This is a genomic window from Helicobacter pylori, assembly GCF_014496965.1.
Classification (GTDB): Bacteria; Campylobacterota; Campylobacteria; order Campylobacterales; family Helicobacteraceae; genus Helicobacter; species Helicobacter pylori_CZ.
The window spans coordinates 1-57,671 of record NZ_JACTCR010000003.1; the positions used below are offsets into that span (position 1 = coordinate 1).

At 36.6% G+C, this 57,671-nt stretch carries 51 protein-coding genes and 1 pseudogene (1 of these 52 running past the window's edge); 32 read left to right on the forward strand and 20 right to left on the reverse strand.

Annotated features, from left to right (window positions below; all coding sequences use genetic code 11):
- Positions 1-375, forward strand: a 375-nt coding sequence (locus H7O61_RS01715; protein ID WP_187874959.1) for a hypothetical protein, incomplete at its 5' end; no start/stop codon positions are given.
- A 239-nt stretch (positions 376-614) separates the two neighbouring features.
- On the opposite strand, the gene H7O61_RS01720 is transcribed toward H7O61_RS01715, so the two are convergent.
- The 3 genes from H7O61_RS01720 to H7O61_RS01730 all read right to left on the reverse strand — a co-directional run bounded on the left by H7O61_RS01720 (position 615) and on the right by H7O61_RS01730 (position 3,059).
- Positions 615-1,751 carry a potassium channel family protein gene (locus H7O61_RS01720; RefSeq protein ID WP_025449012.1) on the reverse strand — a complete coding sequence of 379 codons (1,137 nt, stop codon included), beginning with the start codon at positions 1,749-1,751 and terminating at the stop codon, positions 615-617.
- A 187-nt stretch (positions 1,752-1,938) separates the two neighbouring features.
- Positions 1,939-2,127: a 50S ribosomal protein L28 gene (gene rpmB / locus H7O61_RS01725; protein WP_001118998.1), complete on the reverse strand. Its 189-nt coding sequence runs from the start codon at positions 2,125-2,127 to the stop codon at positions 1,939-1,941.
- A 92-nt stretch (positions 2,128-2,219) separates the two neighbouring features.
- Entirely contained in the window at positions 2,220-3,059 is an 840-nt protein-coding gene (locus H7O61_RS01730) for an HpaA family protein (RefSeq protein ID WP_079341853.1), read from the reverse strand.
- Between the two features lie 131 nt (positions 3,060-3,190).
- Between H7O61_RS01730 and mraY the strand changes: the two genes are divergently transcribed.
- Positions 3,191-4,252, forward strand: a complete 1,062-nt coding sequence (gene mraY, locus H7O61_RS01735; RefSeq protein WP_000967167.1) for a phospho-N-acetylmuramoyl-pentapeptide-transferase — start codon at positions 3,191-3,193, stop codon at positions 4,250-4,252.
- 1 nt (position 4,253) lies between these two features.
- Entirely contained in the window at positions 4,254-5,522 is a 1,269-nt protein-coding gene (murD, locus tag H7O61_RS01740) for a UDP-N-acetylmuramoyl-L-alanine--D-glutamate ligase (protein WP_187874960.1), read from the forward strand.
- Between the two features lie 8 nt (positions 5,523-5,530).
- Here the strand turns inward: murD and H7O61_RS01745 are convergent, their stop codons facing one another.
- A complete protein-coding gene (locus H7O61_RS01745) occupies positions 5,531-5,791 on the reverse strand; it encodes an HP0495 family protein (protein WP_187874961.1) in 261 nt (86 codons plus the stop codon).
- Positions 5,781-6,182 (reverse strand): acyl-CoA thioesterase YbgC, encoded by a 402-nt coding sequence (gene ybgC / locus H7O61_RS01750; RefSeq protein WP_187874962.1) that lies wholly within the window; start codon positions 6,180-6,182, stop codon positions 5,781-5,783. Before ybgC ends, H7O61_RS01745 begins: the two co-directional genes overlap by 11 nt.
- 229 nt (positions 6,183-6,411) lie before the next feature.
- On the opposite strand from ybgC, the gene H7O61_RS01755 reads away from it, so the two are divergent.
- The 13 genes from H7O61_RS01755 to H7O61_RS01815 all read left to right on the forward strand — a co-directional run bounded on the left by H7O61_RS01755 (position 6,412) and on the right by H7O61_RS01815 (position 21,663).
- Positions 6,412-7,740: a sodium-dependent transporter gene (locus H7O61_RS01755; RefSeq protein ID WP_187874963.1), complete on the forward strand. Its 1,329-nt coding sequence runs from the start codon at positions 6,412-6,414 to the stop codon at positions 7,738-7,740.
- 10 nt (positions 7,741-7,750) lie between these two features.
- Positions 7,751-9,079: a sodium-dependent transporter gene (locus tag H7O61_RS01760; protein WP_187874964.1), complete on the forward strand. Its 1,329-nt coding sequence runs from the start codon at positions 7,751-7,753 to the stop codon at positions 9,077-9,079.
- Positions 9,080-9,093: 14 nt separating this feature from the next.
- Positions 9,094-10,161, forward strand: coding sequence for a phospholipase A (locus H7O61_RS01765; RefSeq protein WP_187874965.1), 1,068 nt, complete (start codon positions 9,094-9,096; stop codon positions 10,159-10,161).
- Between the two features lie 56 nt (positions 10,162-10,217).
- Positions 10,218-11,342 (forward strand): DNA polymerase III subunit beta, encoded by a 1,125-nt coding sequence (gene dnaN, locus H7O61_RS01770; protein ID WP_187874966.1) that lies wholly within the window; start codon positions 10,218-10,220, stop codon positions 11,340-11,342.
- A 12-nt stretch (positions 11,343-11,354) separates the two neighbouring features.
- Complete coding sequence (gyrB, locus tag H7O61_RS01775) at positions 11,355-13,676, forward strand: DNA topoisomerase (ATP-hydrolyzing) subunit B (protein ID WP_187874967.1); 2,322 nt, start codon at positions 11,355-11,357, stop codon at positions 13,674-13,676.
- 45 nt (positions 13,677-13,721) lie between these two features.
- Positions 13,722-14,714, forward strand: coding sequence for an adenine methyltransferase (locus H7O61_RS01780; protein ID WP_079339210.1), 993 nt, complete (start codon positions 13,722-13,724; stop codon positions 14,712-14,714).
- On the forward strand, positions 14,701-15,456 hold the full coding sequence (locus tag H7O61_RS01785; protein WP_187874968.1) for a R.Pab1 family restriction endonuclease: 756 nt from the start codon (positions 14,701-14,703) through the stop codon (positions 15,454-15,456). The genes H7O61_RS01780 and H7O61_RS01785 overlap by 14 nt, the downstream gene beginning before the upstream one ends.
- Before the next feature lie 213 nt (positions 15,457-15,669).
- A complete protein-coding gene (gene csd3 / locus H7O61_RS01790; RefSeq protein WP_187874969.1) occupies positions 15,670-16,890 on the forward strand; it encodes a peptidoglycan DD-metalloendopeptidase Csd3 in 1,221 nt (406 codons plus the stop codon).
- A complete protein-coding gene (locus H7O61_RS01795) occupies positions 16,890-17,528 on the forward strand; it encodes an NUDIX hydrolase (protein WP_001946600.1) in 639 nt (212 codons plus the stop codon). Before csd3 ends, H7O61_RS01795 begins: the two co-directional genes overlap by 1 nt.
- Before the next feature lie 10 nt (positions 17,529-17,538).
- Positions 17,539-18,891, forward strand: coding sequence for a plasminogen-binding protein PgbA (gene pgbA, locus H7O61_RS01800; RefSeq protein WP_187874970.1), 1,353 nt, complete (start codon positions 17,539-17,541; stop codon positions 18,889-18,891).
- A 1-nt stretch (position 18,892) separates the two neighbouring features.
- Entirely contained in the window at positions 18,893-20,272 is a 1,380-nt protein-coding gene (gene glcD, locus H7O61_RS01805) for a glycolate oxidase subunit GlcD (RefSeq protein WP_187874971.1), read from the forward strand.
- Between the two features lie 22 nt (positions 20,273-20,294).
- Positions 20,295-21,059 carry a 4-hydroxy-tetrahydrodipicolinate reductase gene (dapB, locus tag H7O61_RS01810; RefSeq protein WP_079339994.1) on the forward strand — a complete coding sequence of 255 codons (765 nt, stop codon included), beginning with the start codon at positions 20,295-20,297 and terminating at the stop codon, positions 21,057-21,059.
- 415 nt (positions 21,060-21,474) lie between these two features.
- On the forward strand, positions 21,475-21,663 hold the full coding sequence (locus tag H7O61_RS01815) for an urease-enhancing factor (protein WP_079294746.1): 189 nt from the start codon (positions 21,475-21,477) through the stop codon (positions 21,661-21,663).
- Positions 21,664-22,400: 737 nt separating this feature from the next.
- On the opposite strand, the gene glnA is transcribed toward H7O61_RS01815, so the two are convergent.
- Positions 22,401-23,846, reverse strand: coding sequence for a type I glutamate--ammonia ligase (gene glnA / locus H7O61_RS01820; RefSeq protein WP_187874972.1), 1,446 nt, complete (start codon positions 23,844-23,846; stop codon positions 22,401-22,403).
- Between the two features lie 136 nt (positions 23,847-23,982).
- On the opposite strand from glnA, the gene H7O61_RS01825 reads away from it, so the two are divergent.
- The 6 genes from H7O61_RS01825 (at position 23,983) to csd6 (ending at position 30,359) form a co-directional block, all read left to right on the forward strand.
- Positions 23,983-26,076 (forward strand): DUF262 and DUF1524 domain-containing protein, encoded by a 2,094-nt coding sequence (locus H7O61_RS01825; RefSeq protein ID WP_187833603.1) that lies wholly within the window; start codon positions 23,983-23,985, stop codon positions 26,074-26,076.
- Between the two features lie 62 nt (positions 26,077-26,138).
- Entirely contained in the window at positions 26,139-26,588 is a 450-nt protein-coding gene (gene rplI, locus H7O61_RS01830; RefSeq protein WP_187875025.1) for a 50S ribosomal protein L9, read from the forward strand.
- A 3-nt stretch (positions 26,589-26,591) separates the two neighbouring features.
- Positions 26,592-27,134 (forward strand): ATP-dependent protease subunit HslV, encoded by a 543-nt coding sequence (gene hslV, locus H7O61_RS01835; RefSeq protein ID WP_187874973.1) that lies wholly within the window; start codon positions 26,592-26,594, stop codon positions 27,132-27,134.
- Complete coding sequence (gene hslU / locus H7O61_RS01840) at positions 27,134-28,465, forward strand: HslU--HslV peptidase ATPase subunit (protein WP_187874974.1); 1,332 nt, start codon at positions 27,134-27,136, stop codon at positions 28,463-28,465. Before hslV ends, hslU begins: the two co-directional genes overlap by 1 nt.
- A complete protein-coding gene (era, locus tag H7O61_RS01845) occupies positions 28,465-29,370 on the forward strand; it encodes a GTPase Era (protein WP_187874975.1) in 906 nt (301 codons plus the stop codon). The genes hslU and era overlap by 1 nt, the downstream gene beginning before the upstream one ends.
- Positions 29,367-30,359, forward strand: coding sequence for a cell shape-determining L,D-carboxypeptidase Csd6 (csd6, locus tag H7O61_RS01850; RefSeq protein WP_187874976.1), 993 nt, complete (start codon positions 29,367-29,369; stop codon positions 30,357-30,359). Before era ends, csd6 begins: the two co-directional genes overlap by 4 nt.
- A gap of 65 nt (positions 30,360-30,424) precedes the next feature.
- Here the strand turns inward: csd6 and H7O61_RS01855 are convergent, their stop codons facing one another.
- Complete coding sequence (locus tag H7O61_RS01855) at positions 30,425-31,279, reverse strand: SEL1-like repeat protein (protein ID WP_187874977.1); 855 nt, start codon at positions 31,277-31,279, stop codon at positions 30,425-30,427.
- 323 nt (positions 31,280-31,602) lie between these two features.
- On the opposite strand from H7O61_RS01855, the gene cag1 reads away from it, so the two are divergent.
- From cag1 to H7O61_RS07965, 6 genes and pseudogenes are all read left to right on the forward strand, one after another.
- Positions 31,603-31,950: a cag pathogenicity island protein Cag1 gene (cag1, locus tag H7O61_RS01860; protein WP_187874978.1), complete on the forward strand. Its 348-nt coding sequence runs from the start codon at positions 31,603-31,605 to the stop codon at positions 31,948-31,950.
- Between the two features lie 15 nt (positions 31,951-31,965).
- The gene (locus H7O61_RS08035) at positions 31,966-32,124 is read left to right on the forward strand and encodes a cag pathogenicity island protein (protein ID WP_331459595.1); all 159 of its coding nucleotides are present in this window, start codon (positions 31,966-31,968) and stop codon (positions 32,122-32,124) included.
- Positions 32,093-32,750, forward strand: a pseudogene (locus H7O61_RS01865) (cag pathogenicity island protein). Before H7O61_RS08035 ends, H7O61_RS01865 begins: the two are co-directional and overlap by 32 nt.
- Entirely contained in the window at positions 32,743-34,188 is a 1,446-nt protein-coding gene (gene cag3, locus H7O61_RS01870) for a type IV secretion system outer membrane cap subunit Cag3 (RefSeq protein WP_187874980.1), read from the forward strand. The pseudogene H7O61_RS01865 and the gene cag3 overlap by 8 nt, the downstream one beginning before the upstream one ends.
- 9 nt (positions 34,189-34,197) lie before the next feature.
- A complete protein-coding gene (cag4, locus tag H7O61_RS01875) occupies positions 34,198-34,707 on the forward strand; it encodes a VirB1 family T4SS lytic transglycosylase Cag4 (RefSeq protein ID WP_024369401.1) in 510 nt (169 codons plus the stop codon).
- 345 nt (positions 34,708-35,052) lie between these two features.
- On the forward strand, positions 35,053-35,178 hold the full coding sequence (locus H7O61_RS07965; protein ID WP_269434260.1) for a hypothetical protein: 126 nt from the start codon (positions 35,053-35,055) through the stop codon (positions 35,176-35,178).
- A 9-nt stretch (positions 35,179-35,187) separates the two neighbouring features.
- On the opposite strand, the gene cag5 is transcribed toward H7O61_RS07965, so the two are convergent.
- The 7 genes from cag5 to cagV all read right to left on the reverse strand — a co-directional run bounded on the left by cag5 (position 35,188) and on the right by cagV (position 48,875).
- On the reverse strand, positions 35,188-37,434 hold the full coding sequence (gene cag5, locus H7O61_RS01880) for a VirD4 family type IV secretion system ATPase Cag5 (RefSeq protein ID WP_187874981.1): 2,247 nt from the start codon (positions 37,432-37,434) through the stop codon (positions 35,188-35,190).
- An 8-nt stretch (positions 37,435-37,442) separates the two neighbouring features.
- Positions 37,443-38,435: a cag pathogenicity island type IV secretion system ATPase VirB11 gene (gene virB11, locus H7O61_RS01885; RefSeq protein ID WP_000133871.1), complete on the reverse strand. Its 993-nt coding sequence runs from the start codon at positions 38,433-38,435 to the stop codon at positions 37,443-37,445.
- Between the two features lie 4 nt (positions 38,436-38,439).
- Positions 38,440-39,039, reverse strand: coding sequence for a cag pathogenicity island translocation protein CagZ (gene cagZ, locus H7O61_RS01890; protein WP_187874982.1), 600 nt, complete (start codon positions 39,037-39,039; stop codon positions 38,440-38,442).
- 148 nt (positions 39,040-39,187) lie between these two features.
- On the reverse strand, positions 39,188-44,872 hold the full coding sequence (locus tag H7O61_RS01895) for a CagY family CD-EC repeat-containing protein (RefSeq protein ID WP_187874983.1): 5,685 nt from the start codon (positions 44,870-44,872) through the stop codon (positions 39,188-39,190).
- 14 nt (positions 44,873-44,886) lie between these two features.
- A complete protein-coding gene (gene cagX / locus H7O61_RS01900; protein WP_187874984.1) occupies positions 44,887-46,452 on the reverse strand; it encodes a type IV secretion system apparatus protein CagX in 1,566 nt (521 codons plus the stop codon).
- A gap of 52 nt (positions 46,453-46,504) precedes the next feature.
- Complete coding sequence (gene cagW, locus H7O61_RS01905; protein WP_187874985.1) at positions 46,505-48,112, reverse strand: cag pathogenicity island VirB6 family T4SS protein CagW; 1,608 nt, start codon at positions 48,110-48,112, stop codon at positions 46,505-46,507.
- Between the two features lie 4 nt (positions 48,113-48,116).
- Positions 48,117-48,875, reverse strand: a complete 759-nt coding sequence (gene cagV / locus H7O61_RS01910; RefSeq protein ID WP_000900781.1) for a cag pathogenicity island type IV secretion system protein CagV — start codon at positions 48,873-48,875, stop codon at positions 48,117-48,119.
- 380 nt (positions 48,876-49,255) lie between these two features.
- On the opposite strand from cagV, the gene cagU reads away from it, so the two are divergent.
- Positions 49,256-49,912 carry a cag pathogenicity island translocation protein CagU gene (gene cagU, locus H7O61_RS01915; RefSeq protein WP_001000478.1) on the forward strand — a complete coding sequence of 219 codons (657 nt, stop codon included), beginning with the start codon at positions 49,256-49,258 and terminating at the stop codon, positions 49,910-49,912.
- 35 nt (positions 49,913-49,947) lie between these two features.
- Positions 49,948-50,790 carry a type IV secretion system apparatus protein CagT gene (gene cagT, locus H7O61_RS01920; RefSeq protein WP_000776483.1) on the forward strand — a complete coding sequence of 281 codons (843 nt, stop codon included), beginning with the start codon at positions 49,948-49,950 and terminating at the stop codon, positions 50,788-50,790.
- Positions 50,791-50,993: 203 nt separating this feature from the next.
- On the opposite strand, the gene H7O61_RS01925 is transcribed toward cagT, so the two are convergent.
- From H7O61_RS01925 to cagP, 4 genes are all read right to left on the reverse strand, one after another.
- Positions 50,994-51,593, reverse strand: coding sequence for a cag pathogenicity island protein CagS (locus H7O61_RS01925; protein ID WP_187874986.1), 600 nt, complete (start codon positions 51,591-51,593; stop codon positions 50,994-50,996).
- 440 nt (positions 51,594-52,033) lie between these two features.
- On the reverse strand, positions 52,034-52,414 hold the full coding sequence (cagQ, locus tag H7O61_RS01930) for a cag pathogenicity island type IV secretion system protein CagQ (protein WP_080028549.1): 381 nt from the start codon (positions 52,412-52,414) through the stop codon (positions 52,034-52,036).
- The gene (locus tag H7O61_RS07825; protein WP_000466853.1) at positions 52,351-52,530 is read right to left on the reverse strand and encodes a hypothetical protein; all 180 of its coding nucleotides are present in this window, start codon (positions 52,528-52,530) and stop codon (positions 52,351-52,353) included. Before H7O61_RS07825 ends, cagQ begins: the two co-directional genes overlap by 64 nt.
- A 310-nt stretch (positions 52,531-52,840) precedes the next feature.
- Complete coding sequence (gene cagP / locus H7O61_RS01935; protein ID WP_000812854.1) at positions 52,841-53,185, reverse strand: cag pathogenicity island protein CagP; 345 nt, start codon at positions 53,183-53,185, stop codon at positions 52,841-52,843.
- A gap of 613 nt (positions 53,186-53,798) precedes the next feature.
- On the opposite strand from cagP, the gene cagM reads away from it, so the two are divergent.
- Together cagM and cagN are read left to right on the forward strand one after the other, a co-directional pair.
- Positions 53,799-54,929 (forward strand): type IV secretion system apparatus protein CagM, encoded by a 1,131-nt coding sequence (gene cagM / locus H7O61_RS01940; RefSeq protein WP_000879923.1) that lies wholly within the window; start codon positions 53,799-53,801, stop codon positions 54,927-54,929.
- A gap of 14 nt (positions 54,930-54,943) precedes the next feature.
- Positions 54,944-55,861: a cag pathogenicity island type IV secretion system protein CagN gene (gene cagN / locus H7O61_RS01945; protein ID WP_187874987.1), complete on the forward strand. Its 918-nt coding sequence runs from the start codon at positions 54,944-54,946 to the stop codon at positions 55,859-55,861.
- A gap of 81 nt (positions 55,862-55,942) precedes the next feature.
- Here cagN and cagL read toward each other — a convergent pair whose 3' ends face one another.
- Both cagL and cagI read right to left on the reverse strand, forming a co-directional pair.
- Complete coding sequence (gene cagL, locus H7O61_RS01950) at positions 55,943-56,656, reverse strand: cag pathogenicity island VirB5 family T4SS-associated adhesin CagL (protein WP_001937985.1); 714 nt, start codon at positions 56,654-56,656, stop codon at positions 55,943-55,945.
- Positions 56,653-57,671 carry the 3' portion of a cag pathogenicity island type IV secretion system translocation protein CagI gene (cagI, locus tag H7O61_RS01955; RefSeq protein ID WP_187874988.1) on the reverse strand. 127 nt of this gene lie beyond the right edge of the window, so only the last 1,019 of its 1,146 coding nucleotides appear in the window; its start codon lies off the right edge, out of view; it ends in the stop codon at positions 56,653-56,655. The genes cagL and cagI overlap by 4 nt, the downstream gene beginning before the upstream one ends.

The window sequence follows — 57,671 nt, forward strand, 5'->3', positions numbered from 1 at the left end:
CTTTTAAGTTTGGATTTTTTCAAAAACGCCAATGAGATCGATAGCAGTTTGAGAAATTCTATTGAGTGGCTTAAGAGCGCCGGCGAGAGCTTAAAAACTAAAATGAAAGAATACGAAAACTTTTTTAGCGATTTCAACACGAGCATGCGTTCTAACGAACAAGAGGTAACTAACACCTTAAACGCTAACAGCGAAAACATTAAAAGCGAGATTAAAAAGCTAGAAAATCAAATGATAGAAACTGCGACAAGGCTTTTAAAACAAGAAACTCAAAAAAGCGTTAAGGCTTACAATGCAATGATGGGACACCAGCCACAGAATAGCTTAAAACATGGTTTGAAAAATTTCAATAATCCTTTGAGTAAAGAGGGCTAAAAGGTTTGAATGGGTTAAAATACCAACTTTTATTGGCTTATGGGCGTTAGAAAATAAGCGTCAAATCCATTCAAATTTTGGCTCTGTTCTCATCAAGCATGGATAATTAAAACCTTTTTGACTAAATTCAAGCCTTTTACTATTGATTGTAAAAAATGTTTTTAGCATTTTTTAGATTTTGTTATCCATATTTGATGAGATCCAAACCTTTTTTATTTTATAAAAAGGGCTGTGTGAGATCACAATGAAATGTAATCCACTTCTTTTGGTTTTTGGTGGCTAGTAATGAGTTGCTTGCAGGTCGCAACGCCTTCTGAAGTGCCAACCATTAATAGCTTGGATTCGCTTGCAATAATCGTTTCTCCATCAGGCATAGGGATGTATTTGCCATCTTTTTGAGTGATACCAATCACAAACGCTTTGGCGATCTCTCTAAAATGGGCTTCTTTTAATTTCCTTAACACAAGCCAGCTGGTTTTGGGGACAATCACTTCTTCTAAGTCTAAAAGCGTGTCTTTTTTATTGATAAAACGCTCTAAGATATTTTCCATATCCGGACGCACCGCCATCGCACTCACTCTCTGCGCCATGAGTTTTGTAGGGGAAACCACCATATCAGCCCCCAATTTTTTTAATTTTTCTAAGCCTTCATCGCTATGCGCGCTCGCAATGATGTAGTAAGGTTTGCGCTTTAATTCCTTTTCAAACAAGCGCACGCTCACCATTAATGCCACATTCACCGGTAAAATTTTAGACAACGCCACAACGCCCCTAGCGCTGCTTAAGTGGGTTTTTAGCATGGCTAAATTGGTGTGCGGATCGCCTATGATATAGTAGGGGTATTTGTGCTTAATGGCTTCTTCTTCAAAACTAGGATCATTATCCACGACCACAAAGGGGATTTGAGCGGAGCGGAACTGCTTGCTCAACTCAATAGTGTATTCATTGTGGTAACAAATCACATAATGATCCTTAAGGCGCGCGATTTTATAAATCATACCTTTCTCCTTAATCAATCTGGTAAGCGTGCCTTTATTGACCACGCTAACTAAAATAGCCACGCTAAAAGCAATAATTCCCGTCCCACAAAACATTAAAATGGAAGTTAAAAAAATACTTATAGGCCCAAACTGGCTTTCATTTAAAGCGCCAAACCCTGTAGCTGTCATGGTATAGGTCGTTTGAAAGAAGGCTTGCATAAGGCTATAATTTTCTAGGGCAAAGTATCCCAGAGTGCCTAAAAGCACGAGCAATTGGATTAAAATAAGCGGGAGTCTAAAGACCTTAAATTGCTCATAGATTTCAGAATTTAAATTGACTTCTGGCTGAATTTCATCGTCTTTTTTGATTTTAAAAAATTTCAACTTTTCAAACAAAACCAATTCCTAGATCAAAATAAATTCTTTTGGAAGCGTTTGCCTCTAAATTTAATCAAAACGATAAACCTAATTTAGGCCGTGTTTTAATCTCAAAAAGAAGTTTAGATTTAAGGGGAGTTTTAAAAAGGTTATCAAAAACATCAAAACCGCCCCTATAATCAAAAATGGATAGAAATTCTAAAAACTAAGCCCCTTTACGCATGGTTCTTAAAGTGGAAGCAGCCACCTTAATGCGTTTGGTCGTGCCGTCATCTAATTGGATCTTAATCGATCGCAAGTTAGGGAGTAAGCGGCGCTTATTTTTGTTGTTCGCATGACTCACATGATTGCCTATCATAGGCCCTTTGAAAGTTAAAGCGCATCTTTTTGCCATTGTGTATCCTTAAATATTGAAATGAATTTGACACTATACCTAAATTAGCCTTTAAAAAGGCTGATTTTAAAACAAATATTTAAATTATTTGTTTAAAAGCCCTTTTTTTGAGAGACAGGGGTTTTAAACCCTTTCATTTTATCAATCGCCTCTTTGTATTGAGAAATATTTTTTTCCGTCAATTCCGTTACGGCTTTTTTCATGATTGAAGCGTATATTTTGTTTAAAATCTGATGGATCGCATCCTGTTTATTGTTTTCTAAACCGGTGAAAAGATTGTTTTTAAGATTAAACCCTAAAGAATGGTTATTGTTATAAGCATGCACAATTGCTTGAAAATCCTCTAACCCCACCTTAAAATCATAAATCACGCGATAACTTTCTGGCTCATAAAAACTAAACCACACAGAGCCTGAACTTTGAGCGGTGAGGGCGTTTGCGTTATTGGGATCTTTTAAAAGGAGTTTCAAATCTTCTAAAACACCCACCCAACCTTTCACATCTAAAATGGCAAAAAGCTTTCTTTTATCTTGTGGAGTTAAAGCGCTTTCATCTTTAAAAAAGAGCGTTTGATAGCCTCTTTTTTCAAAAATAGTCTGGATTTGATTGGCTAAAGCGTCTTGAAACTTATCAATATAGGGCTTTAAATTATCGCTCACTTGAATGTGTGGCATTAAAATACCTACAACATGATGGTTTTGTGGGGCTTGAGCCACATGCAAGGAGTAGTTAAAATGGAATGGCGTTACTTTTTGGGTGGTTTGGATTTTTTCATTAACTTGAATGGGTTTTTCTTGTTGGTTTTGGGGTTTTACTTCAGCAATTGGTTTAATCGCACAACCAACCAACGCACCTGAAAGCCCCAAAGCGATTAGCGTTTTCAAACAAAGTTTTTGAGAAAAAAATAAACGCTTGAAAAAGAAACAATTCATTGAAACACTCCCAAAGATTAAGTTATAGCGTGATTATACTTTAACTCATGCTGATTTTAAGCGAGCCAATTTGCGCTACAATTATGCTTTTTCTAATCTATAAGCATGGCATGGCGATTTTAGGGGATTTTATGCTCTATTCTTTACTATATGGCTATTTCAATATCAATCTTTTCCAGTATTTGACTTTTAGAGCAGGGTTAGGGTTTTTCATAGCCTTTTTCCTCACGCTTTTTTTAATGCCTAGATTCATTCTATGGGCCAAGGCTAAAAAGGCTAACCAGCCCATTTCTAGCTTCGTGCCAAGCCACCAGAATAAAAAGGATACCCCTACGATGGGGGGGATTGTGTTTGTTTTTGCCACCATTGTTGCGAGTGTGTTGTGCGCGTCTTTGGGCAATCTTTATGTGTTGTTAGGGATAATCGTGTTAGTGGGCTTTAGTTTTGTGGGTTTTAGAGATGATTACACTAAAATCAACCAACAAAATAACGCCGGGATGAGCGCAAAAATGAAATTTGGCATGCTTTTTGTCCTTTCGCTTGTGGTGTCTGTTTTGTTGAGCCTTAAGGGGTTGGACACTTTTTTATACGCGCCTTTTTTGAAAAACCCCTTGTTTGAAATGCCCACGATGTTAGCGGTTGGTTTTTGGGTGTTGGTTTTTTTATCCACGAGCAATGCGGTGAATTTAACCGACGGCTTAGACGGCTTAGCGAGCGTGCCTAGCATTTTCACCCTCTTAAGCCTTTCTATCTTTGTGTATGTGGCAGGGAATGCGGAATTTTCTAAATACTTGCTCTATCCTAAAGTCATAGATGTGGGGGAATTGTTTGTGATTTCGCTAGCGTTAGTGGGATCGCTCTTTGGCTTTTTGTGGTATAACTGCAACCCGGCGAGCGTGTTTATGGGCGATAGCGGGAGTTTGGCCTTAGGAGGGTTTATCGCTTATAACGCTATTGTTTCGCATAATGAAATCTTACTCGTTTTAATGGGATCTATTTTTGTAATAGAAACTCTGTCGGTGATCTTGCAAGTAGGGAGTTATAAAACCCGTAAAAAACGCCTTTTTTTAATGGCACCCATCCATCATCATTTTGAGCAAAAGGGTTGGGCAGAAAATAAGGTGATCGTGCGTTTTTGGATCATTTCTATGCTGAGTAATTTAGTCGCTCTTTTAAGCTTGAAGGTGCGTTAAAATGAAAATCTCTTTATTGGGGCATGGCAAAACCACTTTAGCCCTAGCGCGTTTTTTTAAAAAAAACCATCACGAAGTCAAATTTTTTGATGATCAATTCACTGCATTTCATAAGGATAGCGAGGGTTTTCTTTGTTATCCCAGTAAGGATTTTAACCCTAATGATTCCCAACTAGAAATAGTCAGCCCGGGCATTAGTTTCACGCACCCTTTAGTCATAAAAGCCAAACATTTAGTGAGCGAATACGATTATATTGATAGCTTGTTTGATCATTCTTTCACGCCTACGATGATAAGCATTAGCGGCACTAATGGTAAAACCACCACGACAGAAATGCTCACTGCGCTTTTAGAAGATTTTAAGGCTGTGAGTGGGGGGAATATCGGCACGCCCTTGATTGAATTGTTTGAAAAACGATCGCCCTTGTGGGTGTTAGAAACAAGCTCTTTTTCTTTGCATTACACTAACAAGGCTTACCCTTTAATCTACTTGCTTATCAATGTGGAAGCTGATCATTTGACTTGGCATTGCAATTTTGAAAATTATTTGAACGCTAAACTCAAGGTTTTATCGTTGATGCCTAAAACTTCGCTCGCTATTCTCCCTTTAAAATTCAAAGAACATTCAAGCGTTCAAAACTCGCAAGCGCAAAAAATCTTTTTTGATCACAGCGAAGAGGTTTTAGAGCGTTTAGAAATCCCTTCCAACGCCCTTTTTTTTAAGGGAGCGTTTTTATTAGACGCTGCTTTAGCCCTTTTAGTTTATGAGCAATTTTTAAAAATAAAGAATCTAAAATGGCAAGACTACAAAGAAAACGCCCTTAAAAGACTGAACGCTTTTAAAATCGGCTCGCATAAAATGGAAGAATTTAGGGATAAAGAAGGGCGTTTGTGGGTAGATGACAGCAAGGCCACGAACATTGATGCCACCTTACAAGCCCTAAAAACCTTTAAAAACCAAAAAATCCATTTGATTGTAGGGGGCGATATTAAAGGGGTCAATTTAACCCCCCTTTTTGAAGAATTTAAAAACTATAAAATAAGCCTTTATGCCATAGGATCAAGCGCTTCTATCGTCCAAGCCTTAGCGTTAGAATTTAACGTTTCTTGTCAGGTTTGTTTGGAGTTAGAAAAAGCGGTTCAAGAAATTAAAAGCGTTTTATTGCAAAATGAAATTGCTTTGCTTTCACCCAGTGCGGCCAGTTTGGATCAATTTTCTTCATATAAAGAAAGGGGTGAAAAATTCAAGGCGTTTGTTTTAAAAGATTAAAAGATAGATTAAAGTGCATGCGCCACGACCTCTAATTGTGAGATTTTTTGAAAAATCTCATTCCGTTCTTCTTCGTTTGAAACTTCCATAGAAACATTAAAGCTATAAAATTTAGCGTTTTTAGAAGTGTTTTTTAATTCCAATTTAAAGGGGCGTTGGTAGGTTTCTAAAAGCTCTTTTAACGCGCTTTCATCTTTAGTGGTCATAATCACCCTATAATCCCAAAGGCAAGGGTAAATAATGGTGGGTTTTTTTAAATCAGAGGGCATTGAACAGCTCCTTAAACAACTTAGGAATGGCAATAGGGCTGTATGTGGAGCGATTGACAAAGCCAAACTTGATTTCTGAAGCAAAGACTTTAAAAGGCTTCATAGGCTCTAAAGAAGCGTTTTGGATGCAATAAATTTCTTGAAAAAGCACCACAAAAACCTTTCTCAATTCTTTAATTTGCGTTCTTACTTCTAAGACCTGCCCAAGGCTTGCGGGGGTGAAAAAATCCGCTTTGATGGAGCGGATAACAAACACGCCTTCTTCATTTTCTGGCAAGACATTTTGTTTAAAAAAAAACTCGCTCCTAGCCCTTTCGCAATATTTCAAATAATTTGCATGATAGACCACGCCTTCAGAGTCGGTATCTTCGTAATATACCCTACAGCACATTAATTCCCCTTACTTAAATAATGAAATTTTCTCAAAATTATACAATATGTAACTTAACTATAGTATAATCCAAGTGCGTTGCTCTATATTTTTTAGGTATTTTTAAAGTGGGTTTTTTCTTAAATCTTAAGACCTCTAAAGATTTTAAAAAACTAATACAGCAATAGTTGGGCGATTAAGGACATAGCTCTTTAATTTTAATCATTGACAAGGAGTTTGGTAGTTAAGAATGGGTAATCATTTTTCTAAATTAGGATTTGTTTTAGCGGCTTTAGGGAGCGCAATAGGTTTAGGGCATATCTGGCGCTTTCCTTACATGACTGGGGTGAGCGGTGGGGGTGCTTTTGTTTTATTATTTTTATTTTTATCTTTAAGCGTTGGCGCGGCGATGTTTATCGCTGAAATGTTACTAGGGCAAAGCACTCAAAAAAATGTGATAGAAGCTTTTAAAGAGCTTGACCTTAACCCTAAAAAACGCTGGAAATACGCAGGGCTTTTGCTTATTTCTGGGCCTTTAATACTGACTTTTTATGGCACTATTTTAGGTTGGGTGCTTTATTATTTGGTGAGTATTAGTTTTAATTTGCCTAGCAATATCCAAGAATCTGAACAAATTTTTACTCAAACTTTGCAGTCTATAGGGCTACAATCCATAGGGCTTTTTAGCGTTTTATTCATAACCGGATGGATTGTTTCTAGAGGGATTAAAGAAGGGATTGAAAAACTCAATTTGGTTTTAATGCCCTTACTCTTTGCCACTTTTTTTGGTTTGCTTTTCTATGCGATGAGCATGGATTCTTTTTCTAAAGCTTTCCATTTCATGTTTGATTTCAAGCCAAAAGATTTGACTTCTCAAGTGTTCACTTATTCCTTGGGGCAGGTTTTCTTTTCTTTAAGCATAGGTTTAGGGATCAATGTCACTTATGCTGCGGTTACGGATAAAACGCAGAATTTGCTTAAAAGCACTATTTGGGTGGTTTTATCAGGGATTTTGATTTCTCTTGTGGCAGGGCTTATGATTTTCACTTTTGTGTTTGAATATGGGGCGAATGTCTCACAAGGCACAGGGTTAATCTTCACTTCTTTACCGGTGGTTTTTGGCCAAATGGGAGCGATAGGCATTCTTGTTTCAGTTCTTTTCTTGCTCGCGCTCGCTTTTGCTGGCATCACTTCTACGGTGGCTTTATTAGAGCCGAGTGTGATGTATCTTACCGAAAGGTATCAATACTCTCGTTTTAAGGTTACTTGGGGTCTTGTAGTGCTAATTTTTGTGGTAGGCGTAGTGTTGATTTTCTCGCTTCATAAAGATTATAAAGACTATCTCACTTTCTTTGAAAAAAGTCTTTTTGATTGGTTGGATTTTGCCTCAAGCACCATTATCATGCCTTTAGGCGGGATGGCAACCTTTATTTTTATGGGCTGGGTTTTGAAAAAAGAAAAATTGCGTCTTTTGAGCGCGCACTTTTTAGGCCCTAAATTGTTTGCAACTTGGTATTTCTTGCTTAAATACATCACCCCTTTAATTGTGTTTTCCATTTGGTTGAGCAAGATTTATTAAAATATTTGGCATGGGAAAATTTTCTAAATTAGGCTTTATTTTAGCCACTTTGGGTAGCTCTATCGGTTTAGGGCATATTTGGCGCTTTCCTTATATGGTGGGTCATAATGGGGGGAGTGCGTTTGTGCTTTTATATTTAGCGCTAACCTTGAGTTTAGGCATTGCTATGCTTTTAGTGGAAATGCTGATTGGGAATTTGGGTAAAAAAGATGTTGTTTCTAATTATCAAATACTAGATCCTAAAAGGAAAAAATATTACCCTTTCACTTCTTTTTTTATTTTAGGCGGTCCTCTCATTTTATCCTTTTATGCGGTGGTGTTAGGCTGGGTGCTTTACTATCTTTTTGTAGTAACTTTTGATTTGCCTAAAGATTTAGAGCAAGCTAAAATGCAATTTAGCATGCTCCAAAATGGCAGTTTAATCTGGCCTGTTATTGGCTTTAGCGCATGCTTGTTGCCGACGATATGGTTTGTTTCTAGGGGGATTGAAGAGGGGATTGAAAAATTAAATGTAGTGCTTATGCCGTTATTGTTTGTGATTTTCATAGGGCTTTTAATCTATGCGATGACTTTAGAAAGCATGCCTAAAGCTTTGCACTTTTTATTTAATTTTGAGATTCAAAAGATTGATTTTAAGGTTGTTATGGACGCTTTGGGGCAGATGTTCTTTTCTTTGAGTTTAGGGGTAGGCACGATTATTACTTATTCAGCTTTCACGCCCAAAAGAGAAAACCTACTCAAAAGCTCTCTGTTTATTGTTTTACCGGGTATTTTAATTTCTTTGATTGCCGGGGTGATGATTTTTACCTTTGTGTTTGAATACCATGCGGATGTGTCTCAAGGGCCAGGGCTTGTTTTTATTTCTTTACCTTTGACTTTCGCTAAAATGGGAATCAGTGGGCAGATCGTTTCGCTCTTTTTCTTTATGGCGCTTGTTTTTGCTGGGATCACTTCCACGGTTTCTTTGATAGAGCCTTTAGCGCTTTATTTAATCAATCGTTTTAATTTCTCGCGCCTTCAAGCGTCGCTATGGATAGGGATCGTTGTGTATGTTTTAGGCGTTTTAGTCATTCTTTCTATGAATGAACGATACGCTAAGTTTTTAAGCTTTGCGCATAAGAGCGTGTTTGGGTGGTTAGATTTCATCACTTCTTCATTTTTAATGCCTTTGGGAGGCTTGTTTTCAGTCTTGTTTGTGGGATGGATTTTAAATAAAAAGCGTTCTTTTTTAGCCACGAAGCATTTCTTTAGTGCAAACGCTTTTAAAGCGTGGCATTTTAGCGTTCGTTTTATCGCGCCTGTAGTGATTTTAGCGATTTTCATCTTGCAATTTAAGTGAAATAAGGATGCTTGATGAAAAGCATTTTGCTCTTTATGATTTTTGTAGTTTGTCAGTTAGAAAGCAAAAAATTTTCACAAGATAATTTTAAGGTGGATTATAACTACTATTTGCGCAAACAGGATTTGCACATCATTAAAACGCAAAACGATTTGTCTAATGCCTGGTATCTCCCTCCACAAAAAGCCCCCAAAGAACATTCTTGGGTGGATTTTGCTAAAAAATATTTAAACATGATGGATTATCTAGGCACTTATTTTCTGCCTCTTTATCATAGTTTCACCCCCATTTTTCAATGGTACCACCCCAATATCAACCCCTATCAACGCAATGAGTTTAAGTTTCAGATTAGTTTTAGAGTGCCTGTATTTAGGCATATTCTTTGGACTAAAGGCACGCTTTATTTGGCTTACACCCAAACTAACTGGTTTCAAATTTATAATGACCCCCAATCCGCTCCCATGCGAATGATCAATTTCATGCCTGAACTCATTTATGTTTATCCTATCAATTTTGAACCTTTTGGGGGTAAAATAGGGAAATTTTCTGAGATTTGGATAGGTTGGCAGCACATTTCTAATGGCGTGGGGGGCGCGCAATGCTATCAGCCTTTTAATAAAGAAGGTAATCCTGAAAACCAGTTTCCAGGAGAGCCTGTAATCGTTAAAGATTATAACGGGCAAAAAGATGTGCGCTGGGGGGGGTGCCGCTCTGTGAGCGCGGGGCAACGCCCTGTGTTTCGTTTGGTGTGGGAAAAGGGAGGCTTGAAAATCATGGTCGCTTATTGGCCCTATGTCCCTTATGATCAATCCAACCCTAATTTGATTGATTACATGGGGTATGGTAACGCTAAAATAGATTACAGGAGAGGACGCCATCATTTTGAATTGCAACTTTATGATATTTTCACGCAATACTGGCGTTATGATCGCTGGCATGGAGCTTTCCGCTTAGGCTATACCTACCGCATTAACCCTTTTGTGGGGATTTATGCGCAGTGGTTTAACGGCTATGGCGATGGCTTGTATGAATACGATGTTTTTTCCAATCGTATAGGGGTAGGAATACGCTTAAACCCTTAAAAAGCGTTCTTTTATGCTATAATTAAGACCAAAAATTCAAGGGGATTATTTTAGCTATGAAAATCAGTGTTAGTAAAAACGATTTAGAAAATACTTTGCGCTACTTGCAAGCTTTTTTGGATAAAAAGGACGCTTCTTCTATCGCTTCACACATCCATTTAGAAGTCATTAAAGATAAGCTTTTTTTGAAAGCTAGCGATTCAGACATTGGGCTAAAAAGCTATATTTTTACGCAATCTAGCGATAAAGAGGGCGTTGGCACGATCAATGGGAAAAAGTTTTTGGATATTATCTCATGTTTAAAAGACTCTAATATTATTTTAGAGACTAAAGATGACAGCTTGGTGATCAAACAAAATAAAAGCTCTTTCAAACTCCCCATGTTTGACGCTGATGAGTTCCCTGAATTCCCTGTTATTGAGCCAAAAGTGAGTTTAGAAGTCAATACCCCTTTTTTAACAGATGCGTTTAAAAAGATCGCTCCTGTGATTGAGCAAACCAGCCATAAAAGGGAATTAGCCGGTATTTTGATGCAATTCAATCAAAAACATCAAACCCTTTCAGTGGTAGGCACGGATACCAAACGGCTCTCTTACACGCAGCTAGAAAAAATCTCTATCCATTCCACTGAAGAAGATATCTCTTGCATTTTACCTAAAAGAGCTTTATTAGAAATCCTTAAGCTTTTTTATGAAAATTTCAGTTTTAAAAGCGATGGCATGTTAGCGGTGGTTGAAAACGAAACGCACACTTTTTTCACCAAGCTCATTGATGGGAATTACCCTGATTATCAAAAAATCCTCCCTAAAGAATACCTTTCTTCTTTCACTTTGGGCAAGGAAGAATTTAAAGAGAGCATTAAATTGTGCAGTTCTTTAAGCTCCACTATTAAACTCACTTTAGAAAAAAACAACGCTTTGTTTGAATCTTTGGATTCTGAACATAGCGAAACGGCTAAAACCTCTGTTGAGATTGAAAAAGGTTTGGATATTGAAAAAGCCTTTCATTTGGGCGTGAATGCGAAATTTTTCCTTGAAGCCTTAAACGCTTTAGGGACAACGCAATTTGTTTTAAAATGCAATGAGCCTTCTTCACCTTTTTTGATCCAAGAGTCTCTTGATGAAAAGCAAAGCCACTTGAACGCTAAAATTTCCACTTTGATGATGCCAATCACATTATAAAGGCTGATTTGAATGCAAAATTACCAGAGCCATAGTATTAAGGTTTTAAAAGGCTTAGAGGGGGTTAGGAAACGCCCTGGAATGTATATTGGCGATACCAATGTGGGTGGGTTGCACCACATGGTGTATGAAGTCGTGGATAACGCTGTAGATGAGAGCATGGCGGGTTTTTGCGATACGATTAATATCACTTTGACTGATGAGGGTTCATGCATTGTAGAAGATAACGGGCGAGGCATTCCTGTAGATATTCACCCCACAGAAAAAATCCCCGCTTGCACCGTGGTTTTAACGATTTTGCATGCGGGGGGTAAGTTTGATAATGATACTTATAAAGTTTCAGGCGGTTTGCATGGCGTGGGCGTTTCGGTTGTGAATGCTTTGAGCAAACGCTTGATTATGACCATTAAAAAAGAGGGTCAAATCTATCGCCAGGAGTTTGAAAAGGGTATCCCCATTAGCGAGCTTGAAATCATTGGCAAAACCAAAAGCGCTAAAGAAAGCGGCACGACTATTGAATTTTTCCCTGATGAAAGCGTGATGGAAGTCGTTGAATTTCAAGCGGGCATTTTGCAAAAACGCTTCAAAGAAATGGCGTATCTTAACGACGGCTTAAAAATTTCTTTCAAAGAAGAAAAAACCCAACTGCAAGAGACTTATTTCTATGAAGACGGCTTGAAACAATTCGTTAAAGACAGCGCTAAAAAAGAACTGCTCACCCCCGTTATTTCGTTTAAAAGCATGGATGAAGAAACGCGCACTTCTATAGAAGTCGCTCTGGCGTATGCTGATGATTACAATGAAAACACTTTAAGTTTTGTGAATAACATTAAAACTTCTGAGGGCGGCACGCATGAAGCGGGCTTTAAAATGGGCTTGTCTAAGGCGATTTTACAATATATTGATGAAAACATTAAGACAAGAGAATCGCGCCCCATTTCTGAGGACATTAAAGAGGGTTTGATCGCTGTTGTGAGTTTGAAAATGAGCGAGCCTTTATTTGAGGGGCAGACTAAATCCAAACTCGGCAGTTCGTATGCGCGCGCGTTGGTTTCAAAATTAGTCTATGACAAAATCCATCAGTTTTTAGAGGAAAACCCTAACGAAGCTAAAATCATCGCTAATAAAGCCCTTTTAGCCGCAAAAGCCAGAGAAGCCAGCAAGAAAGCCAGAGAGCTTACAAGGAAAAAAGACAATTTGAGTGTTGGCACTTTGCCTGGAAAATTAGCCGATTGCCAGAGCAAAGATCCGCTTGAGAGTGAAATCTTTTTAGTGGAGGGCGATAGTGCGGGCGGGAGCGCTAAACAAGGGCGCGATAGGGTTTTTCAAGCGATTTTACCTCTAAAAGGTAAGATTTTAAATGTGGAAAAAAGCCATTTATCAAAGATCCTAAAATCAGAAGAAATTAAAAACATGATCACCGCTTTTGGGTGTGGCATTCAAGAGAGTTTTGATATAGAAAGATTGCGCTATCATAAAATCATTATCATGACCGATGCTGATGTGGATGGGAGCCATATCCAAACCTTGCTGATGACTTTTTTCTATCGTTATTTACGCCCGCTGATTGAGCAAGGGCATGTTTATATCGCTCAAGCCCCTCTTTATAAATACAAGAAAGGCAAAACAGAAATTTATCTTAAAGACAGCGTCGCTTTGGATCATTTTTTAATTGAGCATGGCATCAATTCGGTGGATATTGAAGGGATTGGCAAGAACGATTTGATGAATTTGTTAAAAGTGGCGTGCCATTACCGCTACGCGCTTTTGGAATTAGAAAAACGCTACAGTTTGCTAGAAATTTTACGCTTTCTCATTGAAACTAAGGACGCTTTAAGCTTTGATATGAAAGTTTTAGAAAGAAACATTTTAGAAAAATTAGAGGGCTTGAATTATCAGATCTTACGCTCTTTTGCTACTGAAGAAAGCTTGCATTTGCATGCGCAAACCCCTAAGGGCTTGGTGGAATTTAATTTAGATGACAACCTCTTTAAAGAAGTGTTGTTTGAAGAAGCGAATTACACTTACCAAAAGCTTATGGAATACAATTTGGATTTCCTAGAAAATAAGGATATTTTGGCGTTTTTAGAAGAAGTGGAAAATTACGCTAAAAAGGGAGCGAATATCCAGCGCTATAAGGGGCTAGGCGAGATGAACCCTAATGATTTATGGGAAACGACCATGCATAAAGAAAACCGCAGCTTAATCAAACTCAAAATTGAAGATTTAGAAAAAACCGATGCGATCTTTTCGCTTTGCATGGGCGATGAAGTAGAGCCTAGAAGAGCCTTTATCCAAGCGCATGCTAAAGATGTGAAACAACTAGATGTGTAAGGGGTTTTGATTAGAACCCCCAAACATTTAACCAAACAAGAGAGCGTGAATTTAGGGGCTTACTACACGCCCCCTTATTTAGTGGATTGTGCTTACAAGCTTTTAAAAAAGCATGTTGGTATTGAAAACTACACGCTTTTAGACACTGCTTGTGGTAATAAAGAGTTTTTAAAACTCCACCACCCTAAAAAAATAGGAGCGGATATTGACCCTGAGTGTGGTGCTTTAACAATAAACGCTTTAGCCAATCCTAAAAGAGAAAATTATGGCATTAGCCAAGATGAACCTTTAATCATCGTGGGCAATCCCCCCTATAACGATAGAACTTCCTTTATCAAACAAGATATTAAAAATAAAGATTTCATTTTTGAAATAGACAACGATTTGAAATCTAGGGATTTAGGGATAAGTTTTTTAAAATCTTTCGCAATTTTAAAGCCGGCGTTTATTTGCGTGTTACACCCTTTATCTTATCTCATCAAAGAAGCTAATTTTAAGCAATTAAAGCTATTTAAGGATCATTACAGGCTTTTAGACGCTTTGGTTGTTTCTTCTAAATCTTTCACTAAAAGTAACGAATTTCCTATTGTGATAGCTTTGTATGAGCGAGGGCGAATGGATTATGCAGATATTAGGCGTTTTATTTTTCCAACTGATTGCGATACGACGCTATGCTTAAACGATTTTGACTATATAGCCAATTATGTGGATAAATACCCTAACGCTAAAAAGGTTGGGGCATGCGTGGGCTATTTTTTCCCTATGCGAGACATCAACGCTCTTAAACGCAACAAAACTTTTTTAAACGTGCCAAGCGAAAATGCGGTGCGTATCAGTCAAGATAAATTGATTTATTACCAATATATCCATTATTTTAAGGAAATCGCCCCTAAAATCCCTTATTATTTTGGCAATTTGGATATTATTATTGACAATTTCGCTTTTTTAAAAATTAAAGACGCTTTTTTAAAGGATAAAAGAGCGCGTTTGGAATATTTTAAAAAATTGTTTCAAGGACACCCTTGTGAGTTTGATTAAAGTTAATGATGATAAAAAAGTGATTGAGGTTTCTATTCCTTTAACTTCCATTTCAGGCAAAGTTCGTGTGAAAATTAGGCATGCCTTTAGTGATTATGGTATTTCAACAGCGACTAGAAAAATCCCTTTCAGTTTAAAGCATTATGTAGAGTGGCAAATCGGTTATGATGTCCCCATTAAAGATAAAGAAAAATTTGAACTCACTACTTTAAAAGATGAAAAATATCATTTTTTAGGGGCTAATAATAGAGTAAAGACTCTTTATGAATTGAGCGAAATAATTGATTACGCTAAGCGATTGGGTTTAATCAGTTTAGAAAATTTAGAAAATACTTTAAAATATTTAGAAAAACAAAAACAATTCATAGAAGATAGTTTTATAATTACAAGAGAAAGATTTAGATCGCATCAATTTGGTGGCATGGATTTTGAACTTTCACGCATCTCTTATCCTTTACTCATTCATTCTTTTAATGATAATCAGTTGAGCGAAATCGTTATTAGAGAGCAACAATACGGCTCTAAAACCCAAGCTATGCTGTATTTTTGCTTTTCTATTTTGGAATTAAAAACCACTACCCCCTTATTAAATAGAACGGCTGCACTCAAAGAAAATGCTCTTTTGATTATCTATAAAACCAACGCTCTTGTGTTTTTAGAAATGCTTAAAATTTTTGGACTTTTAAGCCAAGCGCACCATAACGATGTGTTAAAGATTTTAGAAAAAATACTTCAAAATTAATAATGATACAAATTGTTAAAAAGAGAATGAATATCCAACGCTACAAGATCTAGGCGAGATAAACCCGTTTATGGGAAATAACCATGCATCAATAAAAACGCGCTTCATAAAGCTATAAAAACAGGGCTAGGCTTTAAACTTGTATCGTTTTTCTTTAATGGCTTATGTTATACTAATAAAATACAGATTCAATTGAAGGCATTAAACGACTGCATGGTATTTTTTCATAAGAAAATTATTTTAAATTTTATCTATTCTTTAATGGTTGCTTTTTTATTCCATTTATCCTATGGGGTTCTTTTAAAAGCCGATGAAATGGCTAAAGAGCAAACTTTATTGGTGGGTGAAAGGCTTGTGTGGGATAAGCTCACGCTGTTAGGGTTTTTAGAAAAAAACCATATCCCCCAAAAACTCTACTACAACCTGAGTTCTCAAGATAAAGAATTGAGTGCTGAAATCCAAAGCAATGTTACCTATTACACTTTAAGAGATGCAAATAACACGCTCATTCAAGCCCTTATCCCTATTAGCCAGGATTTACAAATCCATATTTACAAAAAAGGGGAGGATTATTTTTTAGACTTTATCCCTATTATCTTCACTCGTAAAGAAAAAACCTTGCTTCTTTCTTTACAAACTTCGCCCTATCAAGATATTGTCAAAGCCACCAATGACCCCCTTTTAGCCAACCAATTGATGAACGCGTATAAAAAAAGCGTGCCTTTTAAACGCCTAGCAAAAAACGATAAAATCGCTATCGTTTATACAAGAGATTATCGCGTGGGGCAAGCGTTTGGCCAACCAACCATTAAAATAGCCATGATTAGCTCTCGTTTGCACCAATACTATCTCTTTTCCCATTCAAACGGGCGCTATTACGACTCAAAAGCGCAAGAAGTGGCAGGGTTTTTATTGGAAACCCCGGTGAAATACATCCGCATTTCTTCGCCTTTTTCTTATGGGAGGTTCCATCCTGTCTTAAAAGTCAGACGGCCTCATTACGGCGTGGATTATGCGGCTAAACATGGCAGTTTGATCCATTCAGCATCAGACGGCCGTGTGGGTTTTATAGGGGTTAAGGCGGGTTATGGGAAGGTGGTTGAAATCCATTTGAACGAATTGCGTTTGGTGTATGCTCACATGAGTTCTTTTGCTAAGGGGTTGAAAAAGGGATCATTCGTTAGAAAAGGACAAATCATAGGCAGAGTGGGAAGCACGGGTTTAAGCACCGGGCCGCATTTGCATTTTGGCGTGTATAAAAACTCCCGCCCTATCAATCCTTTAGGCTATATCCGCACCGCTAAAAGCAAGCTGCATGGCAAACAAAGAGAGGTTTTTTTAGAAAAAGCTCAGCGTTCTAAGCAAAAATTAGAAGAACTTTTTAAAACCCATTCTTTTGAAAAAAATTCATTTTATCTTTTAGAGGGTTTTTAATGTCTTATTTTAAGAATATTTTCAATCAAAAATCTTTAGTAGATGATTCTAGTGTGTATTTAGAGCCTTGTTCTAGCTCTAATTTCATAGAATTAAAACGCATGCATTATAATGAAGAGAATACTAAGAAAACATGGGATATTATTAAGTCTTTAGACAGCGTGGCGGTTTTACTCTATGAAAAAGAATCCGATTGCTTTGTGATTGTGAAACAATTCCGCCCAGCCATTTATGCTCGTAATTTTTATTTTAAGCGCGATCAAGATCAAAATATTGACGGATACACTTATGAATTGTGCGCGGGGCTTGTGGATAAAGCTAATAAGAGTTTAGAAGAAATCGCTTGCGAAGAAGCGTTAGAAGAATGCGGTTATCAAATTAGCCCTAAAAACTTAGAAACCATAGGCCAATTTTATAGCGCGACTGGGTTGAGCGGGAGTTTGCAAACGCTCTATTACGCTGAAGCGCATGAGGGTTTGAAGGTTTCAAAGGGTGGGGGGATTGATACAGAAAAGATTGAAGTGCTGTTTTTAGAGCGATCAAAAGCTTTTGATTTTATAATGGATTTTCAATACGCTAAAACCACCGGATTGTCTTTAGCCATTTTATGGCATTTAAAAAAGTTTAAAAATGTTTAAAAGGAATTTTATGTTAAGGCTTTTGATAGGACTTCTTTTAATGAGTTTTATAAGCTTGCAATCAGCCTCTTGGCAAGAACCCTTAAGAGTGAGTATAGAATTTGTGGATTTGCCTAAAAAAATCATCCGTTTTCCGGCCCATGATTTGAAAGTGGGGGAGTTTGGTTTTGTCGTTACTAAACTTTCAGATTATGAAATCGTTAATTCTGAAGTGGTTATTATTGCTGTTGAAAATGGCATCGCAACGGCTAAATTCAGAGCGTTTGAGTCTATGAAACAAAGCCATTTACCCACTCCAAGAATGGTCGCTAGAAAGGGGGATTTAGTCTATTTCAGGCAATTCAACAACCAAGCGTTTTTGATCGCTCCTAATGATGAAATTTATGAGCAAATCAGAGCGACTAACACTGATATTAATTTTATTAGCTCTGATTTGTTGGTTACTTTCTTGAATGGGTTTGACCCAAAAATCGCTAATTTAAGAAAAGCGTGTAATGTTTATAGCGTGGGGGTGATTTATATTGTAACCACCAACACGCTCAATATTTTAAGCTGTGAGAGTTTTGAAATTTTAGAAAAAAGAGAGCTGGATACAAGCGGCGTGACTAAAACTTCCACGCCGTTTTTTTCTAGGGTTGAGGGCATTGATGCAGGTACGCTAGGGAAACTTTTTTCAGGCAGTCAATCTAAAAATTACTTCGCTTACTATGACGCTTTAGTCAAAAAAGAAAAACGAAAAGAAGTAAGGATTGAAAAGAAAGAAGTAGGGATTGATGCTAGAGAAAATAAACGAGAAATCAAGCAAGAAGCCATTAAAGAGCCTAAAAAAGCCAATCAAGGCACAGAAAACGCTCCCACTTTAGAAGAGAAAAACTACCAAAAAGCAGAGCGAAAACTTGATTCTAAAGAAGAAAGGCGTCGTTCAAGAGATGAAAGGAAAAAAACTAAAGCCACCAAAAAGGCTATGGAATTTGAAGAAAGAGAAAAAGAGCATGATGAAAGAGACGAAAAAGAGACTGAAGGAAGAAGAAAAGCTTTAGGAATGGATAAAGGCAATGAAAAAGTCAATGCCAAAGAAAATGAGCGAGAAACCAAGCAAGAATCCGCTAATGAGCCAAGTAGTGAAAATAATGCCACTCCAAAAGACACAGAAAATACTTCTGTCTTAAAAGAGAGTGCCACTAAAAAAGAAGAGCCAAAACTCAGTCCTAAAGAAGAAAAACGCCGCTTGAAAGAAGAAAAGAAAAAAGCCAAAGCCGAACAAAGAGCGAGAGAATTTGAACAAAGAGCGAAAGAGCATCAAGAAAGAGATCAAAAAGAGCTTGAAGAGCGAAGAAAGGCGCTAGAAGCGGGTAAAAAATAACATGTTAGACCAACAACACCTCAAATATTTTAAAAACCTAGTAGGGGGAGAGGATTTTTTCACTGATTTAGCGCATTTGAACGCTTATTGCTATGACGCTACTAAAGAAAGGCATTTGCCTAGTGGCGTGATTTTCCCTAAAAACGAGCGAGAAATCAGTCAGATTTTAAAATACTGCAACGAGCATCGCCTTATCGTTGTGCCTAGGGGGGCTGGGAGCGGTTTTACAGGGGGGGCGTTGAGCGTGAGCGGAGGGCTAGTTTTGAGCGTAGAAAAGCATTTGGATAAGATTGTAGAGATTGACACTAAAAATTTGATCGCTAGAGTAGAGCCGGGCGTGATTAACAAGCATTTCCAAAATGAAGTGGAAAAATTGGATTTATTCTACCCTCCAGATCCAGCGAGCGAGAATCAAAGCACTTTAGGGGGGAATGTCGCCGAAAATGCCGGTGGCATGCGCGCGGCTAAATACGGGATCACGAAAGATTATGTCATGGCTTTAAGGGTGGTTTTAGCGAATGGTGAAATCATAAGGGCGGGCAAAAAAACGATTAAAGATGTCGCCGGCTTTAATATCGCAGGGCTGATGATCGCTAGTGAGGGGTGTTTGGGCGTGATTTCTGAAATCACTTTAAAGCTTTTAGCCAAACCGCCCCTAAAACAAAGTGCGATGGGGGTTTTTAACCATATTGAAGACGCCATGAATGCCGTTTATAAGACGATGAGCAGTGGCGTTACGCCTGTAGCGATGGAATTTTTGGATAATTTGAGTATCCAAGCGGTTGAAGAGCGATTTTCTAAAGGCTTACCCAAAGACGCTGGAGCGATACTCATCACTCAAGTGGATGGCGTGGTGAAAGAACAGATCGCATGGCAACTCAATGAAATAGAAAAGCATTTTAAAGCCAATGGTTGCGTGGGTTTTAAGATCGCTCAAAACGAACAAGAAGAGCAGGATTTATGGTTTTCAAGGCGTAACGCTTCTCAAAGTATTAGCGTTTATGGTAAAAAGAAATTGAATGAAGACGTGACCGTTCCTAGGGCGAGCTTGCCGAGTTTGTTGCAAGAAGTCGCCAAAATCAGCCAAAAATACGGCTTTAAAATCCCTTGCTTTGGGCATACGGGCGATGGCAATGTGCATGTGAATATCATGCTAGAAGATCCTAAAAGGGATTTAGAAAAAGGCCATAAGGCTATGGAAGAGATTTTTCAGGCCGCTATTAGTTTGGAGGGGACTTTAAGCGGGGAGCATGGCATAGGCTTGTCTAAAGCCAAATTCATGCCTTTAGCGTTTAATGCTAGTGAAATGGAGCTTTTTAGGAACATTAAAAAAGCCCTTGATCCTAATAATATTTTAAACCCTTTTAAAATGGGGCTATAAAGCTTAAAAGCAAGGAAAGCGCATGAAAGTCGGTGTTTATGGGGCGAGCGGTCGTATAGGGAAACTGCTCTTAGAAGAATTAAAAGGGGGGTATAAGGGATTAGCGCTGTCTAGCGTGTTTGTCAGGCAAAAATGCGAAACCGATTTTAGCTCTTTTTCGCACGCCCCTTTAGTAACCAATGATTTAAAAGCGTTTGTGAGGGCATGCGAATGCGTGGTTGATTTTTCTTTACCTAAAGGCGTGGATAATTTGCTAGACGCTCTTTTAGAATGCCCTAGAATTTTAGTTTCTGGCACGACCGGTTTAGAAAAAGAAGCGCTAGAAAAAATGCAAAAATTAGCCTTAAAAGCGCCGCTTTTGCATGCGCACAACATGTCTATAGGGATTATGATGCTCAACCAATTAGCCTTTTTAGCTTCTTTGAAATTGAAAGATGCGGATATTGAAATTGTAGAAACGCACCACAATCTCAAAAAAGACGCCCCGAGCGGCACGGCGTTGAGTTTGTATGAAACTTGTGCTAAGGCTAGGGGGTATGATGAAAAAAGCGCCCTCATCACTCACAGAGAAGGTTTGCGCTCTAAAGAAAGCATTGGTATAGCCGCTTTAAGGGGGGGCGATGTCGCCGGGAAGCACACGATAGGGTTTTATTTAGAGGGCGAATACATAGAGCTTAGCCATACGGCGACTAACCGCTCTATTTTTGCTAAAGGGGCTTTAGAAGTGGCTCTATGGCTTAAAGATAAGGCCGCTAAAAAATATGAAATCAGCGAAATGTTTGGTTGAATGTTTTAATTCTTTTTGTATAGATGCACGCTTCTATAATGGAATGCCGCCCTTTGTTAGCCTTATTAAAGGGCTTTTACTATACTATAAGGCTTGCATTAAAAGGGTTTGTTTTGTAAGGATTGATCTTGCCTTGTGCGGTTAGTAACACAAGGTGGGTGTGGCAAGACCTGCTATAATTTTAATTCAAGGGGTCTAACTAAAATAAAAGGAGAAATTTTAGTTAGGGTTTTATTATAGCAAAAATTAGCAAGGCTTACAAAGGGTAGCGTTTTAATTTTAAATTTAAGGCGTTATTTGGATTGTTTTTCGTTCCATTTACTTTTTATTTAACAATAAGTCCTAAAATTGCAAGCATATAATTTAAAGTATTTAAGTTATTCAATCAAAAAATTTTAAAACAAAAGGATATAAAATGAAAACCATTAGAAATGGCGTGGTAGTTGGCATGTCTTTGCTCGGCGGTTGCGCGAGCGTTGAGACTCGCTTTGACGCTCTGCGTGTCGCTTGCATTAAAGATACTTTTATAGAAAAAGGATTATGCTACACGCCTAAGGACTTTGGAAACCCTTATTTTACTAATCAAACCGATACCAGGCTCTAAGGGCTTCTTCTTAAAAAATATTTTGGCTCTTTTGGCTCATGTTGGTTGAGCCAAGCGTTTCAAAAATTTCAAAACTTCAAAAATTTCAAAACACAGAAAACACAGAATTAAAACAAATTTTTTGCTTTTTTAAGAATAGTGAAGCGCCCAAACGCTAAAGACATAGGTTTTTAGGCTGATGTTGGGGGAGAGTTTGGCTTTCACTCTGTGTCCCTATGATTAGGGATTTTGCAGAGCTTGAGCGTCCCAAACGCATTCGATTTCTCACGCATCACATCTTTAAGGCGTAACTCCCGACACTTCTTGCTGTAGATACGAATGCATGGGGATATTATAAATGAGTAGCATTCATTCCAAGCACTAAAAATGTTGGGGGATTTCTGCTAAGTTGTTTTAAAACTTTATTTTATGGTTTTAGGTTTTATTTTGTTGTAAAATTCTTAAAGAGATAGGGGGTATTTTGAAATCATTCTCCCCCCTTTTAACCCCCAAAAACTAAACCCCCTAACCCCAAAAGACCGCATCACAAGAAATCATCGCTCGCTTTTCGCAAGCTCTTTTAACATTTATTTTAAAAAATGCTTTTAAGCTATTTTTTAAATTTTATGATCAATACCCTATTAGAATAAAACCAAAAAGCAAAGAAAATCAATTTTTTCAACCACTCTCTTTAAAAATAAGGTATTTTTGCCTTATTCTAAATTTTTAGAGTGGGATTTATGGACCCACTCATTGTTTTAGCATGAATAAGTGGTGATAAATTCAAAGGGATGGGGTTTGCTCTCCCATGGGAACACTTCAGAATGGAATTTAAGAGACTGATAGGCCTGGATAAATTCTTCGCTAAAGACCTGACCCTCTTTTAAATACTGCTTATCGGCTAGCATTTCTTCTAACGAACTCCTTAAAGTGTGGGGCATTTGTTTGATGCCTTTTTCTCTAATTTCGTCCAAAGTTAGCTTGAAAAGGTTAATGTCCATTGCTTCGCCGGGATCCATTTTATTTTTAACGCCATCAATGCCCGCCATTAAAATAGCCCCAAAAGCCAGGTAGGGGTTTGATGAGCTGTCAGGAAACCTAAATTCAAACCTAGCACTATTTTTAGAAATCCCATAAGGGATACGCACGCTCGCGCTCCTATTGCTGGCTGAATAAGTTAAAATGGATGGGGCTTCATATCCCGGAATCAGGCGTTTGTAAGAATTGGTGGAAGCGTTAGTGAAAGCGGCTAACCCTCTAGCGTGGCGCAACACGCCCCCTAAAAAATGCAACGCAAACTCGCTCAAGCCCTTGTAAGTTTCGCCACCAAAAAGGTTTTCGTTATTTTTCCAAACGCTCACATGGGTGTGCATCCCGCTCCCATTATCCCCATATAGGGGTTTTGGCATGAAAGTAGCCGTTTTCCCGTTTAAATGAGCGACCATTTTAACCACGTATTTGAGTTTTTGGACATTGTCAGCGGCTTCCACCAAATCTCCAAATTTCACGCCCACTTCGCCTTGCGCTTGTGCGACTTCATGATGGACGACAAAAGTTTCTAACCCCACTTGGTTTAAGACTTTCACAATTTCAGTGCGAATATCCATCATCGTATCCGTTGGCGGCACAGGCATATAGCCCCCTTGCTTTCCCGGTCTATGCCCAAAATTCACGCCATTTTCAAAGCTTTTATCCCTATTCCATTCGCCCTCTTCGCTATCCACTTCGTAGTATTGGGAATTGGAAGCGTCTTTAATCTTAATGGAATCAAAGATAAAAAATTCATTCTCCGCACCGAAATAAGCCACATCGCCTAAGCCCAAATCTCTTAAATGTTTTAAGGCTTTTTTAGCGATACTTCTAGGGCATTTTTCATAAGGCTGGTTTTTATACACATCATACACATCGCAAAACACGACCGCGCTCACATCCGCGCTAAAAGGGTCAATGAAATAACGCACCAAATCGGGGGTTAAAATCATATCCGAGTGTTCAATGCCTTGCCAGCCTTTAAAAGAGCTCGCATCAAAAGGGATCCCTTCTTTAAACATGTCATGCGTTAAAGCCCCAAAAGAATAAGCGATATGGTTCCAAGTGCCTTTAATATCGCTGAATCTAAAATCCACAAATTCCACTTCATTTTCTTTGCAAAATTCAAAAAATTCTTTGATCTTGCTTTCGCTATTTTGAGTTCTTACTACCATTAACCACCTTTAATTATTATGAATTGAGTTTGATTGATAGGGGTGATTATAGCATTTATGGGGTAAAAAAGTAAAATTTGTATCCAGTTTGATTAAGATGCATGCGGTAAAATCCGCTAAATCAAGGAGTGTTATTATGGAAGCAGAAGCCACCACACTATTAGGATTTTTTGAAAAATATCAAAACAATCAATTTGTCATTCCTATCTATCAGAGGTTGTATAGTTGGGAAAAGGAACAATGCGAACAATTATGGGATGATATTATAAAAATTGGTGGGAATGATAAAATGAACGGGCATTTTATCGGTTCTATTTTGTATGTGCTAGATGGTAATACGCCCTCTAGCCCATTACTCATCATTGACGGCCAACAAAGGCTCACCACTATCACGCTTTTATTTATCGCTTTAAGGAGTCATCTAAGCGATGAAGTTAAAATTTTGGAAAAATTTTCGCGTAAAGAAATAGAGAGCTATCTTATTAACAACAATAAGGACGGCGATAAGAAATTCAGACTCATCTTATCAGAGTTTGATAAAGACACCTTGCTGTCTTTGATTGATGGAAATAAAAGAAAGCCGAGCGAGCCTTCGGTAAAAATAATGGAAAATTTTAAATTATTTGAAGAATGGATCAGTAAATGGATCAGTAAAAACACCGGCAAGCTAGAAACGATTTTTAAAGGGTTAAAAAAACTCATGATAGTTTGGATTGCTTTAGATAAAGGGAAAGATGATCCTCAACTTATTTTTGAGAGCATGAACTCAAAAGGTATCGAACTCACGCAAACGGATTTGATCAGAAACTATATCGTAATGGAAACAGAGGTTAAAAAACAGGAAGACTTTTATAATCAATATTGGAGGGCTATGGAGGAGGATTTTAAACAAAATGAAACATTGTTTAATCGGTTTGTCCGGCATTATCTCACAATCAAAACAGGAAAGATTCCCAAGGAGAAAGAAGTTTATGAGGATTTCAAGGATTACCAGCAAAAAGAAGGAATAGAAATAGAGGATTTACTAAAAGATTTGCAAAAATATTGCGGGTATTTTTGCCAGATTGCATTCAAAAAAGAAGCCGATAAAGATTTAAACAAGGCTTTAAGTTTTCTTGTAGATTTGGAAATGGATGTGGTGTATCCGCTATTACTAGAGCTTTATAGCGATTATAGCGATGGCGTTTTATCCAAGCAGGATTTTATCCCTATTATCGCTTTAATAGAGAGCTATATTTGCAGAAGGGCGGTGTGTGGGTTTGGATCAAATAGTCTCAATAAAATCTTTCCCTCTTTTACAAAAAAGATTGATAAGAAGCAATACCTTAAAAGCGTAGAGAAGCATTTTGGGTCGCTAAAAGGGAAGCAAAGATTTCCAAACAATGACGAGTTTAAAGATCTTTTTATTACGATAGATTTTTATCATTTTAAAAAAAATAAATCCTTTCTTGAAAGGTTAGAAAATTTTGACACAAAAGAGCCGGTCAATACTCAAAAATGCAGCATAGAACATATAATGCCTCAAACCCTTACTCCAGAATGGCGAAAGGATTTGGGTGAAAATTTTGAAGCGATACATAAGAATTACCTCCACACAATAGGGAATCTCACTCTAACCGGTTATAACTCTGAATATAGCAACAATTCTTTCCGCGAAAAAAGAGATATGGAGAAGGGCTTTAAACAAAGCCCGTTAAAGCTCAATCAAAGTTTGAAAGATTTAGAATCTTTTGGCGAAAAAGAGATTGAAAAAAGAGCTAATGATTTGGCGGATTGGGCTTTAAAGATTTGGACTTACCCAATTCTAGAGGCAGAAACATTAGAGGAATATAAATCTAAGAAAGAAAAAAAGGTTTATGATTTAAGCTCTTATAAGTTTAGCCCCCATTCAAGGGAATTATTTGATATTTTAAGAGAAAAGATTAAAGCCCTTGATGAAAGGGTAACTGAAAATTTTAATCAACAATATATAGCTTATAAGTTTTTTAAAATAAATTTTGTGGATATTGTTGTGCAAAACAAAGACTTAAAATTGTATTTAAAGATGGAATTGAATGAATTGCAAGATGAAATAAAGGAAAAACTAAAGATCGAAGATGTTTCTGAGATTGGTCGTCCATGTTTTGGAAACATGGAAGTGAAGTTGGAAACAAAAGAGAATATCCCTTATTGTTTGGGATTGATTAGACAGGCTTTAGAAAAACAGATGGGTGGTAGGAATAGGCAATAAAAACCCAACTTATTAAAATAAAGAGTATAATTACAAATTACTTACAACTTAAAGGGGATATGATGAAAGTTCTATTATTAGAAGATGTGAAAAATTTAGGCAAAGTGGGTGAAGTGTGCGAAGTTAAAGATGGCTATGGGAATAACTTTTTAATCGCTAACCAAAAAGCCAAACTCGCTACTAACGAAGTGATCAACAAATACAAAGCCGAAGTTAAAAAGAAAGCGGAAAAAGAAGCCCTAGAAAAGGCGCAAAAATTGCAAATGGTAGAAACCTTACAAACCATCACGCTGACTATCCATAAAAAAGTCGGCGCGAACGGCTCTTTATTTGGAGCGATCACTAAAGAAGAGATCGCAGAGCGTTTGAAAGAACAGCATGCGAGTTTAAATTTAGATAAAAAAGACATTGAGCTCAAACACCCGATTAAAAGCACAGGGATTTATGAGATTGAAGTCAAGCTTGGATCGGGGATTGCGGGCGTGTTTAAAATTGATGTGGTGGCTGAGTAGAAAATGTTTGAAGCGACGACGATTTTGGGCTATAGAGGGGAATTTGACAATAAGAAGTTCGCGCTCATTGGAGGCGATGGGCAGGTAACTTTGGGTAATTGCGTAGTCAAAGCCAATGCGACAAAAATCAGGAGCTTGTATCACAACCAGGTTTTAAGCGGGTTTGCCGGGAGCACGGCGGACGCTTTTAGTTTGTTTGATATGTTTGAACGCATATTAGAGAGCAAAAAAGGGGATTTGTTTAAAAGCGTGGTGGATTTCAGCAAAGAATGGCGCAAGGATAAGTATTTACGCCGATTGGAAGCGATGATGATCGTTTTAAACTTCGATCACGTTTTTATTTTGAGTGGCACGGGCGATGTTTTAGAAGCCGAAGATAATAAGATCGCTGCCATTGGGAGTGGGGGAAATTTTGCTTTAAGCGCGGCTAGGGCTTTAGATAACTTCGCTCATTTAGAACCTAGAAAACTTGTAGAAGAGTCCTTAAAAATTGCAGGGGATCTTTGCATTTACACCAACACGAATATTAAAATTTTGGAGCTTTAATGTCTGAATTGAATATGACCCCAAGAGAAATTGTTGCTTATTTAGATGAATACATCATTGGGCAAAAGGAAGCTAAAAAGTCTATCGCTATCGCTTTTAGGAATCGTTACAGGCGTTTGCAACTAGAAAAATCCTTACAAGAAGAAATTACGCCTAAAAACATTTTAATGATTGGCTCTACTGGCGTGGGTAAAACTGAAATCGCAAGAAGAATAGCAAAAATCATGAAACTCCCCTTTGTGAAAGTGGAAGCGAGCAAATACACAGAAGTGGGTTTTGTGGGGCGCGATGTGGAGTCTATGGTAAGGGATTTAGTCAATAACAGCGTGCTTTTAGTGGAAAATGAGCATAAAGAAAAGTTAAAAGACAAGATTGAAGAAGCGGTTATAGAAAAAATCGCTAAAAAACTCCTACCCCCCTTGCCTAATGGGGTGAGCGAAGAAAAAAAACAAGAATACGCTAACAGCCTTTTAAAAATGCAACAAAGAATCGCGCAAGGCGAGTTGGACAGCCGAGAAATTGAAATTGAAGTGCGTAAAAAAATCATAGAGATTGATTCTAATGTGCCGCCTGAAATTTTAAGGGTTCAAGAAAATGTGATCAAGTTTTTCCATAAAGAACAGGATAAAGTCAAAAAAACTTTAAGCGTTAAAGAGGCTAAAGAAGCCCTAAAAGCAGAAATTAGCGACACGCTTTTAGATGGCGAAGCCATTAAAATGGAAGGCTTGAAGCACGCGGAAAGTTCAGGGGTGATTTTTATTGATGAAATTGATAAGATCGCTGTAAGCTCTAAAGAAGGAGGCCGTCAAGATCCCAGTAAAGAGGGGGTTCAAAGGGATTTGTTGCCGATTGTAGAGGGGAGTGTGGTGAATACGAAGTATGGTCCTATTAAAACAGATCATATTTTATTCATTGCAGCAGGGGCTTTTCATCTTTCTAAGCCAAGCGATCTCATCCCTGAATTGCAGGGGCGTTTCCCTTTAAGGGTGGAGTTAGAGAGTTTAACCGAAGAAATCATGTATATGATTTTAACCCAAACTAAAACCTCTATCATCAAGCAATACCAAGCCCTTTTAAAAGTGGAAGGCGTAGGAATTGCGTTTGAAGACAATGCGATCAAAGAGTTAGCCAAACTTTCTTATAACGCCAATCAAAAAAGCGAAGATATAGGCGCTAGAAGGTTGCACACCACCATTGAAAAAGTGCTAGAAGACATTAGTTTTGAAGCGGAGGACTATTCTGGGCAAAATGTTACTATCACTAAAGAATTGGTTCAATCAAAGCTAGAGGATTTAGTGGCTGATGAAAATTTAGTGAAGTATATTTTATAATGAAAACTAAGGCGGGCTTTGTAGCTCTTATAGGCAAACCAAACGCTGGAAAAAGCACTCTTTTAAACACTCTTTTAAACGCTCATTTAGCCCTTGTTTCGCATAAGGCTAACGCGACCAGAAAATTAATGAAATGCATCGTGCCTTTTAAAGACAAAGAAGGGTATGAGAGCCAAATCATTTTTTTAGACACACCAGGACTCCATCATCAAGAAAAATTACTCAACCAGTGCATGCTCTCACAGGCTTTAAAAGCGATGGGCGATGCTGAATTGCGCGTTTTTTTGGCTTCTGTGCATGATGATTTGAAAGGGTATGAAGAGTTTTTGAGTTTGTGCCAAAAACCCCATATCTTGGCTTTGAGTAAGATTGACACAGCCACGCACAAGCAGGTTTTACAAAAATTACAAGAGTATCAAAAATATTCATCGCAATTTTTAGCTCTAGTGCCTTTGAGCGCGAAAAAATCTCAAAACTTAAACGCGCTTTTAGAATGCATCAGTAAGCATTTAAGCCCTAGCGCATGGCTTTTTGAAAAGGATTTAATGAGCGATGAAAAAATGCGCGATATTTATAAGGAAATCATTAGGGAGAGTTTGTTTGATTTTTTGAGCGATGAAATCCCTTATGAAAGCGATGTGATAATTGATAAATTTATAGAAGAAGAACGCATAGACAAGGTGTATGCACGCATTATCGTAGAAAAAGAAAGCCAAAAAAAAATCGTGATAGGCAAAAACGGGGTGAATATCAAACGCATCGGGACTAACGCGCGATTAAAAATGCAAGAAGTGGGCGAAAAAAAGGTTTTTTTAAACTTGCAAGTGATCGCTCAAAAATCATGGAGCAAGGAAGAAAAGAGCTTGCAAAAACTGGGCTATATCTATCAAAGGAATAGGGATTGAAAAAAATATTACCGGCTCTGTTAATGGGGTTTGTGGGATTGAACGCTAGTGATCGTTTGTTAGAAATCATGCACCTTTATCAAAAACAAGGCTTGGAAGTGGTGGGTCAAAAGCTGGATTCTTATTTAGCGGATAAATCTTTTTGGTTAGAAGAGCTTCAAAATAAGGACACGGATTTTGGCTATTATCAAAACAAGCAGTTTTTATTTGTGGCGGATAAATCCAAGCCTAGTTTAGAGTTTTATGAAATAGAAAGCAACATGCTTAAAAAAATCAACAGCTCTAAAGCCCTTGTAGGCTCTAAAAAGGGCGATAAAACTTTAGAGGGCGATTTGGCAACGCCTATTGGAGTGTATCGTATCACGCAGAAATTAGAGCGCTTGGATCAATATTATGGCGTGTTGGCTTTTGTAACGAATTACCCTAATTTGTATGACACCTTGAAAAAACGCACCGGGCATGGCATTTGGGTGCATGGAATGCCTTTAAATGGCGATCGCAATGAATTGAACACCAAGGGCTGCATTGCGATTGAAAACCCGCTTTTAAGCTCTTATGATAAAGCGTTAAAAGGCGAAAAAGCGTTCCTTATCACCTATGAAGACAAGTTTTCCCCCAGCACTAAAGAAGAATTGAGCATGGTTTTAAGCTCCCTTTTTCAATGGAAAGAAGCCTGGGCTAGGGGCGATTTTGAACGCTACATGCGTTTTTATAACCCCAACTTCACTCGCTATGACGGCATGAAATTCAACGCTTTTAAAGAGTATAAAAAAAGGGTGTTTGCAAAAAACGAAAAAAAGAATATCGCTTTTTCTTCTATTAGCGTAATCCCTTACCCCAACTCCCAGAACAAACGCTTGTTTTATGTGGTGTTTGACCAAGATTACAAAGCCTACCAGCAAAACAAGCTCTCTTATAGCTCTAATTCTCAAAAAGAACTCTATGTAGAGATTGAAAACAATCAAGTTTCTATTATAATGGAAAAATAGGGCTTTGTTTAATGAGAGCGATTTAAGCGGATTTTTCTAATCTTAAAAGCTTGGTTACAATTTGATTAAAAAACTACAGAGCTTGCTTTTTCATAGCCAAATTCTGCGGATTTTTGCAAGAATTTTTTAGCCCTATTTTTTTGTTTTCTAACGCCAAGCCCTTCTTTATAAGCGATCCCAATCCTATAAAGGATCTCCCCCATTTGTTGTTTGAGTAAAATAATATTGCTTGAAATTTCAGCAATGTCTTCCCAAGAAAGTGTCTTATCTTTGATTTGAAGGGCTTTCTTAACAAGTATTCCAAATTTCTTTCCAAATTTTATAGGATTCGCGCTCAAACCTGAAAGATCAATGAATCGCGATCCAATAAGCATACTAGTAAATTCCGCAAGGTTTGATCCAAATTTGTTAACAAAATTTGTGCTTTTATTAGAAAATATGCGAACCACATGCCTGTAAGTCTTAAGCGCTTGTTTCAAATCCTTTTTCATCCCTAAGCCTTCTGCTTGCATGTATCCTAAAATTAAAGCGCCCCCTAACAACCCGCTCCCATACCCTTTGATAGCGTTTTTTGCATAGAGTTGTGCTTTTTTGTAATCCACTTTCACGCCCTTTCCCTCCAAATACATTTTGGCTAAATAAACGTTGCCAAGCCCGATGCTGTATTCTTGCGCCAATTTAAAATCTTTAAAGGCTTGCTTGTATTGGCCTTGATTAAAATGGTTTAAACCATTTTCAAAATAATATGTCTTATGATTTCGCGCAATTTCATCCCACTGATTTCGCGCCCTTTCATCCCAATCATCACTGATGCTAATATATTCATCAGCTATACAAAGTGAAAACGGCAACAATAAACCCAATAAAAGCAATAAAGGCTTTAAAAAAGAGAGGGTGGTGCGATAAAAATCTTTAAACATGTCAAGTCCTTTTACAATTTGAGCCATTCTTTAGCTTGTCTTTCTAGCTAGATCACAAGCGAACTTTCAAAGCAATTTGAATGGATAGCAGTTGAATAATTGCAAGTAAAGAACATGACTAAAAGAGCTAAACTTAAAAATGTCAAACAAAAGAGTGGGCTTAACCGATCTAACTTACTATTATATCATCTCTTTTTTAGATTGCAAACAACAACATAATAGCGACAAGCAATAGGGAGATGGTTTTATATTTTTTGCTATAATAGCATGAATTTGTTTCATAAGTAACAAATTGAGAATATACCATCTATGGAGGTAACACTATGGCTGACACAATCAATACAACTGAAGCAACCCATGAAACAAAAAAGCCAAACGCTTTTGTAAATTTTTTCAAAAACAATTTGGCTAATAAGCGTTATGATTCATTAGGTCTCATTGGAGCAGGGGTTTTATGTTGTGTCTTGAGCGGTGCTATGGGGATTGTTGGGATAATCTTTGTCGCAATAGGAATCTTTTTGTCTTTTTCTAATATCAACTTAGTGAAATTAATTGAAAAATTGTCCAAAAAACAACCTAAAGTGGCAACAACTGTCAATAACGAAACCCAAAAATCTCAAGCAACAAGCGTTACCAACGGACCAACTGAAGCTAAAGAAACTAAAGATTGAGGTAAAACAACGATTTTGACTGAAGAAAGAATAAGGGAAAATCTCACAAATTTAGGTGTTCTAGTGGTTTATTACTCACTGCATGACCTACACAAGCAACCTATAAATTCTTTTTTTAGATTTAAGAGTAGTTATTTGCAATATGAGTCTAGCTACGAGTTACAATGTGAGTAATAATTTTTCTAAGTTTAATATTAAGAGAGTCAGAGAATATTTGATTTGTCTTGTTTGTAACACACCTAAAATGATACAAAGAGAATTGAATGGTGTCTCATTTTATGGTTACTCTAATTATGTAAATAAAGGCGACTGTAAGGGCGTTTTACGAGAAATAAATGGCTCAATGAAAATGGTCTGCTTGCATTGTGAAAACACGCTCATAATGGAAAAAGTAGAAAGTGGTAGGGGAGGTTACGCTTGTAAGAATTGCAATAGGAAGTTTTACTTTATCGATCTTGCAAAACAAAACGAACGAAAAAAAGATTTAGAAAAAGAAAAAAAAGAATTGCTTAATAAGATTGAAAAGCAAAAAATCAAACGCCTTGAGCGTTTCATTTTGGCTGGTGTAAAAGCTAATATTAAAGAAAATTCTTTTTTCTTAGGATGTAAAAATTATCATAAGTGCAAATGGACTGCTAGTATGGATTCACAAGATCCTAAATGTCCCAAATGCAATAGATTAATGAAAAGAAAAAAGAATTTCAAAAACAATGAGTTTTTTACAGCTACATCACTTACCTTAAATGCAAGGGAATTTTGTCTCTATATCAATCTGAAAAAAAAAGGAAACTAATGTTTAGAAAACTGGCAACCGCTGTATCGCTCATAGGCTTACTAATCTCTAACACTCTTTATGCTAAAGAAATAAGTGAAGCCGATAAGGTTATTAAAGCCACTAAAGAAACTAAAGAGACCAAGAAAGAAGCTAAACGACTCAAAAAAGAAGCTAAACAGCGCCGACAGATCCCTGATAATAAGAAACCTCAATATGCCTCTGTTGATGACACAAAAACTCAAGCGCTTTTTGATATATACGACACCTTGAATGTGAATGACAAAAGCTTTGGGGATTGGTTTGGTAATAGCGCTTTGAAAGACAAAACCTATCTCTACGCTATGGATCTATTGGATTATAACAACTACTTATCCATAGAAAATCCCATTATCAAAACAAGAGCAATGGGAACTTATGCGGATTTGATTATCATCACAGGCTCATTAGAGCAAGTCAATGGGTATTACAACATTCTAAAAGCGCTCAACAAACGCAACGCTAAGTTTGTGTTAAAAATCAATGAGAACATGCCTTATGCCCAAGCGACTTTTTTAAGAGTGCCAAAAAGAAGCGATCCTAATGCCCACACGCTTGATAAGGGAGCGTCAATTGATGAGAATAAGCTTTTTGAACAACAAAAGAAAATGTATTTCAATTACGCTAACGATGTGATCTGCAGACCCGATGATGAAGTGTGTTCGCCCCTAAGAGATGAGATGGTAGCTATGCCCACTAGCGATAGCGTTACTCAAAAACCCAATATCATTGCTCCTTATAGCTTGTATAGACTAAAAGAGACAAATAACGCCAATGAGGCCCAACCATCACCTTATGCCACTCAAACCGCTCCCGAAAACAGCAAAGAGAAGCTCATAGAAGAGCTAATCGCTAACTCCCAACTCATAGCCAATGAAGAAGAGAGGGAAAAGAAACTCTTAGCAGAAAAAGAAAAACAAGAGGCTGAATTGGCTAAATATAAGCTCAAAGACTTAGAAAATCAAAAGAAACTAAAAGCTTTAGAAGCAGAGTTGAAAAAGAAAAACGCTAAGAAACCTAGAGTAGTGGAAGTGCCTGTTTCTCCTCAAACAAGTAATTCTGATGAAACAATGAGAGTTGTCAAAGAAAAAGAGAACTATAATGGGTTATTAGTGGATAAGGAGACCACGATCAAAAGAAGCTATGAGGGGACTTTGATCAGTGAAAATTCTTACAGCAAAAAATCGCCCATCAACCCTAATGACTTGAGGAACTTAGAAGAAGAAATCAAAAGCTACTACATCAAGTCTAACGGCTTGTGTTACGCTAATGGCATTAGCCTCTATGCAAAAATCAAAAACGACCCCTATAAAGAGGGAATGCTGTGTGGTTATGAGAGTGTTCAAAATCTGCTCTCACCTCTAAAGGACAAGCTCAAATACGACAAGCAGAAGTTACAAAAAGCGTTACTGAAAGATTCAAAGTAAGTTAAAGTTTTGTTTGAGAAATGGATTGGTCTGACTTTGCTTCTTAATTCCTTAGCCTATCCATGCCAAAAGGTAACCATTAGTTTCAAGCAGTATGAAAATCTTATCCATATCCATCAAAAAGGTTGCAACAATGAAGTGGTGTGCAGAACGCTTATTTCTATCGCTTTACTAGAAAGCTCTCTAGGGTTGAACAACAAGCGCGAAATTTCCACAAAAGACACTTCTTATTCCATGTTTCATATCACTTTAAACACCGCTAAAAAATTCTATCCTACCTATTCTAAAACGCTCCTCAAAACCAAATTGTTAAACGATGTGGATTTTGCGATCCAATTAGCCAAACAAATTTTAAAAGAAAATTTTGATTATTACAAACAAAAACACCCCAACAAAAGCGTGTATCAATTAGTGGAAATGGCAATAGGCGCTTACAATGGGGGAATGAAACACAACCCTAATGGCGCTTATGTGAAGAAGTTTCGTTGCATTTATTCTCAAGTGCGATACAACGAATAAAGCATGCTAGAACTAACTTATTTTGAATCTTTATAATTTTTACAAGCAATCTTGGTGGTATACTCCTACTATCTTACAAATTTATAATAATATCATTTGCATCATTATCTTTTAATCTTTTTAAAATATATTGTGATTCTTTTTGTTAAGATATTCTGTCTTTTTATTTTTTGGAATAGGCTTTTTGCTTTCCTTATAAAGACATATAGCGTAAGAATTCTTCCAATTCGCACCATTTTCTCTGAGCATGGGTGCTGTAAGAATGGCTTGATGAATTTTAACCTAGCGCATGCAGCAATCCAATAAAAGCGATGGCTAGCAAATCAAAGAACACACAAGCTTTTGATGAGTGAAAATTCCATTAAAGATATGGGAAAACTCAAACACTTCATGCAAGACAAAGATTATTTTTTTAGTAAAGAAGCGTTTGATCTGATTTTGAAGGATTTCCAAAACGAAATCAATGATTAGAAATTAAAATCACAGTTCGCTTGAACCCACAGGCACTAAAGATTTATCATAGCTCAATTCACCTCTAGTTTTAGCAGCTTGCAAATCATCATAGAATGTTGCCTGATTAGGCACTTTCCCCAATTTGTATTTCTTGCTCAAGCTTGGACTTACCTTAATGAGTTCATCGGTGAAGAATGGATCATCATAGTAAAGCGCCTTGTGGCACTTGATGGGTTTGAGCGTGTTTTCTAGAATGATAAGCTCATCGCCCATGGTCATCAATTCATCAGGGGTCATCAAAAACCGCTCTTTATTGCTGATAGAAGTGTTGGTCTTACCGGTATTATCATCAATGCTTCGGCTCACATCTTGCCTGGTGTATTTCCCCAACACCTTAGAAAGTTTTTCAAAATGTTCATAGTAGTTATCGTTGTTAATCCCATAATACATATTTAAAGAAAGGTTGTCTAAAATAGTCTTAGCGCCATTCCTACCATAACCAAGTGGGGGGTCATTCTCTAGTTGCGCCTTACTTTGAAACACAAATGCAGGGCGCATGTTGTATTCTGCCATAATCCCTACCGCTTTCACAAAGGTTTCTAAATAGCCACAGAGCGTGAACTCGTCCATAAGCATCAAACAACTTCTTTTGCATTGTGGATCATGGATTGGCAGAATAAGGTTGCTATAAATCATCACATTGAAAAACAGCTCTAATATCGGCCCAACAATAGTGCTTTCTTTAGGATTAGCGATCACGCCAATACTCACTTCATCAATCCTCAAACGCCTGAAATCAAAATCATTAGCGCTCGTGAAATTCCTAATCATGGCGTTATTGTAAGGTGCAAACGCTGAAGTATAGACCCCTTGAACAGAGCTATAAGTTTCTTTAGCACCACCCATTGTTTTGAAGTTGTTCCACATGTTTCTAGTAGCAGGACTAAGCACTCTTAGATTGTCGCCACTCTTATCTTCTTCACCTCCAAAAAATTCCATCAGAGACACAACTTTTTCCATGTTTGTGTCTTCATCAATCAAGTTGATACCGCTCGCCATAGAACCTATGAAAAACATCGTGGGGGTTTCAGGCATGATGATTTTTTTTCTTTTGACAAACTCAAGCCCCTTTTTAGTCCACATGAGATCCCTATAAATATTGCAATTAATGACAAAAAGATTTCGTGCCTGATTGCTAAAAAAAGGATCTTTTTCATTAGGTCTTTCAGGGAACACGAGCTTTGCCAATCCAAAGATTTGAGTGGAAAAATCCCCCCCACTAGCCACCATCCCATGACCTTTTAGGCGTGTGTCAATTTGAGAGAGTATGTCTTCAGTCAAAACCACATCATTACCAAAATCCACATAAGCGAAAGGATTAAATCGGTGTGTTTTTAAGGAGAAAGGTTCATAAATGAACACTTTTTGGTTGAAGCGTTTTTCTCTGATTTTTCCGCAAGTTTCCATAGTGTCAGCCTTAGGGTCAAACACAACGATATTTTGAGGATAATTGATCATATTGGGCATGATGAAACCCACACCCTTACCGCTTCTGGTAGGAGCGATCAAGCCAATGAACGCTTGTCCTGCGTAAGCGATAAAATCCCCTAAACCACGCCTGCCTACAATAACCTCTCGTTTGTCAAAGGCGCGTTTTTTATTATTGGGTGTGATAAGTTTAGCTTTGATCATTTTTTCTTCGCTCTCCCAACTCGCGCTACCAAAGAGATCATCAACTTTTTTATTCGCTCCTATGTCTCTAGTCCGAGTTAAGTATTTTAAGAACCACACAAAAAAGGTAATGAATATATAAGAGCATAAAATAGAACTATATACGACTAAGGATATATTGAACCCATAAATCTTGAGTGAACTAAAACAAAGCGCCTTAAAATAGTATGCAGGAAAATCTTGTATCGCATAGATCCATATATCAAAAAGATCATCATCACTCTCAGGCAATTTATTGTCATCATAAAAATTACCTAAGAGAATCAAGAAAAATAACCCTGATGTGATAAAAGAATAGGATAATAATAGTATAGCTTGTAACCAAAAGCCAAAGGTTTTAACTCTTTCTTTCAGCCCCTCTATAATGATTTCTTTAAAGTTTTTTTTCTTTTGAGGTTGGTTAGCTTTATCTTTAAAAGCCTTTTTTTGAGCTTTTATGAATTTGTAGAGAAAAAATAACGCTATTAACCCTATGAAACTAAAAATAACAACCAACTTATAATTCTCTATGAAATATAAGGTGTTATATAAAAAGTCTTCCATTGTGCCTACTACCTATGTTTGATATAAAATTCATCACACTGTTTGTGGTGGTTGATATGGACAATCATATCAATTAAATCTTTAAAGCCCTCAATGAGGCTTTCAAACTTGATATTCCTTGCTGCGTTATTAGATGAACTCATGTTGGCTAAACGAATAAACGCTTCTTCACTGCTCCCTGCATGTAGAGTGGTTAGCGTGCCTTTATGACCGCTACAAAGCACATTATAAAAATCATATGCCTCACTGCTTCTGAGTTCTCCTAAAATGATTCTATCAGGTCGCATTCTCAAACATGACTTTAAACAATCAGCAGAGGTGATATTCCCACCAAAAAAAAGCTGTGTGTAGTTCTTGTGGTGTTTGAATACAATCTCTTCGGTGTCTTCAATGGATATGATCCTTTCTTCTTTAGGGATAAACTCCATGATGCTTTTGATATAAGTCGTTTTACCGCTTCCTGTGCCACCACAAACAATCACATTCTTACCGATAGCAATACCATCTTTAATCGCACTGATCGCTTGTTCTTTGTTATCTAGTAGATTATAAAAACCCTGTTCTTCAAAGAAGCTATGAGGATAGGTTGTTTTGCTAGGTATCCTTATGGATATGGAAATGGTTTCATCATTAACTGTAACAGGGGAAAGGACAATTTGCACCCTTTCACCATTCGCTAAATTGCTGCTCAAAATAGGATTTTCATAGTTGTCTATTGTTTTTTTCTTAAAACTTGCACAACACCGAGCAAAATGCATTAAACGAGATAGACTAAAGGCTTTCTTGTCTCTCACATCAAATGGTTGCCATTCGCCATTATTTTTTAAAACCCATACAACCTTGTTCCCATTGTAACAAATCTCAGTGATATTTTCCATTTTTAAAAAATCACCAAAAAGTTCTTCAGTAGCATGCCTTAAAGGATTTAATGCCGCTTCTTTTAAAGCTCTTTCTACTTCTAGAAATTTTTTATCTTCTGCACTCAATCTGTCTTCAGTCATGTTCTTATTCCAAATTTAATTTTAATTGGGTTATCAATTTAGCTCTTTCTAAAGAAGTGAGATAAGTCTTATTTTTGCTCAAAATAATATATTTAGTCCCTATATCTTGGACAATCTCATTGAGCTTCCTTCCAAAATCATCTATCCCTAGAATCTGAAACGCCACGCCCATCATATTGCCATCTATGAATGGCGGTAAATACTCTCTTGGCAGATAAGAAGCCACTAGGTCTGAAATTTTTGCCACTTCATCACACATAAAATTATTGAAGTTGTCAGAAATTTCTACAACAAACTCCCCAAGTGTTAGTTCATTTTTGATCGTGCTTTCTGCAAAAGTCTTTTCTTGTTTGCAACGATTGTAACTGGCTAACACAAGGTTGTTTAAATAGTTGTAATAAGCATCAAAACTAATAAAATTCTTTTGCATATTGATTCTTAATTCTTGAACTCTTCTCAAAAAATCTTGCGGATCGTTGCTATCTTTTAAAGAAGTGGCGTAATTTTGAATAAACTTATCCCTTACTTCATTCGCATTTCTCATAAGAGAGCTGTTGCTGTCTAAGATCTTTTGTCTTTCTGCTTCATTGAAACCGAGTTCCATTGCTGTTTCCTTTCATTGTTTTTGCTTGGTTTTTTTTCGCCACTATATCCTCTAGAAGAGCCTAGTTGGTTTTGTCTTTTATTTTGTAAAGAACCGAGTTTAGTAACATATTTAGTAACATGAATATATTTTTATCCTTTCTCTTGAATCAATTGCCACCTTTGGGGCTTGTGGTGATTTCTTCATGTTCTCTAGACAAAGTTTTGGTGCTTTGTTTGATAATTTCATCTACCACAGATTTGTTGGTAATTTTAACATCATACACGCCACTAAAATCAATATCGTCCATTGTGAGAATCTTAATACTATCGCCCTCGTTTTTGTAAAAACTTGGGGGGATATTCATCAGTTGCCCTAGAATTTGATTAGACATCTGAGCTGAACTTTGCATACTACCATTGATAGCTTGACCCAAAGCGTAATTAAATTCAGGTGTCCTTTCACTTCTGCCTTTGCCAAGGCCTATGAGTTTATCTAATGCTATGATAGGCGCGGTTTGCAAGAAGCTATTGACCACGCTTGCTATCACAGCAAAGCCTATGCGCTTCATAAAGTGATTATTCACATAGCCATCTACCCCTGCTTCACCCAACATGCCTGCTGCTTGAGCGTTTGCTAGAGGTATTATCACACCATCAGGCGTAATGGCTTTAGTAAAGACTATCATTAAGCGTGTCATAATGGGTGTGCCACCTTTCACGCTTTGATAATTCCCATACACCTTAGTGCCTTTGTCTAGTAAGATCATAGTGCCGTTCATGTTCCATACATCTTTGGCTACAACCCCACTCACTATACCTGTGAGAGTGGCATCTACTTTAGAAGTCAGAGTGATTTCAATAGGGGTGTATTGCGCTAAAACAAATGTGGGATCACTCTTGCCTATAAAGGCCTGTTTGACAGGGCTTGTTTCATCTTGTTTTTCTGTTTTCTTTTTGTCATCAATGGGATTACCATTTTCATCTACAAATTCCCCATTCTTTTCTTTTTTGTTCTTAAGAGCGATTTCACTGATATTTTTGGCAGTTTCTGCGACATCTTTGTCTATCTTATTGCTTTCTGCTCTAGCTTCTGCTGTGGATTTTCTACTTTTTTCTTTATCGTCATCTTTTTTATTGCCACCTAAAGCCTTAGCTAATTTAGCTTCTAAATTCTTATCCTTAATGGTTTTTTCTGTTTCGTATTGCTTGGTAATGTCAGGCTCTATGGAAGCATAAATAGGATTATCGCTAGCTATTTTGTCCGCATCAACATTGGTGGCGTTAATAGTGGCAATATCGCCACCATTTTTGAAATCCATTGGCAACAATGGATAACCTTTAGCCGCCATGTTATCAAAGGTTTTGCGGTTTCTTAGATCGCTATAAATCAGATCCACTTCATCAGCTTGTCGTTTAATTCCTAGAATTAGCGCCCTTTCACTATCGCTCAAGCCTTCTAAACATTGCTCTATGGCTTCTTGATCAGTAGGGTCATCTAAGTTATCCAAGCACTCGCTTGCTTGATGCAATCTTTCTGTTTTACTCAATTGATTTTGTTTGCTTTGTGTCCTTTTATTTTGGATTTCTTGGATCAAATCGCTATAAAGGTTTTGACATTTCCTTTTTTCTTCATCGGTCCTAGCCGTTTTCAAACAATCCAAGACAGCCTTTTCTCTAGCTTCTTGCAGGTATTTGAGCTTCTCTTCATCGCTCAAACCATCCAAACACTTCATAATAGCTGCTCTGTCGTTAGGATCGGCGTTTTTCAAGCAATCTTTGATCGCTTTATCTTTTTGTTGGAGCTCTTTCGCTAAAAATTTTCTCGCTTCAGGGGTGAGCAATTTCTCACATTCTTGTTTCTCTTTTTCATTCCTAGCTCTTGAAACGCAGTCCAAATAAGCCTTAACACTCTTCTTAACTTCTTGCTCTAAGAGTTTTCTCGCTTCAGGGGTGAGTAATTTCTCGCAAGCTCTCCTTTCTTCTTCATTTCTAGCTTGAGAGAGGCAGTCTTTATAAGCTTTAAGACTCTCTTTAGCTAAAACATTTTTCTGCAAGTCTTTAGGGATATTTTTAAGACATGCTTTTCTTTCTTCTTCATTTCTAGCTTTTTCCAAACAACTTAGCACTTGCTTCGCTAAAAATTTTCTCGCTTCAGGGGTGAGTAATTTCTCGCATTCTTGTTTCTCTTTTTCATTCCTAGCTCTTGAAACGCAGTCCAAATAAGCCTTAACGCTATTCTTAACTTCTTGCTCTAAGAGTTTCCTCGCTTCAGGCGTGAGTAATTTCTCGCAAGCTCTCCTTTCTTCTTCATTTCTAGCTTGAGAGAGGCAGTCTTTATAAGCTTTAAGACTCTCTTTAGCTTCTTCTAAAAGTTTTTTCGCTTCAGGAGTGAGTAATTTCTCGCATTCTTTTTTCTCTTTTTCATTCCTAGCTTTTGAAACGCAGTCTTTATAAGCCTTCAGGCTCTCTTTAGCTAAAACCTTTTTCTGCAAGTCTTTAGGGAGATCTTTGACACACCTTTTTTTCTCAGCTTCGGTTTTAGCGTTTTTCAAACAATCTAGTGCCTGTTGCTCTAAAAACTTTTTCGCTTCAGGCGTGAGTAATTTTTCGCATTCTTTTTTCTCTTTTTCATTCCTAGCTCTTGAAACGCAGTCCAAATAAGCCTTAACATTCTTCTTAACTTCTTGCTCTAAGAGTTTTCTCGCTTCAGGCGTGAGTAATTTTTCGCATTCTTTTTTCTCAGCTTCAGTTTTGGCTTGAGATACGCAATCCAAATAAGCCTTAACGCTCTCTTTGGCTTCTTCTAACTTTTTTTTCGCTTCAGGCGTGAGTAATTTTTCGCATTCTTTTTTCTCAGCTTCAGTTTTGGCTTGAGATACGCAATCCAAATAAGCCTTAACGCTCTCTTTGGCTTCTTCTTCTAAAAGTTTTTTCGCTTCAGGGGTGAGTAATTTTTCGCATTCTTTTTTCTCTTTTTCATTCCTAGCTCTTGAAACGCAGTCTTTATAAGCCTTAAGACTCTCTTTAGCTTCTTCTAAAAGTTTTTTCGCTTCAGGGGTGAGTAATTTCTCGCATTCTTTTTTCTCATCTTCAGTTTTGGCTTGAGATACGCAATCCAAGTAAGCCTTAACGCTCTCTTTGGCTTCTTCTTCTAAAAGTTTTTTCGCTTCAGGGGTGAGCAATTTCTCGCATTCTTGTTTTTCTTTTTCATTCCTAGCTCTTGAAACGCAGTCTTTATAAGCTTTAAGACTCTCTTTAGCTTCTTCTAAAAGTTTTTTCGCTTCAGGAGTGAGTAATTTCTCGCATTCTTTTTTCTCTTTTTCATTCCTAGCTTTTGAAACGCAGTCTTTATAAGCCTTCAGGCTCTCTTTAGCTAAAACCTTTTTCTGCAAGTCTTTAGGGAGATCTTTCAAACACTTTTTTCGTTCTTCATCGGTTTTAGCGTTTTTCAAACAATCTAGCGCTTGTTGCTCTAAAAGTTTTTTCGCTTCAGGCGTGAGTAATTTTTCGCATTCTTTTTTCTCAGCTTCAGTTTTGGCTTGAGATACGCAATCCAAATAAGCCTTAACGCTTTTTTTAGCTTCTTCTAACTTTTTTTTCGCTTCAGGCGTGAGTAATTTCTCGCATTCTTTTTTCTCAGCTTCGTTTTTGGCTTGAGATACGCAATCCAAATAAGCTTTAACGCTCTCTTTGGCTTCTTCTTCTAACTTTTTTTTCGCTTCAGGCGTGAGTAATTTCTCGCATTCTTTTTTCTCAGCTTCGTTTTTGGCTTGAGATACGCAATCCAAATAAGCTTTAACGCTCTCTTTAGCTAAAATATCGCTTTGTAAGTCTTTAGGGAGATCTTTCAAACACTTTTTTCGTTCTTCATCAGTTTTAGCGTTTTTCAAACAATCTAGAACCTGTTGTTCTAACTTTTTTTTCGCTTCAGGCGTGAGTAATTTCTCGCATTCTTGTTTCTCTTTTTCATTCCTAGCTTTTGATACACAATCCTTGTAAGCCTTGACGCTCATATCAGCTAGTAGTTCTTTTTGTAAGTCTTGGGGAATATTTTTCAAGCACTCGTTTCGTTCTTCATCGGTTTTAGCGTTTTTCAAACAATCTAGCGCTTGCTGTTTCAATCTTTCTATAGCTTCTTTAGACAAGCCTTTCAAGCATTTGTTTTTCTCAGCTTCTGTTTTGGCGTTTTTGATACAATCCTTATACTCTTGAAGCTCTTTTTGAAGCTCTAATTCCTTACGGAATTTCTCTCTAATCTCAGGGTCATTTATGAGTTTTAGGCACTCGTTTCGTTCTTCATCGGTTTTAGCGTTTTTCAAACAATCTAGTGCCACTTGAACTTTTTGTTGGTTCAGTAAGCTTTTTTTCAGGTTTTCATCTTTGATTAAATCTAAACACTTGATCCTTTCTTCTTCAGTTTTGGCATTTTTGATGCAGTCATTATAAGCCTCTAAAGTCTTTTTCATTTGATCTTGAAGTTTTTTGTCTTTGATAAGCTTCAAACATTCTTCATAGTTGCCACCATTACTAATACATTCATAAAAGGCCCTCAATGGGTTTTTGTCCTCAATTTCTGCAATATTCAAATAGTTGTATAAAGTTCTATTGGGATCGTCATTGAAGAAAAGATTCTTATCGATCATATTGCCTTTTTCATTCCGTTCTTTCAGCAATCGGTTATACTCTTGCCTTATTTGGATTTCATCATTGACATAAAGATTCCTGTCTTTGCTAAAACGAGAGCTTTTATCTTCCAAAGGTATGAAATAGTGAAAAATGCTTCTAGAAAATAAAATAATCACGATAAGAACAGCGACTGCAATGCCACCAATAATGTATTTCTTTTTGCTTCCTTTGATAATCTCTTGATCGTTAGAGTCGTTAGTTATTTCTTCTGACTTGTATTCATCAAAATTGGTTTTAGTTTCTGTGGAGTTGTCAAGATGATGATCTGAGCTTTCTTTGGATTCTTTTGAAGAATCTTCAAAGTGATTGGCTTTTATTGTTTCTTCATTGGATAAATCTTGGGGCGAATGTTGTTGGGTTTTTTTAGAAGTTTCATCATCAATTAAGTCCATTTGAGTTTCTTCTTGATACCCATTATTTTCTTGATCGTCTTCTTCGTTCGGTTCTTGGATTTCTTCATCTAAATTCTTTTGCTGAGTGAAAGGTCTTTTATTATCAACTAATTTTCTGGCTTTTTTGAATAACTTGTCTGCTAGATTGCTAGATTCTGAAGTTTCATTACCTCCAGAATCCATTTGAGTTTGGGTTTCTTCTGACTTGTATTCATCAAAATTGGTTTTAGTTTCTGTGGAGTTGTCAAGATGATGATCTGAGCTTTCTTTGGATTCTTTTGAAGAATCTTCAAAGTGATTGGCTTTTATTGTTTCTTCATTGGATAAATCTTGGGGCGAATGTTGTTGGGTTTTTTTAGAAGTTTCATCATCAATTAAGTCCATTTGAGTTTCTTCTTGATACCCATTATTTTCTTGATCGTCTTCTTCGTTCGGTTCTTGGATTTCTTCATCTAAATTCTTTTGCTGAGTGAAAGGTCTTTTATTATCAACTAATTTTCTGGCTTTTTTGAATAACTTGTCTGCTAGATTGCTAGATTCTGAAGTTTCATTACCTCCAGAATCCATTTGAGTTTGGGTTTCTTCTGACTTGTATTCATCAAAATTGGTTTTAGTTTCTGTGGAGTTGTCAAGATGATGATCTGAGCTTTCTTTGGATTCTTTTGAAGAATCTTCAAAGTGATTGGCTTTTATTGTTTCTTCATTGGATAAATCTTGGGGTGAATGTTGTTGGATTTTTTTAGAAGTTTCAAGTTTATCGTTTTCTTCATTCATGTCTTAACGCCTTTTTATTTATCTCTGACAAGAGGGAGCTTTTTAATCACACGCTCCAATTCACCATAGTTTTTGATATTGTAATTTTTTGTCAATGGATTTTTCCCATAGCCTTTATTGATCACTGTTACAAGGGCTTTGTCTTTAATGAGTTTAAACTTCTCTGCAATTTCATTAACTCTATACCATCTCAATCCTGAATTGGTCATATTAGGATCAATGGCGGCATCAGTCATGCTCAATTTCCCATCAGGTTGAACCACAAAAATAGCAGGTTGGAGAGTGATGTTTTTGAAACCAAAATAAGTGAATGTGCCATCATCAAAAATTTCAGAGGGCATAATATGTTTAGAGCGTTTTTCAGGCGCTTGGTAGTAATTGTAGTTTCTAGGCACAGGGTTTCTTTTTAACGCATTATGCACATATTGGGTCTCTAGCGCCTTTGCTTGATCTAGTATAATTTTTTGTTTTTCTTCTCTTATTTTTTCTTTGTTGATAATCTGTTCATTGCTCGCCATCATTACTCTATTGATGTAGGCTGTGGTGTTGAGATTTTCTTGCTTGATCAATTCTCTCTGCCTCTTTGCTTCTTCTCTCTTTTTTAATTCCTCTTCAATAACGCTAGAGACTTCGTGTCTTTGTGGGTATTCTAATTTGACCGTTAGATACGCTGAAGCAAAATTGTCTTTTTGAGCTATCCTCAAAATGAATTGATACAAGGCTTTATTGGTCCGCACAACAAGATTAGTCCTCCAAGCGCTATCGCTAGGAGATAATTCTATGGAGTTATCCTCGGGGCTTTTTTGAGATTTATCTGTCTTAATACTGATTTTATCCTTGGATCTTTGCCTGACTGCCTCTTCAGCTTGTTTCTTGTTGAGTTCTTCAATTTGTTTGAGCGCGTTAGCTTGAGCCTGCTCTTGCATGTCCTCTAGTCGTTCCATTTGGTCTAATTCATTTTCTCTCTGTTGCTTGATCAATTCGCTAAGATTTTTGTTATTGCTCAAATTTTGTGGGTTACTCATAGCGTTAGTGAGATTTTCTAAATTGGCTCTATTTTTTGCACGCTCCTCCTTTCTTTTTTCTCTTTTATCTTTTTGCGCTTTTTGCGCTTGTTCTTTAGCTTCTTTTTCTTTTTCTAGAGCTTTTTTTTGTTCTTCTAATTCTTTAGGGTCAGGCGCATCTACGATAAGTTTTTTTGTTTTTAAAAATTCTTGGTAATCTCTTGTCATTAGGGCAAAATTCACTGCTTCTTTTTCAAACATGAGATTACTTTTTACCGATTTAGGTTGAATGAATATGTGATTAGAATTAGGCACAATATTCCAACCTTTATTGAAACCTGTTGTGATGTAAGAAATAGTTTCATCTTTTTCAAGTTGGATCACAGTAACATTGTCTAATGAAGTCCAAATCGTGATGGGTTTTTCATCTCCCAAATAAGCAATCTTCTTATTCACCACTTTCACCCTGCCACGATTAAAATTTTTAATGTCAGGTGCTGCTTCTATTACGCTAGATAAAAATAAATAACCAAGACAGAAACAGTTAACAATTTTTTTAAAAAATGCCTGCTCCATCAACAATTCCTCTTAAAAAATATTTGTAATTGTAACACAAGAATAAAGTGGCTTATCCTTTAAACATAGATCCACCAACTCTTCCTACCATTAAGGCATCTCTTTCTCTATCCATCCTGCTGCCATCTATAGAGACAGAGCTGAAGATGGTATTAACGATCGCATTGACACTCTCAATAATCGTCTCTATGAAACCTTTTAAAATAAATAGAGTGATCAAACTCGCAATAGTTGAATCGATACCCAGTCCCCCTTGATTGATGTTTTGTATAGCAACAGAGGGCGTTATGGTCAAATTGAATGCCAATAATGCCAAAACACCAAAGAGCAAAATAGGAATAGCTAGAACCAAGATAAACAAATTATTAATAAACCATATCAATATGTTTTTCATAGAATCTTTGAACCAATCTAGCACGATCAAACACACCGCAATAGGGAACACAATACCGCTAAAAGCCCCAGCTATCAAAGGTTTCACAACCACAGTGCTTATTCTCATAATGATAGTTACTTGCATAAAAATGGCGAATAAAGAAATACCTGCCACTTGCAAGCCTTGTAACAAACTAGGAGCGTTGTTGCCAACATTAGAAAAAACAGCTCTTACCGCAGGTAAAATTGAATTAACAGTGTAATTCAGCACTAAATCTAAAGCCCAAAAAAGAACTTGATTCAGCCCAAAAGCGCCTGCTAAACCAAAATAAATAGAATAAGAGATTTTATAAAGATAACCAAAACCTGCATAGGCGATAAAAGAGACCATCGCCATTTTGAATAATGTCCCCCCAACAAATCGCATGTATTCAAAACCTATGTTAATCTGAATGTTACTTGAAATATCTCTCAATTTCATAAAAGAAATGAAAACAAAAATCCCAAAAACAATATAAATCAGGTAAGAAACAAAATCAAGATATGACCCTTGCCCTATGATAATATCAGGCAGATTGACTACACCATATGCAGGAAGAACAGCAGCGTCCGCTCCTTTGACAACAGATTCTAGTGCGGCAAAAGCAAGCATGGCTGTAGTGTTGTTTTGCAGTTTATTTGCAGTGAATTCTTTGCCAATCAGCCAAATTAAACCATCAGCTGTAATATTCGTAGAAGCTTGAGCGGTTATTGAGCTAATTATTTGTAAAAGAACATTGCCTTTCACATTGTCCTCAACACCGCCTTTGGTGAAATTCTGAATCTTGTTGCTCAAATTGTCTAGCATGCTATCCATGGATACGTCTATGTTTTTATTTATCAATGCGTTCCAACCAAAATTACAGCCACTTGATGGCGTTAGAGCAAAGCCTTGTATAGCTGTAGCAACACTTGCCCACGCCGATCCCCATAAAGGACCTAAAGTGTTCAAATATTTCACCAGATTGCTAGCGGCTAAACTTGTGGCTAATGGTGTGCTAAGCGCTTCGATCACACCCTGCCCTGAACTCTTTCCACTCCCTGATTGGCCAATAGATGTATAGCCTGTTAAAATATCTGCAAAACTCTTGTTGGTTAAAACATAACTCGGTATCAGCATGCAATAAACTGTTTGGTAAATTTTGAGATTTGAAACAATGGGCAAATCAATAGCTTTCAACCAATTAGGAACAATGAGAAAAAAACTCATGATCGTTATTAAAAAAGTCCTTTTAAGATTAAACATGCTCTTATTTCTCTAATGTCTTATTTTTCGCTTCCACTTCTTTAATCTTTCTCAAAATTTCGCTTACTGTCTGTTCGTTTTGTAAATCCGTGATTTGAATGTCAAACACTTTGAAGCCAAAAGGATTGATGATAAGATTTTCTTGAGAAGAGTTACCTCTAGCAAAATCATAATAAATAGTTACTTGTTTTTTAGTAATATATTCATAATTTTCCATCGTATCAGGTGTGATTTTGATGGTAATGAAAAATGTTAATCTCGTTAAGGGACTATTTTTGACTTTTTCTCTTTGTATGTTAGAGCTAATGATAGCTTCTGCTCGGACTTTATCTACGAATTGTCTGATATTTTCATTGAACATTCTCATTGCTTGGGTTTGGAAACTCACATCGCAATATTGCATCAGTTGATCCTTGCGATCCCTCAAAGAATTTTTACTATAACCAAACAGCAATGAGACAAATTTTGAAGTTGCACTATCCACAACAGCTTCAGAATTGACAATTTGCCTAGCATCGGAGCGTTTGACAATTTTAAATTCTCCTGTGTATCGATCAATGCCATAAACAAATATATCCGTTTTCTTCAAAGGCATCATCATCACAATACTCGTTACAGCGGCGACATTGAGTGCCATAGAGAGATAAAAAGCCCTTTTGAAAGTCCTATTGGCCTTATTGAGTTTTGCCAATCTATCAAGGGCTATCACACCCCCAACCAAATTTTCATCAATCAAGACTTCTTCGTTTTTTTTCCCTAACATGCGACAGCTTTATTGTTTAATTATTGGTTTGTTGGTTGTAAAACTTGAGAGATTTTTCATTAAAAACTCCTTAAAATAACCCTAATTATAGCAAAATTTCTGTAAAAACTATGTATTTGAAAAACCTTTAACAAAAACCTTTTTGGATAAGGCGTTGAGCAAAGATTCCTTGATAAGCAATGTAAGCAGCGACTTGTTTCAAACAAGAAGCAAGATGAAACACGATGCAACTCAAAAAGTAAGAGCGATGAGCAAGCGGTCGTAACTCAATAATGAATTTTTAGAAGCGCTTAATTCAAAGAGATGAGACAATCGCAACTCATAGAGAGAATGGTATAATATCAAAATAAGTTCTCAATTTAATTCTTGAAAGGAGTTTCATGAACGATACAACAGAGCATCATAATTCCAATTCACTAAACGCCCCACCACCTAGCAACTCACAGAGCAACGATCTCTTAAATTTGCTAGACTCGTTATATCCTAAAGGGAGTTTAGGGGAACAAAGATTTCACGAAGCTTTAAAGAATCAAGAAGAGTTGAAAAATATCCTAATAGAAATAGAAAAGCTACCGCAAGAAAAAAGGTATGAACTTCTGATGCAGATAGGACAAGCCAAACAAAGAATAATGGAAGCATACGCTCATTCATTCTTAGGATATATAGGGGGACTAGAGCATCTGTTAGGATTATGTATGGGTGGGATATTTGTTTTGTTTGCAATCTATTTTGTATTTTTAAGAACTAGCAAAAACACAGAGCTAGTGGAAAGTCTAAAAACAAAACTAAAACTTCAGTATTTTTACTATGCCTTTGGTGTGGGTGCGGTTTTGTTTTTTGGATTAGAAACAATTAGATCGATTTATGAACTATATATCTTAGGAATTGGTAGCACTAACGACAAGGTGCTTTTTGTTTTGAAAAACATTTGCTTTATAGGTATGGGCTATTTGATCTATAAAGTTATTAAGGTTATTGGTATAAAAAATTTTATCAATGGTCTTTTCGCTTCAAAGAAACAAGGCGGTGCAGAATGAAACTAATGAAACGAGAGCGATAAGGAGAAACAACAATGAAACTGAGAGCAAGTGTTTTAATCGGTGTGGCAATTCTGTGCTTAATTTTAAGCGCGTGCAGTAACTATGCGAAAAAAGTGGTGAAACAAAAGAACCATGTTTATACGCCTGTGTATAATGAACTGATAGAAAAGTATAGTGAGATCCCCTTAAATGACAAACTCAAAGACACACCATTCATGGTGCAAGTGAAGTTGCCAAATTACAAGGACTATTTGTTGGATAATAAACAAGTTGTACTAACTTTCAAACTTGTTCATCATTCTAAAAAGATTACGCTCATAGGCGATGCCAATAAGATCCTTCAATACAAGAATTACTTCCAAGCTAATGGAGCAAGATCTGACATTGATTTTTATTTGCAGCCTACTTTGAATCAAAAAGGTGTGGTGATGATAGCGAGTAACTACAATGATAATCCTAACAACAAAGAACAACCACAGACCTTTGACGTGTTGCAAGGAAGTCAGCCAATGCTAGGAGCTAACACAAAAAACTTGCATGGCTATGATGTGAGTGGAGCAAACAACAAGCAAGTGATCAATGAAGTGGCAAGAGAAAAAGCCCAGCTGGAAAAAATCAATCAGTATTACAAAACTCTCTTGCAAGACAAGGAACAAGAATATACCACTAGGAAAAATAACCAACGAGAAATTTTAGAAACCTTGAGTAATCGTGCAGGTTATCAAATGAGGCAGAATGTGATTAGTTCTGAGATTTTTAAGAATGGTAACTTGAACATGCAAACCAGAGAGGAAGAAGTTAGGGAGAAGCTGCAAGAAGAAAGAGAGAATGAATACTTACGCAATCAAATCAGAAGTTTGCTCAGTGGTAAGTGATTGAAAGAAAAGGAGAGAATAGATTTTTCTATTAGGGTAGAGAGAAACGCCAACGGGCGTTAGCTTTACTTGATAGGTAAGGCGATCAGGTAGGTAATCTTTTTAAAGCACTCATCATTTTTTAATTCTGTCTCTGCCCAAGACAAATATTTTTCAAACTGAATTTTGTTAGTTACACCGAGATTTTTTGTTCGTTTTCCATATCAAGCATTTTGCACTCCTTTTTCTTCCATGTATTTTTCAAGATCAAATTTCATCAGCAAATCCTTAACATAGTCGTTATATTGTTCGATGGTTTTTAGATTAGCATAGAAATTCACTTCTTCATCTGTCATCACAAACAATTTCAATAGCGGGAGCTTAGTATCATACAATTCTATTTGCGAGTCCATTTCTCTAATACTCATCTTAAACATGATGGGCTTGCTGAAGAAAGGCAGAAATATTCCAAGAATTGATCGATCAAATTTGGAGAATAAGAAATTAGGATTCTCCGTAATCGCATGCAACAGTTCCATAGTCTCATTCTCAAGCAAACGATAAACCTTTTTAAATTTATCAATACCAATGCTTTTGATAACAGCGCGATAATCTTTCATGTAATTTCTTAGAACCTTATCTAACGCTCCCTTGTTTGTATGCATCTGTTTGAAAAAATCATGCATGGTTTTTATTTGATTCATGATTTTCTTTTTTTCATCAGTGCCTAAAAGTTCGTTCTCTTGCAAGCTCCTAATAAGTTTTTCTTTCTTATCTTTTGAGTTGGCAATCATTAGGAAGAGTTTTCGCATGTTATTACTCATATCGCTCTTGATTCCTTCAATGGATTTGGTTTCTCTTTAGATTGTTCAGATCGTAAAGGTTTATATTGAAATTATACAATATCTGTTGCGTGAAAATTTCAGAGCGGTCATAATTCAAAGAGCAAGAAACTATTTTTTTAACCATAAAATATTGCTTCAATCACTCTCATATCTATTTTTCAAAACCTACAAAAAACGCTTTCACAAATAGCCCTAAACCGATTTAAAAAAGTTTTAATGTTATAATTATTTTTATATAAAGCAAGATAAGTTGTAAGAATGCGTTACAACTAAAATAAAGAGTCAAGATAACTCATTTTCAAAAAGGAGTCTTAAGTAATAAAATCATAATGTTCAGCTAGTAATCTATTGCCTTGTTGATCAAACAAAGCTCTGCATGAAAGATGAAAAAATTTCATCTTTAGATAGTTAATACACCACTAGAGTCTTACTTGAGAGACACTCATTTTATTAGTGGTTTTGTCTGATTTGTTGCTACCAAAACCATTACCAACCAAAGCAGATCCCATGTTTTTGATACTATCGAATCCATTCTTCAGCACTTCTGCCATAAAATTCTTGATATTGTCCATAGGCAAGTTGAATTTTTTCCCTAATATTTCATTAAGTCCCATCATTAACATCAGAAAGAACAAAAAATTTAATATCATAGAAAACAAATCATTGGATAAACCTGTAAAAAGATTTGTTCCGCCACCCAACAAAGAAGCTAAAATTTTTCCCATACTCAGTCCTTTTATTTTTGGTTGTGTAAGTTCTTGCTTGTTCGGATCTCTAATGCGTGTTTTAGTAGGAAGCATTTCACAATAGCATACCTAAAGCTAATAAGAAAATTCTTGAATCTAAGATTGCTCATGAAATCAAGCGATAAGCAACCACTAATCGCAAACAAATCAAATATTTTGCCACCAAACAAGCCATATCCTTTTTGTTTTTATCTCCTAATTATAGCAAATTTTTCTCAATATTAATTTGGAAAACCACCACCATATCAAAAACAAATTACTAATACACTAGATGCAGAATTATTTTTAAAAAACGCTCATTTAAATTTAAAATCATGGGGTTTTAGGATTTGAATACCAAAAATCGATTGGTTTTTTCAAATAAGCTAGCTTTGTGCATGCGCTTAAAAAGATTTTAGTTTTTAGTTAGTAAGGTTTTATGCTAATGTGTGGAAATAAAGAAATTTCTCTAAATCAAGTCTTGAGAAATTTTTGAACGAATCATAAGAACCAATTTTGCCATTGAGTCATAAGCATGATTAGCTTCATTGTGAAATTTGCGTGGCTTAAGAGATAGTATTTGCTTATTATGCTGAGAGAAACGAGTAGCAAAAGATAAGTAGTGTAATAAAAAAAGCTAGGTTTTATTATAAGAGCAAACAAGAATAATATTGGATAAACTAAAATCACCCCTGCCCCATAAGAAAAAAGCGCTATTAAAAAACCTATAACGATAGAGCTGATATTGAACAGCCTGTAATAAAGGCTGTACTTATCTAAATGTTTGTTGAAAGAATGTTTGAATTGTAAAAAGTTTTGTTTCAATTTGCTGATCGGTTGTTTCATTTTGGTTTTGAAAGAACTAGTTCAAGGTGGTGAACCTATAAAGGAGCAAAGGAGCATAAGAAACAATAAGTCTTTTACAAAACCACCTTAATCTAGCTCAAAATCCTAAAGAATACCCTACTATGCTGATACTAACATGTGATATAACACAAACCAACGATTTGTTTGTTTATGTCAAACAAAGAATAGAAAACACCTATCAAGGAATAAAGGAGTTTCTATCCAAAAAACACAAGCCTATTATATAAAAATAACCTTAAGAAAAACTTAAAAAATACCAACAAGTCGCATATGAGCAAGCAAAACATAACATTATATTAAGAAAGGTAATGTTATTGTTATACCAAAAAATGGAAAAAGCCCTTTTGAATTTTTATGATTTCAATAATCCCTAATCTGATCCAATCAAAAACCTTTTTGAATACTAGCTAAACACGCTCAGATGTGATCTATTATTTTTCAAAAATGAGCTATTATTTTATTAACTTGATACTTAAAGACCTAGATTTTACTTACCTTTTTGACATGGAAAAGTTTTGATCCATAGTTTTGTGGAAATTGTGGTAAAATGTGTTGGTATTTTTTGAAAATTTAAGGTTACAAAAACTATAAGATGCTTGCAAAAATCGTTTTTAGCTCATTGGTTGCGTTTGGAGTTTTGTCGGCTAATGTGGAGCAGTTTGGTTCATTTTTCAACGAGATAAAAAAAGAACAAGAAGAAGTGGCCGCAAAAGAAGATGCTCTTAAAGCTCGCAAGAAGCTCTTAAACAATACGCATGATTTCTTAGAAGACTTGGTTTTTAGAAAACAAAAAATCAAAGAGCTTGTGGATTACAGAGCTAAAGTTCTTTTAGATTTAGAAAACAAATACAAAAAAGAAAAAGAGGCTCTAGAGAAAGAAACAAGAGGTAAAATCCTTACTGCTAAGTCAAAGGCTTATGGTGATCTAGAGCAAGCCTTAAAAGATAACCCTCTTTATAAGAAACTTCTTCCTAACCCTTATGCCTATGTTTTAAACCAAGAAACGTTCACCAAAGAAGATAAGGAGCGTTTGAGTTATTACTACCCCCAAGTGAAAACGAGCAGTATTTTTAAAAAAACTACCGCTACCACTAAAGATAAGGCTCAGGCTTTGCTTCAAATGGGTGTGTTTTCTTTAGATGAAGAGCAAAACAAAAAAGCGAGCCGATTAGCTCTATCTTACAAGCAAGCGATTGAAGAATATTCCAATAACATTTCTAATCTATTGAGCAGAAAAGAATTGGATAATATAGATTATTACTTGCAGCTTGAAAGAAACAAATTTGACTCCAAAGCAAAAGATATTGCCCAAAAAGCCACCAACACGCTTATTTTTAACTCGGAACGCTTGGCGTTTAGCATGGCGATTGATAAGATCAATGAGAAATACTTAAGGGGCTATGAAGCTTTTTCTAACTTGTTGAAAAATGTCAAAGATGATGTGGAATTGAATACTTTGACTAAAAACTTCACCAACCAAAAATTGAGTTTCGCACAAAAACAAAAATTGTGTTTGTTGGTTTTAGACAGCTTCAATTTTGATACCCAATCCAAAAAATCTATATTAAAAAAGACTAATGAATACAATATCTTCGTAGATAGCGATCCTATGATGAGCGACAAAACAACTATGCAAAAAGAACACTACAAGATATTTAATTTCTTCAAAACAGTGGTTTCTGCATACCGAAACAATGTTGCCAAGAATAATCCCTTTGAATAGGAAAGGAGATGATCTTGAAAAGTATCTTCAAAAAATTAGGTTCTGTCGCTTTTTATTCTTTGGTTATTTATGGGGGCTTAAACGCTATCAATACGGCATTATTACCGAGTGAATACAAAGAATTGGTGGCTTTAGGCTTTAAAAAAATCAAAACACTCTATCAAAGACATGACGACAAAGAAATTACAAAAGAGGAAAAAGAATTCGCCACTAACGCTTTGAGAGAAAAATTACGGAATGATAGGGCGAGAGCAGAGCAAATTCAAAAGAATATTGAAGCGTTTGAAAAAAAGAACAACTCTTCTGTTCAAAAAAAAGCGGCTAAGCACAGAGGATTGCAAGAATTAAACGAAAACGCTAACCCTTTGAATGACAACCCTAATAGCAATTCTTCCACTGAAACCAAATCTAATAAAGATGATAATTTTGATGAGATGATCAATAAGGTGAATGAAGCTTTTGTGAAACCTGCTGCTCCGCTTGTGCCTGATGAGTGGAGAACGCCTGAAATTGAAATCGTTATCAATAAGTGTATTATTTCAAGCAACGATTATGATGGGTTAAGAAAGTGTTTGATCAAAGACATCAAGGATCAAAAAATTCTTGCCCCCTTATTAGAAAAAATTCAAGAAATAGAGACAGAAAATAACAAGTTTTCTAGACAATACCTGAGTGGTTTAAAACTCGCTCTTAATAACAGCAACAATAGAACCTTTCTTATAGCTTCGTGCGCTATTTGTGAGAAGAGAAAAAAAGAAATAGAGCAAGAAAATAACTACCAAGATACTACAAATGCAAGTGAGTTTGGAGCTACTGATACAAAAGAAAATGAAGCAAAAGATGCAACATCCTCAAACAATCGCTCTAAATCCGAACTGCCCAATAGCGTCATTAATCAAATAGAACAAAGCATCGCTCATGAAAAAAAATAGCGATCCAAATTATTAGCTCAAAAAACAACTAGAGAAACAAATCCTAAAAATGAGGAATCATAGCTTGTCGTCTCAGAAAAATCATTTGACAATGATCTTACTTGATTGCCTTTCTTGTAGGTATTGTCGCTTGCTTTGTTCTAGGGATCTTTCTAATGCGTCCAACTCCTCTAAATAATTTAAAAAGACCTTGTTGTGAGCTAACATAAGCTTTCTGATTCCTTTGATGAAATTTTTATTCTTTAGGCTTTCTACAAGCGTCTGTGAAGCAGTGATTAAAGAAGCTGTACCTCCAATGTTGCTCTGATACGCCTTTAGAGAAGTTTCTAAACGCTCTCTTATATTTTGTTTTTCTTGCTCGATTTTCAGCTTCCCTCCACAATAAAGAACTAAAATTTTATCGGATATTCCGCATTGCTGTTCAGCAGTCTTTTGGTCTAAGGGATTGATTTTCATATAGGTCAATAAAAGTTCAGGGCTAGACATATAAGTCTTAAAAATCACATCTTCTGAGATGAAAAATAACTCATTCGCTTCAAAATTGGCTTTCAATAACGCTAAATCTCCTCTCAAAGCCATGGCCGCTTTTTTGATGTTTAGAGCATCTTCTTCACCCATTTTATCATTAGCGCTAGGGCTAGTGGTTGAAAAAATCTCATCTAAGTTTTTGAGCACTTGTTGGTTGGTCTCTTGGTAGGTGCTATCCAGTTGCTTTAAGCCGCTTGTTATATCTTCTGCCATCAAAACAGACAATAGCAAAAAAGAAAATATGGTATTTTTCACGAGTGTTTTCATTTGACAATAACTTTAGAGTTAGCAATGTTTCTTGCTGTCGTTTCTCTCTCTAATTTCAGTTGTTCTTCCCAAAGGTCGGCTTTTTTTTCAAGATTTTCTATATAGTTTAAATGATTTTCTGCGTTTAAGATAGCAGCTTCTATGAGCGCGTTCAAATCTACTGATCCTTTTAAGGTTTTGATTTCTTCATTGATCCCATTCAAATAAGCGATATTTTGAAAATCTGCATCACTCAGTTTATTTTGAATAAGGGCTACAATCATTCTGTAATTCTGAATAACCTGTTCCATAAGGCATGCTGAAATTTTTAGCCCATCAAGATAGGGGCATTTTGTGGGCACTAGAGTGAATGTTTCAATGATTCCAAATGGTGTGCCCATGCTTGAAAAAAAACTAAGAGCAGGCGCATAGATGACGCTTTGAAACAAAGCCTGACCTGTTAGGGAATTATAATCAATAAGGGTCGCTTTTTTCATAGCCTCTTTCAACCATGTTTCAAAACCTTCTAAGGTTTCTTCAAACGCCTTGATGTCGATCGTATTGTAAGCGATGTATTTAGCGTTATCAGAAGAACTTCCTAGAGCTTGAGAAAGCATTTCCATTTGTGTTTTTAGAGTAACGCTCGGTTCAAAGCTGTTTTTTAACGCTTCTAAGAGAGCGTTTTGCTGATTCATTTTGAGCTTGATTATTTCGTTATTTTTTTGGAGCGCGATTTGCATGTTTTGGATTTCTGTTTGGGTATTAATTTTTTGTTTTTCCACGATCATTTTGACATTCCCCCCCAATGCGCTAAGTGCACTTGAATACCCTTCCATGACGCCAAGCAAGATGTCTGAACCTGCAAAAAAACCCCCTGTCATGCCATTGACACCATTGATAACGCCATTAGCCCCTTTTAACATAGCGCTCATAGTTGCAAGCTGAGTTCTCAATTCTCCCTCTATTTGCGCTTGAATGGCTTTTTCTTTTGCATTAGATTGAGCCTCTATGGCTTTTAATTCGGCTTGAGCGGTTT

Bases quoted from the DNA above. Each gene is read 5' to 3' on its own strand.
- dapB (WP_079339994.1), top strand. From the start codon at position 20,295: ATGAAAGTCGGTGTTTATGGGGCGAGCGGTCGTATAGGGAAACTGCTC.
- mraY (WP_000967167.1), top strand. From the start codon at position 3,191: ATGCTCTATTCTTTACTATATGGCTATTTCAATATCAATCTTTTCCAG.
- csd3 (WP_187874969.1), top strand. From the start codon at position 15,670: ATGGTATTTTTTCATAAGAAAATTATTTTAAATTTTATCTATTCTTTA.
- H7O61_RS01730 (WP_079341853.1), bottom strand. From the start codon at position 3,059: ATGAATTGTTTCTTTTTCAAGCGTTTATTTTTTTCTCAAAAACTTTGT.
- murD (WP_187874960.1), top strand. From the start codon at position 4,254: ATGAAAATCTCTTTATTGGGGCATGGCAAAACCACTTTAGCCCTAGCG.
- hslU (WP_187874974.1), top strand. From the start codon at position 27,134: ATGTCTGAATTGAATATGACCCCAAGAGAAATTGTTGCTTATTTAGAT.
- H7O61_RS01815 (WP_079294746.1), top strand. From the start codon at position 21,475: ATGAAAACCATTAGAAATGGCGTGGTAGTTGGCATGTCTTTGCTCGGC.
- cagM (WP_000879923.1), top strand. From the start codon at position 53,799: ATGCTTGCAAAAATCGTTTTTAGCTCATTGGTTGCGTTTGGAGTTTTG.
- cag5 (WP_187874981.1), bottom strand. From the start codon at position 37,434: ATGGAAGACTTTTTATATAACACCTTATATTTCATAGAGAATTATAAG.
- hslV (WP_187874973.1), top strand. From the start codon at position 26,592: ATGTTTGAAGCGACGACGATTTTGGGCTATAGAGGGGAATTTGACAAT.
- H7O61_RS01755 (WP_187874963.1), top strand. From the start codon at position 6,412: ATGGGTAATCATTTTTCTAAATTAGGATTTGTTTTAGCGGCTTTAGGG.
- H7O61_RS07965 (WP_269434260.1), top strand. From the start codon at position 35,053: ATGAGTGAAAATTCCATTAAAGATATGGGAAAACTCAAACACTTCATG.
- cag1 (WP_187874978.1), top strand. From the start codon at position 31,603: ATGGCTGACACAATCAATACAACTGAAGCAACCCATGAAACAAAAAAG.
- cagQ (WP_080028549.1), bottom strand. From the start codon at position 52,414: ATGCTTCCTACTAAAACACGCATTAGAGATCCGAACAAGCAAGAACTT.
- rplI (WP_187875025.1), top strand. From the start codon at position 26,139: ATGAAAGTTCTATTATTAGAAGATGTGAAAAATTTAGGCAAAGTGGGT.
- H7O61_RS01925 (WP_187874986.1), bottom strand. From the start codon at position 51,593: ATGAGTAATAACATGCGAAAACTCTTCCTAATGATTGCCAACTCAAAA.
- era (WP_187874975.1), top strand. From the start codon at position 28,465: ATGAAAACTAAGGCGGGCTTTGTAGCTCTTATAGGCAAACCAAACGCT.
- cagL (WP_001937985.1), bottom strand. From the start codon at position 56,656: ATGAAAACACTCGTGAAAAATACCATATTTTCTTTTTTGCTATTGTCT.
- virB11 (WP_000133871.1), bottom strand. From the start codon at position 38,435: ATGACTGAAGACAGATTGAGTGCAGAAGATAAAAAATTTCTAGAAGTA.
- H7O61_RS01765 (WP_187874965.1), top strand. From the start codon at position 9,094: ATGAAAAGCATTTTGCTCTTTATGATTTTTGTAGTTTGTCAGTTAGAA.
- ybgC (WP_187874962.1), bottom strand. From the start codon at position 6,182: ATGTGCTGTAGGGTATATTACGAAGATACCGACTCTGAAGGCGTGGTC.
- gyrB (WP_187874967.1), top strand. From the start codon at position 11,355: ATGCAAAATTACCAGAGCCATAGTATTAAGGTTTTAAAAGGCTTAGAG.
- cagU (WP_001000478.1), top strand. From the start codon at position 49,256: ATGAACGATACAACAGAGCATCATAATTCCAATTCACTAAACGCCCCA.
- H7O61_RS01825 (WP_187833603.1), top strand. From the start codon at position 23,983: ATGGAAGCAGAAGCCACCACACTATTAGGATTTTTTGAAAAATATCAA.
- cagT (WP_000776483.1), top strand. From the start codon at position 49,948: ATGAAACTGAGAGCAAGTGTTTTAATCGGTGTGGCAATTCTGTGCTTA.
- H7O61_RS01855 (WP_187874977.1), bottom strand. From the start codon at position 31,279: ATGTTTAAAGATTTTTATCGCACCACCCTCTCTTTTTTAAAGCCTTTA.
- rpmB (WP_001118998.1), bottom strand. From the start codon at position 2,127: ATGGCAAAAAGATGCGCTTTAACTTTCAAAGGGCCTATGATAGGCAAT.
- cagX (WP_187874984.1), bottom strand. From the start codon at position 46,452: ATGGAGCAGGCATTTTTTAAAAAAATTGTTAACTGTTTCTGTCTTGGT.
- cagZ (WP_187874982.1), bottom strand. From the start codon at position 39,039: ATGGAACTCGGTTTCAATGAAGCAGAAAGACAAAAGATCTTAGACAGC.
- pgbA (WP_187874970.1), top strand. From the start codon at position 17,539: ATGTTAAGGCTTTTGATAGGACTTCTTTTAATGAGTTTTATAAGCTTG.
- H7O61_RS01745 (WP_187874961.1), bottom strand. From the start codon at position 5,791: ATGCCCTCTGATTTAAAAAAACCCACCATTATTTACCCTTGCCTTTGG.
- cagW (WP_187874985.1), bottom strand. From the start codon at position 48,112: ATGTTTAATCTTAAAAGGACTTTTTTAATAACGATCATGAGTTTTTTT.
- glcD (WP_187874971.1), top strand. From the start codon at position 18,893: ATGTTAGACCAACAACACCTCAAATATTTTAAAAACCTAGTAGGGGGA.
- cagP (WP_000812854.1), bottom strand. From the start codon at position 53,185: ATGAAACAACCGATCAGCAAATTGAAACAAAACTTTTTACAATTCAAA.
- H7O61_RS01760 (WP_187874964.1), top strand. From the start codon at position 7,751: ATGGGAAAATTTTCTAAATTAGGCTTTATTTTAGCCACTTTGGGTAGC.
- dnaN (WP_187874966.1), top strand. From the start codon at position 10,218: ATGAAAATCAGTGTTAGTAAAAACGATTTAGAAAATACTTTGCGCTAC.
- glnA (WP_187874972.1), bottom strand. From the start codon at position 23,846: ATGGTAGTAAGAACTCAAAATAGCGAAAGCAAGATCAAAGAATTTTTT.
- H7O61_RS01795 (WP_001946600.1), top strand. From the start codon at position 16,890: ATGTCTTATTTTAAGAATATTTTCAATCAAAAATCTTTAGTAGATGAT.
- H7O61_RS01895 (WP_187874983.1), bottom strand. From the start codon at position 44,872: ATGAATGAAGAAAACGATAAACTTGAAACTTCTAAAAAAATCCAACAA.
- cagV (WP_000900781.1), bottom strand. From the start codon at position 48,875: ATGTTAGGGAAAAAAAACGAAGAAGTCTTGATTGATGAAAATTTGGTT.
- cag3 (WP_187874980.1), top strand. From the start codon at position 32,743: ATGTTTAGAAAACTGGCAACCGCTGTATCGCTCATAGGCTTACTAATC.